This is a genomic window from Cylindrospermopsis sp. CR12, from assembly GCF_001432185.1.
Classification (GTDB): domain Bacteria; phylum Cyanobacteriota; class Cyanobacteriia; order Cyanobacteriales; family Nostocaceae; genus Raphidiopsis; species Raphidiopsis raciborskii.
The window spans coordinates 1-57,671 of record NZ_LMVE01000092.1 but is presented as its reverse complement, the minus strand read 5'-3'; the positions used below and the strand labels follow the sequence as shown (position 1 = coordinate 57,671).

Genomic DNA, 57,671 nt, shown 5'->3' with positions numbered 1-57,671 from the left:
CCATAAAAAAGAGTTACCTACCATCAAGTAAGGTTGGCTACGAAAGATAGGTCATGACATCGTCAAACTTCGTTTTTCTAATTGATGGCAACAAGCAGCCAACCCGTCTTGTCCAATTCTCAAATTCGTTAAAAATCATCAATAACATCAAATTTGCCTCAGTCTATTGGGCTAAATTGGGAGTGGGTTTGTCTGTAGTTTAGAGGGAAACCCTAATCAACCTTCAGAAAAATTCTCACAAAATGATTCAAAAAATTTTGTTGGCTGTCTCAGGACTCGGACACGCAGAGGAAATGATGAAAAACTTAAAGGAACTACCATCAATCCAATCTGCTAAGGTTACAGTTCTGCACGTTGTACCTTCACAAAGCACCGCAGCAGCTATGACGGAAAAATGGGAAGAGGGTGGTAAAATCCTCGCTAATGCTATTCAGTCCCTCAATTTTGACCCTAGCCAAGTCTCTTCTATTTTGCGTCAGGGCGACCCCAAGGATGTGGTTTGTCAAGTAGCTGATGAAATCGGCGTAGATCTAATTGTTATGGGATCTCGGGGACTTAAACGTCTAGAATCTATTCTGTCTAACTCTGTTAGTCAGTATGTGTTTCAATTATCCTCTCGCCCTATGTTGCTAGTTAAGGATGATATATATGTTAAACGCATCAAACGAGTTATGGTGGCTATGGATGGATCCCCTTCCTCATCCCAGTGTTTACAACTAGCTTTGTTTTTGCTAAGTGGCGTTGAGTCTGGACAGTTAATACTAACTAACGTTATTACAGATCTGGGAGGAAAAGTGTCAGGTATCACTGACATTAAACCGGAAAGAAACTCGGTTTTGGGTAATGCGGTAGCTACTGCTGAAAGTCGTGGTATTCCTGTGCGTTGTGTCACCAGCAGTGGTAAACCAGGCGAGGAAATTTGCCGCCTAGCACAGGAACTAAACGCTGACCTTTTATTGCTTGGTTCGCCAGACCGCCGTCCATCCATAGCCAAGAGTTTTGTAGATCTTGACCGACTATTGGGTTCTTCCCTATCTGACTATGTACGGGTAAACGCTACTTGTCCCGTACTGTTGGCAAGAACTGTTTCTTAAATTCGCAGTTTCTTGTAATAAACTGAACAGGTGTTAGCTTGTTCAGAATGACACCATATCACCGTGATATTCATAATTGACACCTCCCCGTTTTCACAAGACGGGGGTTGGTAGCTGAAACCCTGGGGTGTTAGCAATTTCCCCCCCCGAATCCTCTAACGAGCTGGTAAAAGACCGTTATGCCTAAGTAGAGCTTTAGTGCTGGGTTTTCGACCTCTAAAGGCCTCAAAAATCTCCATGGGATGTTTGCTACCACCCATAGATAGAATTGTATCTCGATAGCGACGACCAATAATTTGTACTGCTTCTTCATTATCTAGTCCAACTTCTTCAAAAGCAGCAAAAGCGTCAGCACTTAAAACCTCTGCCCATTTGTAACTGTAATATCCCGCCGCATAACCACCTTCAAAAATATGACCGAAAGCACAGAGAAATTGATCCTCCGGTAGAGGAGACAAAATAGTAGTAGTTTTAGCAATACGATTGCGTATATCTACTGGAGTTTCTTGACCGGTGGGAAAATAGCGATGATGTAATTCTAAATCTACCATACTCAGGTGAATTTGTCGTAACATTGCGGAACCGCTCATGTAGTTGCGGGCATCTAACAGTTTGTGATAGTATTCCTCTGGCAGCGGTTCACCCGTTTGATAGTGTTTAGCCATACCAAACAGGGTGGGACGGTCATAACACCAATTTTCCATGAATTGACTAGGCAACTCCACTGCATCCCATTCTACATTGTTAATACCTGCTGCTCCAGTATAATCAACCTGAGTGAGCATGTGGTGGAGACCATGACCGAACTCATGGAAGAGAGTTTCTACCTCATCAAAGGTCATCAAACTGGGCTTATCATCCACAGGGGGAGTTTGATTACAAATGAGATAGGCCACTGGTAAGCAGACCACATCTACACCATTTTGGGTAGCCCTACGGCGGTGAATACAAGCATCCATCCAAGCTCCACCACGTTTTTCTACTGGTCTACTGTAGAGGTCTAGATAAAAGTAAGCAATGGTCCTACCAGAAGGGTCAGAAATTTTAAAATAGCGAACATCTTCATGCCAAATGGGAGCTTGACCATCTGCTGGACTAACGATTACACCAAACAGACGTTGAACCAGCTCAAATAGGCCATTGAGAACTTGAGGTAGGGGAAAATAGGGACGTAATTCCTCCTGGGTGAAAGTGAATTTGGCCTCTCGCTGACGCTCAGCCCAAAAACTGACATCCCAATGTTCCAGATCCTCCGTTTGGGGGAATCCATGGTTTTTGGCAAAGGTTTTCAGATCTGCTATTTCTTGGGTAGCTGCATCATAACTGACTTGACGTAACTCTTCTAGTAGTTTTTCTACTGCACTAACCTTTTGGGCCATCTTACTAGCTAGACTTAACTGGGCATAGTTTTCAAAGCCCAGCAATCCCGCCATTTCTTGCCTTAATCCCAAAATCTCCTGAATTAGAGGATTATTGTCCAAATCTCCACTAGCAGCACGACTAATGTAGGCTTTATATAACTTTTCCCGCAGGTCTCGACGAGTGCTATGCTGCATGAAGGGGAAGTAGCTGGGGAAATCTAGGGTAATGTGCCAAGGACCAGTCTGTGGGTTAGCTTGTTCCTCTCCCGCACCGCGAGCAGCTTGAGCAGCTAAACTAAGTAAACTGCTTGGTAACCCCTCAATTTCTTCTTTAGTAGTTAAAACTAGACTATACGCTGTAGTTGCATCTAAAAGATGGTTAGCAAACTGAGTGTTTAGTTTGGCTAACTGCATTTGAATCTCATTAAAACGCTCCCTTGATTCCCCCGCCAAAGCGACACCAGAGAGTTGAGCATCTCTAATAGCAGCCTCTACAATGCGTTTTTGAGCTGGTTTGAGGTTCTCCCAAAAATCCCCATGACGTAGATCCTTGAATGCTTCATAAATAGGCTTACTTTGACCAAGGGCATTAGTAAACTCTACCACCTGTGGTTGTAATTTTTGATAAGCTATTCGTAAATCAGGACTATTCTTTACAGCCATGAGGTGGTTTAATACTCGCCAACTCCAAGATAATCTTTCTGTTAACTGCTCCAGTGGCTCCACTAAAGCACTCCAAGTTGGTTCCACACTAGATTCTAAGATGGTTAGTTGTTTCCATAGTTCTGTTAATAGCTGAGTAAATGCAGGCTCTACCTGATCCGGAGTAATATCTGTAAATGTAGGTAGACCAGAGCCTTGAAGAAGGGGATTTTGATGAACAGTGGCACTTGCACTCATGGTTTTGTCTGGGAGCTAATCAATGAATAAAAGAGAGTTTTTGCCTATAGTGTACTAATGTTACTCAATAGGTCTAGTAGAAGGTTGGTTAGTTCAATTTTTTTTGAGAAGTTTTGTTATTAATTAAGCTTCTCCGGTCTAAAGACACGGAGATTTCTGAAGAGTCCATAAACGAACTTTCTGAGGCTGGCTTAAACAGTCTCTACTGATTCCGCTAAGATCAATTCCTAGCATCACCGCTACTTTTTTCAAAATATTAGCAGCACCATTACAGTCCGCATTAATTTTGAACCCATCAGAAGTTTCATATACTCCACGACTTTTAGAATCCTTTATTTATTTGGTCAAGCAGTTTATTCCATAATAGTTTTGGTATTTAATAAAAGTTATCTAGAATTTATCTCCTAGGAAATACTAACACGAAATAGAAAAAGCCGTAAATTTTTCTTCATATTTGGTTTTGGCTTAGTATATGGCTATTTTAGCCATGATGTGCAAACGATCGGAGAAAAAACGCCTATCCAACGTTGTGACTAAGGCACAGTTCAAAAGTTCTCAATCCTTCCGCTTGTTCATAATTAATAACAACCTGTTTAACTATGGCAGCAGTTGGTCCCGTATGGCACCATCGTACCATCTCTTCTACAATATCCCTGGATCCCTCAAAGACCGCTTCTACTCGACCGTCGACAAGATTTCTCACCCAACCGGTTAAACCTAACTGGGTAGCTGTGTCTACGGTTGCATATCGGTATCCCACGCCTTGAACCTGTCCGGTAATAAAAACATGGGCCCGAACCAGTTTGGTAATTTCTGTGGTGTTTTCCATAGTTTAGAGATTATGATGTAATGGTAAGTTAACAAACTTTTTACGTGTGAGAAATGCCTAACTATGTCTAACTTGCCACAACTCAACCAAGAAACTATTTGGGATATCATCAACGAAAAAATTGATGATCTTACTGTTAATCAGTTGGTGTGGCACTATTTAGGTTACAGATACGATTATAATCTACAAACATGGGATAGTACCCAGGTTAGTCCTGAATGGGTTACTGATTATCCCCAACCCCCCAACTTCATAGAGTCCCGCCCTGCAACCGTCAAGCTGACCCGTTCTATTCCTCCGGATAATAAACAACTACTAAAAGAAAAATTGGGTTTTAAAGGTTATAAGATAGGCGAGTTTGGACCTAGACAGACTCGCCGTGCTACTATGGCTGGTTGGTTATTAAGTTATATGATGACCAACTGTGGTAGAATAGATTAATCCATGAAAATGGTATATTTGGTTAAATTCCCAACCTCATGGTGATACGAACATGCAGATGCGAGCAACTACGGGTGATGTTAATGGCAAACCATCTCATCCCACATATTCCCCCTCCGTTCCTATTTCCGTCTATCGAGAACTGGTGACAGAATTAAAAGCCGTACAATCTAAATTAGATGTGGTTACCAACCATAATCAAAAATTAGTGCAAGAAAATCAGTATTTACTCCAGGAAGTTAATCGAGTTGTTCAGTCTTGTTTGGAATTACAAAATTTGCTTGATTCCAAAAATGACCCTGGTAAATATTCTCAGGAAGGATTAAACAAAAATTATAACACCAGTCCCAACCCTATTAACAGCCAGAATACACCTTATGATGAGTCAAAATCTCTAAGGGAAGAACCCATACACCCCACCCACCCAAAAAATGCACCTAAACCTAAGTCAGAAGGGGATAAAAAGAACACACAAATCAAAAACAAAACCCGGACTAATTTCAAGACCAGATCCAAACCTTCTAATTTCGTTAGTAGAGGACTAAATGGTTGGTGGTTGTTTTTAATCATTCTTGTGGTGATGGTTTCTGGCTTTAGTGCTGGATATTTAGTGGTGCGCCCCTTTTTGCAAAGGGCCCAAATTACTCGTTAATCACTAAACTACTTGTCAATTTTAAACGATTAAACATAGACTCTCTCCCTTGTAGTGCTAAAGTATCATCTAAAGGTGAGAGTTCAAATTCTTGTTGATACTTGAGCTTTAATGCTGTGACAATTAACCAGTCTGCAACAAAGGGATTTTTGGGTAGTAAAGGGCCATGTGAATAAGTGGCGATCGCATTTTGATAAAAAGCACCCTCAGTTCCATCTTCCCCATTATTACCTAGACCATAAACAACACGTCCTAGGGGTTCTACCGTTCCTAACTTAGTTCTACCCCCATGGTTTTCAAAACCAACCAAATAGGGTTTAATTCCCGTCATTGCTTGTAGTTCTCGTGCTAAACGGGAAGCAGTCACCTCTATAACCAGATTGCCAATACAGCGTTTAGAGGTTTCTCCTGGGTGAACAGAAACTAAATCCAATATTCCTAAACCTTGTATTCTTTTTCCCACAGCGGGTTCATAATAATGTCCTAGTAGTTGAGGTGAACCACAGGTAAAAACCCCCGGTGTACCTTGCTCTATTTTATCCTTAATTGCTTCAGCTTTTGCTCCTTGTAAATCACGCATAACAATTTCTTGCTGACGGTCTTGGGCACCTCCCCCCACAATAACATCCACAGATTTTATGTCCTGGGGGGTGGAATTTTGGTCTAACGGTAATACTGTGACGTCGTATCCGCGCCATTGAGATCGACGTTGGAGAGTGATAACATTACCTCTATCTCCATAAGTGCTCATCAGTTTTGGATATAACCAACCAATAATAATTTCCATTTTTTTAGTTGTTTTTAAAAAATGCTAGAAAGAAGATAAAACATCAGAGAATTTTTCTCCCCGTTAAAATTCCTCGTACTTCCAGCATAGCTGAATAGGTAGGAAGAATATGCAAAGTCTCATGATGAGGAGTATTTTCCAGAGCAATCTTGATAGCTTGCTGCAAATCCTCCTCAACGATTAAACGGATCTTACTATCCAAAGAACTTTGGCTATAACGTAACCTTAAAGCCATATCATAGAGACGATCTCCGCTAACAATTAGTGTTCCACCTCGTTCCACCAATTTTTCCGTATCAACATCCCAAATCCAGGAAACATCAGTACCATCAGGGATCCGATCATTTAAAACCAATAAAGTAGTTTTATCTTGACTTTGGGTGACCACCCTAATAGTTTCATTAGTTCCCACGGGATTTTTAGATAACAAAATCCGCACCTTTTTGCCACTGACCAATAAATCTTCAGCTCGACCAAAAGCAGCTTGGAAATTGTCAATACTGTTTTTAATCGTTGGTTCGTCAATACCTAATTCTTGAGCAGCAGTGACAGCAGCTAGGGTGTTATATTTGTTGTATAATCCTACGAGAATCTGTGACCATTCACCACTCAATAACAAAGGTTGACTTTTGTTAAATCCACAACTGGGACAGGTGAAATCTCCCAGGTGGGATAAATAAACCCCTTGATAATCCAAAGGATCTCCACAACGGGGACAGTAAATAGAATCCACTGCATGGGGAATGGAATCTAAATAATTTTCCGGTTCACTTAAACCAAAAAATAACACTCTCTGATGTAACTGCTGACCTAAATAGGATAAAGTAGGGTCATCAGCATTGGCAATAACTACAGTCTCCCTGGGTAACGTGGAAATTGCCCTTGTCCATTTTTTGCTAATGGTATCAACCTCCCCATATCTGTCTAGTTGATCTCTAAACAAATTTAAACAAATAATCAAATTTGGTTGTAAAGGTTGTAATACTTTAGGAACAATATTTTCATCAACCTCTAAAATTGCATAGTCAACATTCAAATAACCCATTAAGTTAGTGTTTTCTATTAAAGCAGTTGCTAAACCATTTTCCAGGTTCGCACCAGTGGAATTATGGGCAATTTTAAACCCTTTGTTTTCCAAAATAGTACACAACAACAAAGCAGTCGTGGTTTTGCCATTGGTTCCTGCAATTAAAATTACACCTTTTTTTACCTGCTGACTCAAAAACTGTAAAAGTTTAGGCTCGATGCGTCGTGCAATAGCACCTGGCAACACACTAGCAGCTCCAAAACCCAGGGAACGCACTAAAAAGGTGATAGTTTTAGCGATAGATACTGCCAAGTATAGTTTAATTCTGTTTATAATTGGTATAAACTTTGATTTCTTTTTCACGGGCGCTCCCAAGAAATTTCCTGATTGTTAAAAACAATCCCCCTAGTCTAACTAATGTTTACCAAAACCGCTAGGTTCATAGTGCCAAACACCAAAAAATTCCTCAAAAATATCCCCCAGTTGTCACTATAGGTGTAACTATTATATGTAGACAAACGTGTTAAATAAGGTTTTTGTTAATGAATAAGATAGAGTTTCCTTTTTTACTAGTATCCCTAACTGGCAAATGTCAGAGATTTTGTTTAAAGTTCCTATTATTGGTAGTTTGCCTGTTGATTGTTACCACAGGTATAAATATAGATACTGCACTGGCAGGTAGTAAAGATGACAGATATGAGGGTAATATTTTTGTGGTTTTTGCGGGAAATGGTTCCTTGGTCCCCCCCAAACAAACCCTAGAACAGAGTTTAGCAGAACACAAACCCATCCTACTAACGTTTTATATTGATGACAGTAGGGATTGTAAACAGTATGCGGTATTTATTTCCCAGACTCAAGCGTTATATGGTAGAGAGGTGAGGATTATTCCAGTGAGTGTGGATGCTATTCCGCCCAAAAAAGTCTATAATGCTAATGAACCAGGATACTATTATTCTGGTAGTGTACCTCAAATAGTGGTTTTTGATCAGTCAGGTAAAGTTGTTCTCAATAAAAATGGACAAGTACCCTTTGAAGAGATAGATGATAAGTTCCGACAAGTATTTAATTTAGTCCCCCGGGATCAATCCATCAAGTACCAACAACGTTCATTTAATGAGTATAGCAGTGAGTTAAGTCCTTAAAATCACCGAATCCCACCACTAAGCTCCATGGGTGATCTCTGATCACCCCAGTCTAATTTTTTGTTGGTTGTGATACCGCATTTTGCTAATTACTAAAACATAATAATTAAGTCATCCACAAATAACAAATAACTAATACTCAATGATTACCAATGAACAAAGTCTATTCAACCTGGGAACTGATTCAGATCTTATCAGCAGAGCGCCAAGCTTGCTTAAAAGGGGAACGTTTAAAATTAGATGTGAAAGTTTCAGGTAATCCTATCATTGACCAGTTCATTCCCACTGAGGGATTACAAAAATTCACAGCTTACCAAGATTTTAAATATTCCATTCATCAATATCAAAGAGAACATCAGGTTTCTGGTATTGTGTGGAAAGACTTGACCATTAATGCTCAAACTTTACATTATCCAGAGGTTCATGGACAGTTAATAGCCTTAGATACTGATTTACAAATATTGAAAGGAGCAAAAAAGTCTATGCTGACATATTGGGAGCAAGTAACAGCCAATATGGATTTATATTTGAGTATGAGCAATGGTAGAGAACATGAAAAAATCCATAACTTGGATGTGGAAAGAATTGCCCAAAGAACAGAATGGGTGAGTTTTTTAAAATGGGAAAATGGCAGTTTCTTAGAGTTAATTTTACAGATGGGTTGGGGTAGACCAGAGGAAGCAGCTTATAAGCGAGGAAGACCTCATTCCGGTAGCGAGTTTATTCATGCGGTCAAACCTGGTAATTATCCCATTGGTTAGAAAGCAAAATAAGACTTTATTTATTTTTACCCAAAGCAGTGGTTGCTGAACCAACCACAACTAGTAAAGCACCAATAATCCCTCTCAGGTTAATATATTCTGGCGTAAAGATTTGAGGGAAAATAGTTGCTACTAAGTCTACTGATATTAGAGTAAAAATGGGAGCTAGGGCTAAAATTGCACTGACTATAGATGCTGGGGAATGTTCTAAAGACTCCGCAAAAGCACCATAAGCAATTAGGGTATTTAGTCCACAAAAAATTAGCACTGATAAAGATGCAAGATCAAGAGTGAAAATAGTGGTAATCTTGGCAAAAGGAGTTAATAATAAAGCACATCCACCATAAACTACGAGCATAATATGGGATGATGAGAGAGATTGTAATAACTGCTTTTGTGCCAAAGCATAAATGGCCCAAGAAATGGCACCTAATATTACTAACCCACTACCTAAGAGATATTGTCCCCGACTGGTAATTAAATTGCTAATTTGGGATTTAAAAAATAATAAAAAACCCAAAGTTAAGATACTAATACCCAACCATTGCCATAGGGTATAACGTTCTTTGAAAATCACCAAACCTCCAAGTCCGAATAAAACGCCTGCGAGTTGAATTAGGACCTCTGTATTGTTAGCAGTGGTTAAGGCTATACCCTGCATAAATAGTATATAATTACCACATAAGAAGATAGTGGTAATAACTAACAATTTGATAGGCGCAGAAAATATTTGTTGTTGAGTTGGTAGCTTATTCTGGGTGAATAAATAAGCTCCTAAAAGTACAAATGCTAAAGAGAACCGAAACCAGACAATAGTGTATATATCTAATACCTGGAGAGTCATTTTTAAAGCGACTGGTAAAACTCCCCATAAAAATGCCGTGAGCAAAGACAAGGTTAGTCCTAAACGCCAGCGACCAGAGGTTTGATGTGTCATGATTTAACAGGTTCCTGAATCATTAGCATTTCTAATAGATTAGCTTCATCTAGTTGCTTAATTCCCAGAGATTGAGCTTTTTCTAATTTGGATCCTGCATCTGCACCAACAACAATAAAGTCAGTTTTCTTGCTCACTGTGTCTGTGACCTTACCACCAGCTTTTTGAATCATAGCTTTTGCTTCATCTCTTTTTAATGTGGGTAAGGTACCTGTAATTACAAAGGTTTTACCAGCAATTTGAGGATTAGGTTCAGTCCTAGTGTGAACAGACTTCCCAGTGGCCAGTTGTATACCTATAGTTTCCAGACGGATAATCAGATTTTGATTGGCACTGATGTGAAACCATTGGTACACGGATTGGGCAATTTCTACACCAATGCCATATACACCCTCAATATCTGATTGTTTTGCACTGGCCAATTTATCTACTGTGGTAAATTTTTCGGACAGTAATTGAGCATTAACGCTACCCACGTGACGAATACCTAAACCATATAATACCCTAGACCAAGGTTGATTTTTTGATTCCCTAATTACTTGGACTAGTTTTTCTGCGGATCTTTTGCCCATTCTTTCCAATCCACATAATTGCTCTTCTGTTAGATTATATAAATCAGCTACGGAATGCACTAGACCTTTATCCACTAATTGATGTACTAGTTTTTCACCTATTCCCTTAATATCCAAAGCATCTCGACTAACCCAATGTTCGATTTCTCCCTTGAGAATTGCTGGACAGGAAGCATTTACACATCTTGTCACCACTTCCCCCAATTCTCGCACTACCGGTTGACCACATACGGGACAATTAGTGGGCATAATAAATGGTTCAGTGTCATTAGGACGCAGTTCCTTAATTACCCTGACCACCTCCGGGATAATTTCTCCAGCTTTGCGTACTATCACCGTGTCCCCAATCCGAATATCTAACTCCTGCAGGCGATCGTTATTATGTAGCGTAGCTCTAGATACTGTAGTTCCCGCTAATTGTACGGGGCGCATTTCAGCTAGGGGGGTTAATGCTCCTGTTCTTCCCACATTAACCATAATATTTTCCACACGAGTAGGTGCTTCCTCCGCTGCATATTTCAGAGCGATCGCCCAGCGGGGGAATTTCTGTGTAAACCCCAATTGTTCTTGCAATTTAAAGGCATTTAATTTTACTACCACTCCATCAGTCATGTAAGGAGAATTAAGTCTTTCCGTATTCCAATACTGATAATATTGAGCCACTTCATCAACGGAAGAACAGAGTTTATGATTGACATCAACGCGAAATCCGAGTTTTTGTAATAATTGTAGAGATTCCCATTGAGTATTAGCAATGCTTCTATCATCCAGTCCGGGGATATGTAGGGTATAAGCAAAGAAATCCAGTTGACGCTGGGCCACCACACGGGGATCCAATTGTCGAAGTGTACCAGCTACAGCATTACGGGGATTAGCAAATAACTGTTCACCAGCTTTTTGCCTTTTTTGATTAATCTGTTTAAATACCTCTAAAGGTAAAAACACTTCTCCTCGCACTTCCACCTTTTCAATCGGTTCAATTCCGTCAAAGTTTAACCGTAGGGGTATGGAGCGAATAGTTCTCACATTAGGAGTAATGTCCTCACCGGTGATTCCATCACCCCTGGTTGCACCTCTAACCAAAACCCCATTTTGATAAGTTAAAGCCAAAGCAGCACCATCAATTTTCAGTTCAGCTACATATTCTACTTCCGTCAAGGAGTGTGGAGTGGGTAAATGTCTAATCCATCGCTGATTCCAACTTTGTAACTCCTCAACATTAAAAGCATTCTCCAGACTATATAAAGGTATGTTATGTCGCACCGAGCTAAAATGGGTAGCAGGTCGCTCCCCCACCCGTTGGGTAGGACTGTCGCTAGTAACCAGGTTTGGATATTTTTTTTCTAGTTCTTGTAATTCCCGATATAATCTGTCATAAATTGTATCCTCCATGATTGGTGAGTCGAGAACATAGTAGGCATAGCCAGCTTGTTGTAACAGTTTTCTTAGTTCTTCCACACGTTGTGATTCAGCATGGAGTTGGATAGTAAGACCCATAAAAAATATTTAGTAGGGTAATAATGTAAGTCCATTATTATTATAAGCAATTTAAGGACTGCTGGGTAAGAACAAGTTTGTCAGCGTCGACCTTCTTCAGAGATTGCTGCAATTTTTCCGCCAGCACTGTAACATAAGGTTCATTTAGTAGGGAAAGATGAGAACCAGGAATGTGATAAACATCTAATTCTCCTGTAACTATATCGCCCCAACCAAATTGATGATCATATTTAGTACCTACATGATTACCCCGATGTTCATCCTCAGTTCTGAATAAAGTTACTTTACCTGAATAACTAGGAAATTGATAGTGCTGCAAAGCTTGGGTATTAGCATCAATAGTTGTTATATATTTGTCTATATCTTTTGCAGTTGAGAACTTCTTCTCAAATTGAATTGCTACCTGGAGATAATATTTGAGATAATGTTGAGTATGTTGGCTCCAACCGAAAACTTTCTTCACCAAATATCTAGATCCACCCTTAATAATATTTCTTAAATGCAAGGGAATTCTTTGCACAAATGGTAAACGTTTGGCATACCCCGGACGACAGGTATCCAACATAGCCAAAAAACTCACCTTTTCGCCTTGTTTTTCCAATTGTCGCGCCATTTCATAAGCAACAACTCCACCAAAAGAATATCCTCCGAGAAAATAAGGTCCTTGTGGTTGAATAGTTCGTATTTCCTGAAGATAATGTGCAGCCATATCTTCCACTCGTACTAAAGGAAGTTCTTCCCCATCTAGTCCTTGACATTGGAGTCCATAAACAGGTTGTTCAGTCCCCAAATGTATGGCTAAATGACGATAACATAGTAATTCTCCACCGAGAGGATGAATTAAAAACAAAGGTGGTCGAGAACCTTGGGGTTGAATTGCTACCAAAGATGAATGACGGGAATTTGCCGTGATAGTATTTACTAAACCTTGATTTTGACGAATAATCTGGGCGATCGCAGCTACTGTTCCAACGGGAAACAAAAATGCTAAAGGTAATTTCTGTCCTAATTTCCGTTCTATAATTGCAAAAATACGCACAGCTAACAAGGAATTTCCACCCAGTTCAAAAAAGTTATCTTGTCTATGAATAGGTTTAATACCTAAACATTCTTCCCATATTTGTATTAGCTGATATTCTATATCATCAATAGGTTCTTCAAAGTTGGCTGTTATTTTTGGTTTTGTCAATTCAGGTGCGGGTAAAGCTCGTCTATCTGTTTTTCCATTAGGTGTTAATGGTAGGGCATCCAAAAATACAAAAGCACTAGGTATCATGTATTCTGGTAGTTGATCTTGCAAACATTGTCGTAATTCTTGAGTAGTTGGTCCAGGTTGGTGTTTAGGTACAACATAGGCTACTAACCGTTTTTCTCCGGGAATATCTTCACGAGCTATAACTACAACTTCCTTGAGATTAGCACTTTGAAAAAGTACCATCTCAATTTCTGTCACTTCTATTCTGAAACCTCTAATTTTTACCTGAAAGTCTTTTCTCCCCATATAAATTAAACAACCATCACCCTGAATAAGTCCCAAATCACCAGTGCGATAAATTTTTGTATCTCCATGTTGAAAATCTGAGGTAAATACAGCTTTTGTTAGTTCTGGTTTTTGCCAATAACCCAAAGCTAAATACTTGCTTTGAATAGCAATTTCCCCAATATTGCCAGTTTTAACTTCTGCACCCGTATCATCCAAGAGTACAACTTCCATTCCTTCAACTGCATAACCGATGGGAACATTGCTTCCTTGAATTTTTGTACTTTTATCAATTAGAAAATTCCTAAAAGTTCCCGCTTCACTAGCACCTAAACTTCCATAGAGAATACATTCATCAGCAAAATACTGTTTATAATTTTCTACATCTCTAATTAAAGTTGCTTCTCCACCTAATTTAACTAAACGAATTTTGGGAAATTTTACATCCTTTGTAAAGGTATCAATAAAATGACGAAATAGAGTTGTAAATGAATGATAAATAGTAATTTCTTCCGCAACTAGCCAATGAACTAAATTGTTTAATCCCTCTTTTTTCACATCATAGGAATATAGAGATGCACCATTAAGCAAAGTATAGAAAATACATAACAATCCACCCAATGTACTGCATGAATAGAGAAAAATTACCCTATCTTCTCTACTAACAAGTAAGGTATTTGTATCAGTCATACAGTAGTGCAAAGAATTGACATGACTTTGAACTACTCCTTTAGGTTTACCGGTTGATCCACTCGTATAAATTATATAAGCTGGATTCTCCGGTAGTATGTGTACGTGGGGATTTTCCGTAGAGATATGATTGCTAATTTCATCAATATTAAATATCTCACAACCATGATGCCCTAATTCACGAGCTAAAGGTAAATTCTGATTATTGGTAATAAGCAAAACAGCTTGAGCATCTTCCACAATATAAGCAAGTCTATCAACAGGAAATGTAGAATCAAGAGGTACAATAATCTTGCCTGTTTTTAAAGCACCAAAGATACTGGTAATGAAATCCAGACCTTTTTCCAGCAACAAAGCAATTACTTCTACTTTCTCTCCTCTTTGAGAGAGAATAGCATTGGCTAATTGGTTGGCTCGTTGATTAAATTTATGATATGTAAGAGTTTCATGAGTTGTTTTAATAGCTATAGCATCAGGATATTTATTAACTTGCTGTTCAAACCTAGAAGTTATAGATTTATTAATGTCCCTAGGATCAAAAGGAATAAATTTTGCTGGTGCAGTAATCAACTTATTAGCCACAAACCTTTGATTTAAAATATTGGTGGGAATTGTAGAAAAAATATTATTCATCGCTGCCAAAAATAATTAACGCTAGGATTTTTTTCATTCATGATTTATAAAAATCATTTATAAAAATCAATGGTAGACTTTGTTATTATCAAATGTCAATAGTACCTATTGTTTTTTATAAAATCTTTATTTTAGGCTTTAAATATAAAACAGTAATTATAGAATAAGAGTAGAATTTTCCGTTAGAAGTATAATCCATGTCACAGTTTAGTTGGAAAGATATGGTTCTTGCGTCTGTTTAATGGTATTAGATTAATGGGATTAGATTATAAACTACCGATGCCAACACCAATTATCATTGCCCATCGAGGCGCCAGCGGTTATAGACCAGAACATACATTAGCAGCATATCAACTAGCAATTGATATGGGAGCTGATTATATTGAACCAGACTTAGTGATCAGTCAGGATGGAGTATTAATTGCTCGTCATGAGAATGAAATATCCATGACCACAGATGTGGAGAATCACCCTGAATTTGCCCATTTGCGGACTACAAAAATGATTGACGGGGAAATAAGAACCGGTTGGTTTACAGAAGACTTCACCCTAAAACAATTAAAGACCTTAACTGTAAAAGAAAGAATTGGGCAAATCCGTCCACAAAACACCGTATATGATGGACTAGAGACCATTCCTACCCTAGAAGAAATAATTGATTTAGCTGAAAACCAGAGTTCACAGAAGGGATATGCAATTGGTATTTATCCAGAAACTAAACATCCCAGTTATTTTCAATCAATAGGTTTACCATTGGAACCAGCTTTGTTAAGGTCCTTAGCCAATACCCAGTTACCCATATTTATCCAATCATTTGAAGTGGGTAATTTACAAAATTTAAACAAGAATACAGATTTTCCTCTGGTACAATTAATTAATGATTTGGGCCAACCAAATGATTTTCGTGTGGATGGTAAATCCTGTACCTATCAGGATATGATTAAACCTGGTGGGCTAAAAAAAATAGCTCAATATGCACAAGCCATAGGGGTGAATAAAAATTTACTAATACCTAGAAATAGTCAAGGTAAATTACTGTCACCTACATCTTTAGTTAAGGATGCTCATCAACAGAACTTGTTGATTCATACCTGGACTTTTCGTAATGAGAATTGCTTCCTCCCACTAGATTATCAAAATCACCCCCAGGGAGAATATGAATTGTTTTTTAATTTGGGCGTAGACGGGGTGTTTACTGATTTTCCAGACACTGCTGTTTATGCGCGGGGAAAGGTATAAAAATGTAAAACAACAAGGGTAGTTATGTACAATATACCATTAAACCGACTGATTGAATTGGCAAAACTCTTTCTTAAACTAGGTGTGACCGGTTTTGGTGGACCAGTTGCCCATATTGCCATGATAGAAGACGAGGTGGTGAAACGTCGTCAGTGGTTAACACGAGAACATTTTTTAGATTTATTGGGTGCAACCAATTTAATTCCCGGACCTAATTCTACTGAAATGGTTATTCATATAGGCTATATTTATGCTGGATGGCTGGGACTAATTGTTTCCGGGATTAGTTTTATTTTACCTGCTGTCTTAATTACAGGTGTTTTTGCCTTTATTTACGTTAGTTATGGTAGTGTACCAGAATTTTCTCCCTTACTTTATGGGATTAAACCAGTAGTTTTAGCAATTATTCTCAATGCTGTTTTCGGGTTAAGTAAAAAAGCTCTAAAAAATAAACAACTACTGATTATTGCCGTATTAGTTGCCTTGGTAACTTATTTCGGTAAAGTAAATGAAGTCATCACCTTATTGCTGGGTGGAATTTTAGGCATGATTTGGTTACATAATATTGCCATCAATAGCAATAAGCAGACAAACCTATTAATTACCGCCCTTACTTTAGGCACAACCCTACCAAAAGTTGCCCTCACTCCTACCATTTCGATATGGCAATTAGGATTATTCTTTTTGAAAGTTGGCAGTGTATTATTTGGTGGGGGTTATTTACTAATTGCATTTTTGCAAGGGGAGCTAGTAGATCAATATCATTGGTTAACACAACAACAATTATTAGACGCTATTGCCATTGGTCAATTTACTCCGGGTCCTATACTTTCAACCGCCACATTTATTGGATATATAATTTCTGGATTACCCGGAGCAATTGTAGCAACAGTAGGAATTTTTCTTCCCTCATTTTTATTTGTCGTACTGTTAAACCCAGTTATTCCCTGGTTACGGAAGTCTCCCTGGACAAGGAGTTTTTTAGATGCAGTAAACGCCAGTGCAGTAGCCCTGATGATAGTAACAACTTTGCAAATAGCAGTCAAAACCTTGGGTTTAGAAAGATTTCCACTGCTAGATTTGTTTAGTATATTTATGTTCCTAATTGCTGCTGTTTTGATTATACGTTTTCGGATTAATGCTCAATGGTTAGTATTGGGTGGAGGGTTAATTAGTATAGGTCTTGGACTTCTAGGTTATCTCTAAACATTCTTGGGGATTGTTTTTAAAAATATAGTTTAAGTGGGTGAGTGGAATTAAACACAAGATGAACGTAGGTTGGGTTGAGGAACGAAACCCAACGCCCCCATGGGTTACCCTACCGCTAACCCCCTCCCTACTTAGATTCTTTCATTGTAAATTTTGCCTTTTCTCCTGTAACTTCAACATAATTTCCGAGTGCATCTCACGGGTGATAGGGTAAAAAAAGTTGACAATTAAACCCATAATTAAAAAAAATGTTGGCACTGGTCCGATAATCACCCTAATGGCAAATAACGCCAAATCAGGTTGGGAGGGTAATATATTGGCAGTTCCAGCAGTAACCTCTTTAAATCCTGAAACTTGTAAAGCATGGCCAACCAGAAATAAACCAAAAGCTAACCCAAACTTTTGGAGTAAAACCATAAAACCATAAAAAACGCCTTCTCTTCTTTGTCCGGTTTGTAGTTCATCCAAGTCTATAACATCCGGAATCATAGACCAGGGAATGAGATAAGCTGTGGAAACTCCAAAACCTGCCATGATAGCCATAATATACATTAATAAAATCTGATCAGGGTTGAGAAAAAATAATCCAGCACCAGCAAAAATCCATAGGGTCATCCCCAAGAAATAAACTATTTTCTTGCCATATCGTTTACTTAAATAACTCCAGACAAATAACATTAACAAAGCTGTTCCTTGCACAGCTATTAAAACTGTAGGAACCTGAGAATTATTCAATTTCATACAGTAAATAACAAAATAAGGAATCACCGTTGCGGTAATTTGTACACCCAACCAAGAAAAAAGATAAATTGCGATAACAAATAAAAATGGTTTATTAGTAAAAGCAATTCTAATTTGGTCAATAAAGGGAATTTCCACTGGTTGTTCTATCTGAATACGTTTAGCTTCAAAAGCTAAAATCCGCTCCCTTGTTCCATAAATACACCAATATAAAGATATAACTGCAAGCACAGTACATAAAGCTGCCAAAACCAAATACTGTGCTTGGGGACTTTTCACCAGAGAAAAGACCACCTGGGCAAAAATTAAGGATAAAATACTACCACCAATAGAGAAACTAAAGCGAAAACTATTTAAACTAGTTCTTTCATCATAATCCTGAGTTAACTCCGGTGTCATAGCAGTGTAGGGCAAATTAACAACGGTAAAAAAAGCCTGAGATAAAATGCCAATAGCTACATAGTACCAAAATAAAGCTAGAGTATTTTGATCAGGGTCTAAATAAAATTGAGGAATAGTCCATTGGAGAAAGAAGAAAATTCCAAAAGGAATTGCACCATAAAACATCCAGGGTAAACGACGACCCCAATAACGGGATTTAGTTTTATCAGTTAGCACTCCCACAATGGGATCGTTAATTGCATCCCACACCTTACCAATCATTAAAATGCTACCCGCCAAACCTGGAGGAATACCAGCTACATTAGTAAAAAAGACCAGGAGGAAAAATATGGCTATATTAGAGGTTACTGCAGGTCCTAAATCTCCAGCACCATAGGCTAATTTGGTAGCTAGGTTTAGTTTCTCATTTTTCATTTTTTTAACTACTTTTCTATATCTTAATGTTTACTAGATGGATTATCACCACAAAATGGAACAATTTGCTGTTAAGATTTATTTAGTATTAGCACTATGTATTGCATCACTTTTAAGTAAGTAGGGAGGCACAATTATTTTTAGGATGGGTTGGCGATGGGGGTGTTGGGTTTCATACTTCAAACCAACCTACGTTCATCTTATATTTAATTCCACCCACCTACTTAAAGTCAACTGCGATCATTTTGTAGAAGTCCTGGTCAAGGTTACCAAAATTTAGTAAAATCATTTTGTAAGTCAGCAAAACCAAGAGTAGCTTTCTACAGTACTAGTTTATGGGAGACCGACAATGGAAGAACTGCTAGAACTCAAAACATTGTTAACTCAAGGAAAGGTTCTTGATGCTCTGGTCTTGGTGGAGGAAATGACCGAGATGAGTAAAGATGACAAGATCAATAAAATTTACAGTTTTGCAGTTATTCTCATACTACATCTAATTAAACAGCAAGTAGAGCAACGGACGACTCGTTCCTGGGATATTTCTATTTCTAATGCAGTTCGTCAAATTAATCGCACTAATAAGCGACGAAAGGTAAACGGCTACTATTTAAGTAATTCTGAATTAAAAGCAGCTCTTGCAGATGCTTATTATTCCGCACTAGATGGTGCTTCTTTAGAAGCTTTTGAAGGTCGTTATTCTAGTGAGGAATTAGCTGAGAGAATTGATTATAGTCGTCTAATGAAAGATGCTTGGGATTTGATATCAACGCAACAAAATTAGTTGGACGAGAAGCCCAACCCTTTCTAATAGATATTATGACTAACCTTTAATTTCGTAGCGAGTGCTTCGCGATCGCATAGTTTGTGGCACACAAAACCATTCTCAAGAACCAGGGAATTAATTCCCTGGTTCAAAGCTGAAGTCGGATGAAAAGCGACTGGTTTTATCGTGAAGTATTGCTACCAAGGTCTAGGTGAGACAATTAATTAGCTCACTTGTAAACTTAGTTCCCCGTGAAACTTAGACCTAACCAAAAGAGAAAACCGTGTCATTAAAGTCGTAATCGCTAACTCCCACACCAGCGGGTAAATCTTCAAATCCAAACACATTGTTACCAAAACTCTTGATGTGAGCTGCACCATCTGGGTTAGCTGAACCAAAACTAAAGTAAGCAACGGGTAAGGTAGTGTAATTTTGAGCAGTAGCTGGACTATTGTCGGGATTGACCTGAAAGAAAGCATTAACTGCATCCTGCACGCTACCAGAGAAATTACCACCATGGGCGATGACAAAGGGAGCATAGATTTTACCCTCGCTCACGATTACATCTCCGTTTACACCATCTCCCGAACCTCCAGCTCGAACTACAAAGTTGGGTACTACTCTACTTAATGCTGCTTTAGCATAAGCTGATTTGTCCTCTGGTAAAACACCATTAACCGATCCTGTAAGAGCATTATCCACTTCATAAAGCCCAAACAGGTTAGTAAAGGATGCTTCTGTTTTACTGAGAGCTTCTTGTAAAGCCAGCTTTGCCTGAACTTTGTCGTAATCTGTAAGGAAATTGAAGGAGATATCATTAACAATGTCCGATAAGGAACCAGCTTCATCGGGAATTAAAGAATCTTCGGGATCAAGTATTTCCACTGGATATGTAATGATGTCTGTTCCAGTGATAGTAACGTTGACATTGGCTGTTGCTGCTAAACCCTGCTCATCAATAATAGTGTAGCTGAAAACATCATCTCCTATGTAAGTTGCGTCTAGCAGGGTATATATTAACTCATTATCCCTGATTTCTACACGACCATAGTTACCATCCGTCTTGTTGATAATGGTTAGAGGATCATTCAGATCTGGATCACTATCATTGTCAAGTGGGTTAAGAGTACCAAAACTACTACCCGGAATAATAGCTAACACATCATCAATAGCAATGGGAGCTTCATTGACATTGGTGACAAGAATGGAAATATCCTGAATTGACTTATTGTTTTGCTCATCCCTTGCTACAACCTGTAATTTATAAAGGTTGTTTTTGTCTGCATTCAGAGGTTCTTCAAAGTCCGGAGCAGTATTAAAGGTTAATTCACCGGTAGGACTAATCGAGAACAAACTAGCATCAACTCCAGCCAAACTAAGAGTGATGGGGTCGTTTTCAGGATCTTCAACCGTTAGATTACTTACTAGTGTTGTACTCTCAGGAACAAAGAAAGAAAAGCTGACAACAGGAGGTTCATTAACATCAGTGATGCTAACGGTGAGATCTTGAGTGACTTCTAATCCACCATTGTCAGTTGCAGTAATAGAGAGTTCTACACTACCAGCTTCGTAATCCAGGCTTTCACCAGCTTTGAGTTTAAGCGTCTGATTACCATCAAAATCAACAATTTCAAATCGGGTATCATTATTGACTTTTAAGGTATGACCATCATTCCCATCAGGATCACTGACTGTTAAAGTACCAATAATAGCCCCGGGGTCGTTCTCTATTACTGTTATTTGATTTAATTCAATGGCCACAGGTGCTTCATTAACATCGGTGACGGTGATAGTGAAATCCTGGGTGATTTCTAATCCACCATTATCGATGGCAGTAATAGTTAGTACTATATTACTAGCCGCTTCATAATCCAGGCTTTCACCTTCCCTAAGTTTAAGGATGTTGTTACCATCCACATTAATCACTTCAAAACGGCTATCATTCACCGTGAAAGTATGGCTATCACCCGGATCATCTGTAACTGTTAAACTACCAATAAAAGCCCCAGGGTCATTCTCCGCTACTATTCCCCTCAGTTCAATAGCAATAGGTGGATTATTATCAGTACCGCTATCCGTAGCAATTCCCAGCTGTCCTGGGTCAACTATAATACCGTTAGCTAGTCCATCCCCATCCCATATATCCCCATCTGTTAGGTTTACGGTTAAGTAGACCTCTCCAAAATCCCGGACACCATCCCCATCAACATCGTTAAAAATGTAGTCGTAATTAAAATCATCATAAAGCTCGAACTGCTGAGATTCATAGTTGAACTTAACGTAGCGCGCAAGGTCAAGATCTTCAGGTAATTGATTAATAAAATTCTGGGACAGATAGAGAACAAAGGTGGTTGTACCCCCAAGTTGAACTCCGCTAATAGTTATAGCTAATGGATCTCCAATAGGGGAAATCAAATCAGGGGGAATTTCCGCTTCAACTACTGTTCCATCTGCTAGAACAACTTGCAGCTTTTTAACACCCTCTTCCTCTACTACTGGAACAATGTAAATACTTTGAATGCTTGTACCAGGCTCAGTTTTGACAGCAGCATAGTTAGCAGCACCAGCATTTGCGCCCTGGTCAAATATATCTCGAGTGCCAATGGGTAATACCGCAATGTTGGGGTCATTAAAACTTTCTCCTTCACCCAGTATGCCAACTGTTTGACTAATTTCCAGAATACTGACTCCGTCAATCTCTAATGTTTGTGCAGCATCAATAACTTCTGATTTCAGTCCCTTGGGCTGAGTTGGGTCAAATGCATTACTGGTGTTTGGTGGTAAGATGCCATCGGGAATAGTTAGGGTTTGAAAGGTTGTAAAACTACCGGTTTCACCACCATCAGTGCGGGTAAAGATGGCTGTGAATAGGTTTGAACCTGCTGCAAAGAAATTATAGTCATTTGGCTTGAGAACATAAGACCAGGATAAACCATCAACTTGAGCAACTCGAGTTTGACCCCCAAATAAAATAGTAACTGTTGTACCAGTTTCACTAACAGTACCCGTTAGAGTTACCCCAGCTTCTTTCTCACTGATATCCAGGTTGTTGTCTCCGGTAATACTATCAAAAGTGCCGGATACTGGTACTAGAGAAATACTAACATTATTTGAGTAAATTACTTTCTCAAATCCACCTGCAATGTAAGTAACCTCTACTCGAAGTTGGTTGTTGTTATCATCTTCTGTGGCTATGTAGTTTTGTTCAGTAGCATCAGGAATATTAGTCCAAACCCCCTCAATTAATCGTTGCCATTGATAGCTTATATCCGTGGGAATACCATCGGGATCGTCAAAGGGTATAGCTGCAATTAGTGTTGCACCAACAGTAAAACCAGCACCTTCAGTAGTTATAGGGGGCAACTGACCAAGACCTTCATTGACATTAATGATACTCAATGTGATTGTTTCGGTATCTTGTAAACCTCCACCATCTGTGACGATAATGCCCAGATTAAAACTGCTGGGAGAAGTTTCAAAGTCGTTGGCTGCTGCTAGACCTGCTTCTGTCAGGGTGATTTCTCCACTACTATTGATAGTGAAAAATCCATCATCATTACCGCTGGAAATAAAGTATTGGGTGACACCTACATTATCCGTGTTAGGAAGGTTATCGGTTGCTGATACTGTTCCTAATACAGAACCTAGGTCTTGGTTTTCTTCGTAGGAGAGGACTTGATCCATTGTTATAACAGGATCAATACCATCGAACACGTTACTGAAATTATTACTGAAAGTATTGCCCGCAATGTTGATACTGTTTGTAGTAGCAGTTGCATCTAAAACAACACCATAAGAATTATTCTCAAAAGTGTTTCCATTAATGTTAATATCACCTGTAATCTCATTGGTATTCCTGAGATTTACTCCCACCTGCCAACTGTTAATAGTGTTATCTTCAACAGTAAGGTCACCAGTATAAGTGCCATAGTCAGCAAAAGTTGGTATTAAATCAATACCATAATAACTAGCTTCTAGTGGATCTCCATCTTGTCCCAAAAGTTGGTTACCTCTGATTAGAGTTTCCCCAGGTAAACTGCCATATAGGCTCAGACCAGTAATTATATCAACACCACCATTTATGTTCTTGGGTGTTAGAGTGTTGCCCTCAACTGTTACTCCGTTGAAATTACCCCGCACTTCTAAGGAAGATTTATGATCGGTAATAAATTTTACTTGAGCTAGATCCATTGTGATATCATTGTCACGGATCACCAAATTACTACCGGAAGGACCACTCAATCGAGCAGTTGCCATGACAGCGGGAATCAAACCTGATTTGCCATTACTAGGAGCTTCACTATAGGCGTTAATAAAGTTGTTATCAGGGAAAGTGTTGCCTTCTATAGTGATATTATCAAAAGCAAACGGACTATCTGTCTCACCAAACAACTGAATACCACCGCTATTGTACTCACCTTCGTTATTCTTGATGAGGACTTGATCGTTATCTCCTTTCAGTTCTAACCAGTAGTTACGACCAAAGAATCCATCTCCATAACCACCATAACCATCTCCATAGCCATCTCCATAACCACCATAGCCATATCCAGATCCACTAAAAAATTCTCCAAATCCATCAAAATTGGCACCTCCAGTATGTAGTCCATGGTAAAATTTATTATCCTCTATGGTAACATTAGTCAGAGATGCTAGGTAAAGATGGGCAGCTCGAGGACGCCAGAAGGTGTTATCATCAATGTTTGAATCTTGTAAACCAGCCAGGTATATAGAACCACCTGTACCACCACCGCCCAATAAACCGCCTATGTAGTTGCCAGCAATTTGCCAACCCGTGACTACTCCAGTTGGGTTGTTAATGCTCGCATCTCCAAAACTGGGGCTATTGTTGGCAGTATAACCAGTGAGGTAGTTGTTAAGCAGTTTAAAATTATCTGGGGTATCATTCCACTTTAGAGGACCATTTTCATTTCTGAGTCGGAAACCATCAATAGTAACATTGTCTTCTGTTACGGTAATAGTCCCTTTAATCCACGCTTCTTGAGTATTACCAAAAGCGTTATCGATAGTTCCGTTATCATCTTGATATCGACGAAAATCTTCATTAGCTGTTGGCAATCCTCCAACTCCTAATGCTGCATTAATATCCGGATCCAGAGGCTTAACCCCTAATCGGTTTTCAAAACCATCTATTCCCTCAAAAGTACCATAAGGTCCTATTAGAGTCACGGATTTATTAATGGTCAGATCTTCTTGATAAATCCCAGGCCTTACCACGATTATATCATCGTTATTAGCAGCATTAATGGCTGCTTGAATTGTGGTGTAAGTTTGACCCGCTCCAACTGCTAAAATTGCCATGTAATTTCTCCTGTTAAAAGGTAAAGCCGAATTGCTCTTAATCCTTTCTCCCAAAAGGTGAAGAGGTTAATTTGTTTGGGAGTGTCAGCTTGTTTATGTTAATACGGTCAGATTAATGAAAATTCCGCCACATTTTCTAAATTTTGCCTAATCATCAAAGGCATCGCGTAACCGTTGTAGCATTTTGCCGATGGTAAGGAATTCAGTATTTTCAGATAGTGCAATCACCGTATCATCACTGCTAGTATCAAGGATTTGGTTAAATACTACTATAGCCCTACCCAACTGCAAGGGTTCAATTGTTACATCTTTTACTGGACCATGTTTTACTTCCGATTTGGTTGTGGTAGTTACCGGATCCTTAGTAATGCCACTAGCAACTAAGGTAATAGACAAGTCTGGTTTCATAGTCTGGTTTGTTCCAGTTACCATTAAACCTGATAAACTATTAATTAAAGACGTAACTTGAACAAAGTTAGCTCCTGTCAGAGCTATGCTAGTACCAGTTTGTATCTGGGTTAGAGATAACCCAGCGGAAGTTGCAGTAGCAATAAACCCAGCAGCATTAGCGACCCGTTCGGAGGTGCCAGTCAAAACCAAGTCCAGATTCTGGCCATTGGCAATTCTCAAAGTCGCAGTGGTAGAAACCTCTTTATTATCTGCATTCTGATTTATGGGAGCAATACGAAGTGTAGTAGCATTGATGGTCATCTCCGCTCCTCGCCCCGATACCACTTGAGTAGCAATAGTTTGACCTGCTTGCAATGGTGTTACTGCTAATGTAACTTCTCCAGTTGGAGATGATAGTATACCCGTAGGAAGATCCTTGGGAACAGATTCGGTTGCAGTTGCTAAGGAAGGTAAAGTGAAAGCTGCACTGGGGGTGATTGTAATTTGACTGACTGGACTGGTTAGGGTTACGGGTGGTGTGGATACATTTGATATAATAGTACCTGCTACAGTAGGCGCTATTATCTGTAGTTCTGTTAGAGTTTGAGTCGCAGTCTGGTTTAGCACCATTTGACTCCCAGGGTTAACTACCGGTACTATAGGTGTTGTTTTCTCTGAAGAAACCTCCGTAGATGGTGCGGATGGGGTAGATGTAGCTACTGATGGTATGGATGTTGGTACTGTTGGTGTAAACGTTGGTGCTGATGGTATGGATGTTGGTACTGTTGGTGTAAACGTTGGTGCTGATGGTGTGGATATTGGTACTGTTGGCAAAACAGGTGAAATATTACTTGTTCCCAAAGAACTTGGCAGAGTAACACCACTTACCGCTCCTACGGGGACTGAACCAGCAAGCGTTTGCGTAATTGGATAAAAGCTGAAAGCACATCCTAAACCAGAAAGAGTTGTCAGTATAAGTACATATTTCATATCACTATCTCCTTACTAAATGTATCATTATGATTTTTATCAGCTAAGGGGTAAAATCAAAACCATAGCCAATACTAAAACTCAGTACAGATCCAGCTTCTGTATTGTTTAGTACATCTCCATAAACTACATTTAAGGTAAAAGGCAAGGTTCGCATAGGTAGGTAGGATGCGGCAAGATTTAGTCCTCGTCCACTCCAAGCGGTGCTGACTCCAATATTTGGGTGTACCTGAATACCAGCTCCAGCAATCAGTCCCACACCAGCATTGGAAAACAGAGGGGCTCCACCCACACCTAGGGACAGGTTTATGGGTAAGGGATTTGCTAGATTAGTTTTTAAAAAGTGATAGGCACTGACTATTCCATAAACGCTTGATGATGTATGTGCAGTATCACTACCATATTTGGCAAAGTTATTCCAGCCCACAGCCCCGGCAATATAGGTGCTGGGAGTCGAGTAAATGCTGCGGTGTATCTTAGCATTAAAAGACCCATTGGTAGCAAATCGCCTCATGCTCAGGTTGTTATAGTTCAACTCTAAACCAAATATATCTGTAGCATTGCCAAGACCAAGACTAGTTGAAATACCACCATCTATTACCGGTCTAACCCTGTCCGCAGTTGCACCCGCAATGGCCACATAAAAATCTCCCCAATTCGCGCCAAAAGCTGAGGGAATGCCAGCAGATGTACCAGGCGCATAAACTCGTTTTCCATTTACCATCCGCATCAGTCTTACTCTCATTTTCTGGCGCAGCTTAGTGGGATCAACTTCTTTTGGTTGAGATTTTTGTTCCGATAAATCCGACAAAATGGTTGTTGGTTTTGCCTGAGCTTGTAGGGGAAAAATAACTGAGGAAACAAAAGTATCTAATACTAAATTCACAGCTCCTATATTTAACAGAACAATTGTGGAAAAAATCGAGCTGGTTAAACGCATTAGACACCGCATCTTGCAGATCCTTTTTCTTCGATTTGGGCTATCATCCCTGGAAGTAACTACATATAATCTCGTAGTTATTGCTCCCAAAGATCTAAAATTATTACTCTGACACCAATAGCAAAGTCTGAACTAACAGTATCAAGTTCTCAACTTGTTATTGGTCTCTTGAATAACTATTCAGCTGCTTTTCGTAACTTCCGGAGCCATTTCTAACGCCTTTAGGATACTAGTTAATGCGCTAAGTAATTGTAGCGACTATACTGTAAACAGTTAAGAGCATGCAATCACTACATACAAAGTTATGTTTAGAAGTAAAACATGGCATTTTATCCGTTCAAGTCTAGAACATTCCAGTTGGATGTTGGTAATCGTTGTGTTCACAGAAAGGATGGCGATCGCACTCTGACTAAACCTAGCACAGGAATATTTTTTTAGCGGTATGCTCACAGGAATTTAATAATTTTTTTTCAAAAACAATAAAAAATAGCTGAAAGTCTTGTTATGTAGTCAATACAGGGTTTCACAAAAAATTTATAAACCTACCATATTTCCTTAATTAGATCTATTATATATCAGTAGGGTCTTTTTGTGCAGGAGTATATGAGGCAAGTTAATGATTTATTTAACCTTAATCTGACTGTTGGTGTAGCTTGGCTGTTGTTCACAGTACAGCCAAGTGTTGCTCAGACTTCTCCCCAAAAACTAGTGGCCCCACTTGTGGGCAATATTAATGTATCTAATATTGATATACTTCCCAACATTATTGATTTAAACACTAAAGAGTCAATAACTAGATTATTATTACGGGATGCACCTGTTACTGAAGTTTTGTCACTATTAGCTCGTACTGCAGGGTTAAATCTTATTTACTTTGAACAACAAGAAATTAACTCTGGTCAAGACAAGTCACAACAACAGGTGATTAATAACAATACTAATAATAAAATTAGAACTAGTAGTAAAATTTCCTTAGATATTAAAAATGAGTCTGTACAAAAAGTATTTAACTATGTTTTACAAGTTAGTGGATTAGAAGCTAGACGGATTGACAGAACAATTTTGGTGGGGGCCAAATTACCTAATACCAGTGTTGATAGAATAGTCAGGACTTTACGACTGAATCAAGTAACAGTAGGTATAGGTTTAGACTTTTTGGTAGCCTTGGGTGCGGAAACTGAAGTCAGTCGTGAAAGACCAGTAACTACAGTTAATACCATACCCATCGCAGGTGGAGTTACACCGGTGACTCAATCTCAGACAACTACTGAAACCAAAATGGAGGCCAAGCGGGTTGATTATCAAGACTCCACACCTTTGCTGAGGGGATTACAAATTGTGGGAGATGAACGAACAAATTCGATTACTTTGATTGGCAATCCCCAATTAGTTGATATAGCAACTTCAAAATTGACTAACCTAGATATTCGTCGTCGTCAGGTGAAGGTGAATCTGAAAATTATTGATGTTAATCTCTGGGGAATTCAAAACTATAACTCCAGTTTTTCCTTTGGGATTGGTGATAATTTCTTTTCTAATGACCAGGGTATAGCTACCTTCAATTTTGGCAACCAAAGACCATTCACCGGTTCGGGAGCAGTACCAGCTTCCCTAGTGGGTTTACCCAATCGGTTTTTAGCTTTTTTACAAGCCCAGGTAACAAATGGTAATGCTAAGATATTGACAGATCCTAGTTTAATTGTTCAAGAAGGACAAAATGCAAATGTTAAACTAACTCAACAAGTCATTGGACAGGAGAAGATCACCAGAATTGACACCCCTGGTAATTCTAGGGAGGAACGGATCATCGAGAAAGAAGAGGTTGGTTTAACCGTAAATGTGAGGGTTGAGCGGATTGATGACAATGGTTTTGTTTCCCTATCGGTTGCTCCCGTGGTTAAATCTCCGGTTAATTCAGAATCAACTGGTGCGGGGAAGGTTACCCTAATTGCTGAACGCTCTCTTAACTCAGGACTAATTCGTCTCCGGGATGGTCAAACCCTTCTCCTTTCCGGTATTATCCAAGACCAAGACCGGACAGTGGTCACCAAGTTCCCCCTCCTGGGTGATATTCCTCTCCTAGGTGCATTATTTAGAAGCACCAACAAAGACCGTGAGCGCAGAGAAGTGATTGTACTACTTACACCCAGAATAATTGAGGAACAGTCCTGAACAGTCGCAAAAGACCAGATGCACAATTCTAAGGTGATGTTACTGGCTTAATGTTTTTGGCTTTGTAGAAGGTTTCTAAACTATCTCTATCTCCTACAAAGCGCCAATGCCATGGTTCGTAACTTACACCTTGAAGATTATCCCGAGGAAAGGATAATTCAAAGCCAAAACGAGCAGCATTAGATTGTAACCATGCAAATGCTTTTGTACTTTCAAAGATAGGACTGAGATTGGTTGCCGGTACTGCTCCATCACCAATATCCACAGCATAACCAGTATGGTGTTCACTGTAACCAGGAGGGGCACTAAGTGCTGCTCTTTCTGCTGGAGTTTGATTGCGTTGGGCACCTACGTCAAAGAACAGTTGTTGTTGTTCTTCGATGGAACGAAAACCGGAAATAGGTACTAGGATTACGCCTGCACTCCTAGCTGATTGTACCATGGCTTGAAATTTTTGAGCAGCACTCCGCCGCATATTAATTTTTCCATCAGCTGTGATAGGAGTTAGCTCTTCTAATGATGCTTCTTTATAGGCTAAATGTCCCAATACTGCATTGTTACTTGATGTGTTGGATGGGGTGGATGTAAGAGGTGTTGATTGAGTATCAGTATTTTTTTTAGGTGCAGTAATAAAGAATAAGAAACCACTACCTACAGCCATGATAGCAAATCCTAGGACCCCACCAACTATTAAAATCAGAGGTTTTAAGCCCGTGGAAGACCTCTTCTCCGCAGTATCCCGTAAAGCGGCCGGAATATCATCGTTTGACAATAAGTTTTCGGGATTTCCCGGAAGTCCACCATTTTTCAAGTTTCTACTCCTGTTTGACCAAAAGAATAGGGTGCGCCCCTTCTAGGAAGGCTTTTCCTGGTTTCTAGTATATAGCCGCCAGAATGCTATTTACCACTAATTTTAGGTTCTAATCACAACCGTGGAAATTCCAATAATTTCATCATCTTTTGTACCTAGTATATAAGCATGGACCTCTTTGTCACCAATTTCATACACTTTTGCTTCAGCCAAATTGTTTTTTAAAACAAGTACAAGGCCTTCAAATCTCTTGGCTAGATTTCGTTCCTCCTCTTCATACCAATCTTCCTGTTTTGTGACTCCCTGAAAAAAATCATCAATGGTCACGGTTCTAACATTACCTATAATACCAGTTTTTTGTTGAATAGTAGTTTCATTGAGATTAAAAAATTCCCAACAGACCACATTAAAAGGATATTCAGACTCACTGGGCATAAACAAGCCCTCTGTGGTTTGTTTTAGTAGGTCAGTTAATGATTTGCTCATTTTATTGATTGCTTGCCACTGATTTACCATAACACCAAATAACAAAAGGCGACACCCAGATTCGAACTGGGGGATAAAGGTTTTGCAGACCTCTGCCTTACCACTTGGCTATGTCGCCGCACTGCTAGTTTTTTTCATATTATCTATAGTATCATATTCTTTTATGAATTGCACTACATTCCCCAAAATTTTTTTTGGAAATTAGCATTATGGCTCCACTACCAGATTACCGTCCTAAACAATTATCTGTCGGACCTTTAGAAGCAGAAATTCTGGGCATCGTTTGGGATCTAGGCTCGGCTACAGTTAAGGACGTACATGACTTGATTCTGGGTGACCCAGATCGTGAACTAGCTTATACTTCCGTCACTACTGTTCTACGTCGTCTCACAGAAAAGGGTTGGTTGGCCTGTGATAAACAAGGAAAAGCATTCTATTGGCGACCACTGGTCACTAAGGAACAGGCAGAAATGATTAGGGCGCATGAACATTTACAACGGTTTTTGGCTGTGGGTAATCCTGATGTGGTAGCCGCCTTTGCTGACAGTTTAGACGAAGCAGCTAGTAAACAAATTCAGGCGATCGCTCAGAGGATTCAATCTGCACGCCAGGCTAGAGGAGATAAATAAGGTTATGCATCTACTAATGCTGATCACAGCTGTCACAATTGCCTACACCTTGCGATATTCTGCCTATATACCGCAAGGAAATTGGCATCTGAGGTGGAGCAGGACTTTATTTTTCTTCCTTTTCCCCCCGTTGTTGATTTTGATGACGGTGATGGCCGTGGTCTGTATGGGAACCCAGGGTCAAATGGTGGGAATATATACAGATTATTTTAGCTATGTTTTAGGTTGGTTGTTTCTAGGATTTTTAGTTTTTGTAGCTTTAAAACTGGCTTGGCAAGGCTGGCAATCATTAAAGTCTGCCCGTGAATGTCCCACCATCAATCTCACAGGCCAATCAGCCAGATTGCTACCTACCTCTGCTCTATTTGCAGGACAAATTGGTTTTTGGTCTCCTGAACTAGTGGTGAGTCAGGGACTATTAAAACATCTTTCTCCGGAACAATTAGAGAGTGTTCTAGCCCATGAACAGGGACATCATAGTTATAGAGACACTTTTTGTTTCTTTTGGCTGGGTTGGATTCGTTCCTGTAGTGCTTGCTTACCTAACACAGAACCTTTATGGCAAGAGCTATTGATGTTGCGAGAACTGAGGGCTGACAGTTATGCTGCTGCTCGCGTAGACCCCCTTGTACTGGCTGAGTCTCTACTATTAGTGGTAAGCAGTCAACCATTGGCATGGGATATATGTTGTGCAGCACTAAGCTCCTCTAAAGTTGATAGGTTGGAGCAGAGAATAGATGCTTTGTTATCTCCCTTAGAACCTAACTGGCCAGAATGGGATTTAAAATCAAAATTACATTACTGGCGAGTTTTTGCTTTAGCTCTTTTACCTTTAGTAACTGTTTTTTTCCACAGTTAGATCATGAGCTATTATGAGACAACTAACTGATACCCAACCTCCTCAATTAATTGAGCAATCCGACCACCAGGATGAAAGGTAGCGTTATCAACAATCACCCACGTAGCAATAGATTTTCGTGGGTTGAGTTTAATAACTCAATATATCCCGTGGGTTTGTTGGGTTTCGCACTCCTCAACCCAACCTACAAAGGGGACTCAAAAGACCAATTGCCTAGGAGTATTGCACAAAGCACAAATAGGTTGGGTTTCGTTCCTCAAGCCAACTAACTAGTTGTCTCCAATTCACTCTCTCTTAAATGGGCTTTGAACTTTTTGCTAAACTGGACTAGAATGGGGAAGTTAGCACTCACTGGTCTACCTTGCCATTGGGTAACAATGGCGGAAATTTCACCTTCCGCACCCTTAATGTCAAACCCCTGACCTTTATTTTCCGGGTGGTGGTAAACTATCACCGACTCTTTTACACGCACGCGATCGCCAATCTTCATAGTGAGTATTTGTACTTAAATTTTATTGAGCATGTATTTTGCTTGTCTGATTTTACCATATCTAGTCTGTTCCAATAAAGGAGTATATTACTGTTTGAGGCAGAATTGTTGGAGTTTTTCGGGGAGTTGTTGACAAATCTGGTTCCAGGCGCGGGGTTGAAATTCTCTCCAGGTCCATAAATAAATGCCTCCACTTCCCAAGAAAAGAACAAACAAACCAATGACCAGCTTAACCAAATAATGAGAATGCTTATGGGAGTTGGTTTTTTCCGTGGTTGTGGAACCTTCTAGGGTTAAATTTAAATCTAGTGGATCCGGTGAGTTTACTGCCAGAGAGTCTATTATATATGCTTGTAGTTGGGGTATTTCACTTTCTGGTTCCAGCACAGTAATTAATAATTCTTCTGGTTCCTGCACTTCCAATCCGTTTTCCGCAGGTGGAGTGACTATTAAGTGAGCTTGGTTACGGAAAAGACTAACCACAACTGATATATTATCCCGACCGTTTTTTTCGTTAGCTAGTTCCACCCATTTATGCACCGCATCCTCCACCGTGATTTTACCTGTTAACAGAGGAATGACCTGGTCTTGCCAAGATTTTTCCACCCAGTCATGATCGCTTAAACCATCTGAACAAAGTAATAAAACTCCATCCTCCTCTAAAATAAACCTCTCGATATTAAACTCTAGGGATTCTGCTTCCTTGGTGCCCAGTGCTTGAGTAAGAGCATTGGAATGGGGACTTGTCATAGCATGACGGTACAAACTTTTGCCAGAAGAGACTATTTTAGTTGCCATGTCATCATCTATAGTCAACAATTGACAATAGTGGGGAGTAATCCAATAGGCACGACTATCACCAATACTAGCTAGATAAAGTTCGTGTCCATTGTCTGATTCCCATCCTGTATTAGTGGTAACCGGTTGTGGTAATTGTATAGCCATTAGTAGAGTTGTAGCCATACGTTCCCTACCTTGGCGATTTTGTTCGTCATTACAAGACCAAATCATATTATTAACCACCCGCAGACTAGCTGCTAGTTGTTGTTGCAACAAATCTGGTGTTAACAGTTCCGTTTGCTCTGCTATATCTTGTAACCAAGCACGAATTTGTAATTTTGCCGATTGTACAGCCAATTGACTGGCAACCTCCCCACCTTCATGACCACCAACACCGTCACAAACTATTAAGAGGTGTTCTTTTAAATAGTTATCCAAATCAGTGTATTGACTGGGATAGCAAGTGTCCTCATTGTGTTGCATAATTGGGCCTTTATCTGTAAGGCCAGCAACTGTTACCATCAGAGGTAATTCCCCAGCAGATGCGAGCAATAAGTTATTTAATTCATGACTAATAGTTTCCATCTGTGTATCTGGCTGACACATCTCTTGAATAAGCATACCTAATTTAGGGGCAATTTCAGCCTTAGCAGCTATTACCCATGACTGCCAAGATTGCCCTAAATCCTGTAGAGTAAATGTGCTTGTAGTTGAAGGCAATTCCAATAATTTGACACACCAACCTTCCACAAAGATATTCTCGGGTGATAATAAGCTAGCTGCTAACCCCATTTGTGATAGTGGTTTCCATAGCTCTAGGATTTGCCACAACCAGTATAATTGCCTAACTGCTTTAGCCTGTTCCCAAACTGTGGTAATAATCGGGTAAAGATTACCATTAGTATCAATAGGCGCATTTTCGAATAAGATAATCTCATGGTTTCTATTATCCTCAGTGTTGTCTCCAAAAACAACAATCCCATAAGGTTGGGGTATGTGTAATCGCTCCCGATATAACTTGAGATAGGGAATGACGGATTGTGGCAATTGTGATGGTGCTTCTGGGGTCTTTCCTGGTTGGGTATCTAGCCAGATCTGTTCTGTAATTACCTCATATCTATTGGCAACTTTTGTTCCCGAGGATATATTTGCCGCATCCTTGGCCCATAAATATCGGTACACTAGAGGTGTTTGACAGCTTTGACAAATGCGATCTCCCAGATAATTGGTGGGGTTTTCGCAATGGGGACTAGTACAATAAATGATTCGTTCGTTATAATGCATAAGGGTTAAATAAAGGTTAACTTTTTTAAAACTTAAACAAAAATCCGTATGAATCAACACGGGTTAACGTAAAGTTCAATTAAGTTTAGATGTCAACAATTGCAACAATTCTAGTTAGAGAATAAAATGGACTTATCCTCTTTGTTACCAACTTGTTACTTAATTGAATTATTAACCTAGTCTCTGTAAACGGACTCATGCAAAATTTTACTGCAATCTGGTTGTTGCTGGGCATAATTCTGTGTCTTATGGAACTGCTGTTACCAACAGCTTTTGTGCAATTGTTGATGGGGATTAGTGCCCTACTGGTAGCAGGACTTTCTCTTTTAGGTTTAAGTAATTTATTCCTGCAAGTGATTGTTTGGCTGACACTTTCTAGTTTTTTAACTATCTTTTCCCGTAGGTTTTTTGCGGTAAGGCAAACCAAATCAAAAATTCTTACTAGTACCGTAGGTGAGACCATGACAGAAATTTTACCTGGTAAGGTAGGGAGGGTTCTGTACGAAGGTAATTCTTGGCGAGGTAGATGTGATGATGATAAACTTACCATACCTCCTGGTCAAAAAGTTTATGTGGTGGCCAGGGAAGGGACTACCCTAATTGTGATGCCAGAAAACGTTTTAGACCACTAGCTTTGAAAAAGGAGAGATTAGTCTATCACGGATAATATAGTATTTTAACGGAGGTTAGAAAAATGGAGCAGTTTTTATTATTACTGGGATTGGTTTTTGGTGCTGGTGCTGTGACGAAGTGTGTTAGAGTGATAAACCAGGGTGATGAAGCTTTAGTAGAAACTCTAGGAAGTTATAAGAGGAAATTGGAGCCTGGACTAAACTTGATTAATCCTTTGTTGGATAACATAGTTTATAAGCAAACTATTCGAGAGAAAGTTTTAGATATTCCTCCTCAGCAGTGTATTACCCGTGACAATGTTTCTATTACTGTTGATGCTGTGGTGTATTGGCGAATAGTTGATATGGAAAAAGCCTACTATAAGGTAGAGAACCTACAGTCAGCTATGGTGAATCTGGTACTGACTCAAATTCGTGCTGAAATGGGACAGCTGGAATTAGATCAGACCTTCACAGCAAGAACTCAAATTAACGAGATTCTGTTGAGGGATTTAGATATTGCTACTGACCCTTGGGGAGTGAAGGTAACAAGGGTGGAATTAAGGGATATTATCCCATCCAAAGCTGTGCAAGAATCAATGGAATTACAAATGTCCGCAGAAAGAAAGAAACGAGCAGCCATTTTGACATCGGAGGGAGACCGAGAATCAGCGGTTAACAGTGCTAGGGGTAAAGCAGATGCTCAGATATTAGATGCGGAAGCACGACAAAAGGCTGTAATATTGCAGGCAGAAGCAGAACAAAAGGCGATTGTTTTAAGAGCGCAAGCGGAAAGACAACAACAGGTGTTAAAAGCACAAGCAATTGCAGAATCAGCTGAAATTATTGCCCAGAGAATGCAAGCTAATCCAGAAGCCCATAAAGCTTTAGAGGTTTTATTCGCCTTGGGTTATTTGGATATGGGGGTGAGCATTGGTAAAAGCAATAGCAGTAAGGTGATGTTTATGGATCCCCGAACTATTCCTGCAACTTTGGAGGGAATTCGGTCAATTGTTGGTGATGTGAACGATGTAGGAGATTCGAACAAGTTATAAAACTTTTGTTTGTTGTTTTATATTTCTTGACACTTATTGCACAAACCAAAAAACTCTAAGGTATGATAAAAAACCTTAAAGTTATGACTGACTTGTAACTCGTTTTCTAGTTCGTGTACTGGACACTGATGAATAGGGATAGAAATACCACATTGTAAGCAAGTTAGATGATGCTTGTCTTGTTGAGTCAAGCTATAAAGAGACTCACCATTGGATAAGGTTCTGACTTGCACTTTCCCTTCTAGTTTCAGAGATTCCAAAGCGCGGTAAACTGTGGCTAAACCCATACTTTGATTCTGATTGCGTAATTCTATGTACATGTCTTGGGCTGAAATACCTTGTTTAATGCTTCCCAGTAGGGTTAATATGCGATCTTGACTGCGGGTACGGATAGCTTTCATAGTAGTTTTAGACTTTAGGATTAAAATTATTGCCCATGAGATAAATTTCACCTTGTATTTTACCGAGGGGCTTTAATTTTTCTTGAAATAGAACCTAAAAGGTATAGGATAACCATTACACCATTTAGCTAAATTTTAATGCAAAGGAAGTATATCGCCAAAATTTTCGTTACCCTTCGTCCTTCAGTTCTGGATCCTGCTGGGGTAGCTGTACAATCTGGGCTTAGGCAGTTAGGATATGAAAATGTAGAACAAGTGCGTATTGGTAAGTATATAGAACTTACTCTAGTTTGCCCAGATGAGGCTAAAGCTCGTAAAAGCTTAAATAATATGTGCGAGCAAATGTTGGCAAATACAGTGATAGAAAACTATCGCTTTGAATTGATTGAAGTAGAATCCCAAACCGGTGTTTTCTAATTAGTAGATAATAGGTGGCGTTTAATAATAGCTATAGCCACCTGTAAACGGTCATTAACTTAGTTGAATTTTTATAAGGGTTGGTATGAAATTTGGTGTTTTAGTTTTTCCAGGGTCTAACTGCGATCGCGATGCAGCATACGTTACCAGAGATATACTGGGACATACCACCCGCATGGTTTGGCATCAGGATCGAGATATCAGCGATATAGACGTAATTATTATTCCTGGTGGGTTTAGTTACGGGGATTATTTACGTTGTGGGGCGATCGCCCGGTTTTCTCCGGTGATGCAGGAAGTGGTAAACCATGCTGAAAAAGGTAAATTTGTCATCGGTATTTGTAATGGTTTTCAGGTATTAACTGAAGCCAACTTACTACCTGGTGCTTTAACCAGAAATGAGAACCTACATTTTATTTGCGATCGCATTTCTGTGAAAGTGGAGCGTAACAACCTACCTTGGACTAGTGGATATGGGGATAAAGAAGTGATCACCCTACCAATTGCCCATGGGGAGGGAAGATTTTATGCAGACCAAGACACTTTAGCAGCGATAGAAGATAATCAACAAGTATTGTTTAGGTATGATGGAGAGAATCCTAATGGTTCGCTAAATAATATTGCGGGCATTTGCAATCGAGAGGGTAATGTATTAGGGATGATGCCACATCCAGAGAGAGCAGCGGATCGGTCAATAGGGGGTACAGATGGTTTGCGATTGTTTGAGAGTTTGTCCTCCAGATAGTTAGGGGGGCTGGGTGGTACTTTTGAACTCCCCTAGCTCTAAAGGATCCCAAACCAGCCCAATCTTAGTACAAATACTTGACTAATTGATGTGATGTATAGTAGGATTAACAACAGTAGGAAGAATATAAATACCATAGAAAATGAATAAAATAGTTGTTAGTCCAGACTTGGCATACCTAGATTACTCTGACCTGCTGAATAAAATCCTGGGAATTTTAAAACAAAAGTCACTATTCAGTATTTCACCAGATGGTTGTAGGATGAGGATAGACATAGAAGAAGTAGCGACTGAGGTGATGAGATTGAATCCATCTAATCCATTAGTAAATGATCGGTCAGCACGTGCAGCTACTTTAAATTTTAGTCCTAATACTCACGACCTATTTAGGAAGCAAATTGAGAAAATTGCCATTGAGATACAAGATAAATTGACCCTAGCCATGCAAAAAAATGGGGAGTACCATGACAGAGTTGAATTTATCAGAACTTTAACATCAGACATTAATGAATTTCAAGGAAACTATAGGGAAGATAATAAAACTAGATTATTAGATTTGACCTATCCATTTCCAGAAGCAACCAATCTAAAAAAACAAAGACTGACAGTCAGACAAAATGATAATAGCAAAAATCAACAACTACTAAAAGCTCACAAGGTCAAAATTCATGTGGATAAGCCCTGTGATTTTACAACAACCCTTATCAAGGGAATCAATAATTATATTAATATAAAATTTGCTGACGTAGATCAGGAGGATAAAGAAGATTTAGAATATGTAATTTCCAATTTGGAAAAAAGCCATAATTCAGACATCTACAAATTGCAAAATCTTCTCAATCAAGAAACCCTAGGAAAGTTGAAGAAATTTGCTAAAATCAAATATTTAGAATTTCTGTTAGAGCAAGTTGAGGAAGGAGAAGGTAAGCTATATTTACAAGATCTCATTAGAAGATTAAAACTATTAGAAGATTATATTAACGACACCAGTAAAGCAGATGGAGATTATCAAGTTAGCTATGCAGGAGCAACAGTTAATTACCGGGAACTATTTTCTCGTAGTGAAGCGTACGATATATTGCCAATCATTCCTCTTATAGAAGGCTATTTAGGAGAAGTAGAGAGTCCCCAGAAAGATGCAATAGAATTTACCTTTGGAATCAAAATGAAATTGGATGGTAAAGTACAAGCTCACCAAAAAAATAGTTCTTTTGATTATCACCTAGATCTTTTAAATCCAGATGGGGAAGAACATAAAACCGCAATTGCCGAATCATCGAAAAAATCGCCCTTACCCAGAAAAGTTTTGAAAACTGTATTTTTGTACTGTTTTATATTTGAATCCAATGAAAGTATGGGAAGTGATTTAGAGTATAATCCCATTGAATTTTTAGAAAACAAAATATTGCCCACACTAAAAGGAAATGATGATCAAGCCAAAAAGCGACTATTTAAAAATTGTATTAAGAGGTTTGAGGAATTAAAGATAAAGGAAAAAATTAATAAGACAAAAGAACTGATAAAAAATATAATTAAACGTAAAACCCCATACCCAGTTAGGCATTATCCTCTACATATTTCTGTGAAAGAAAGTATTTTAGAAAATGACCTTGATACCATTATTAAAAGAACCACCTTCTTTAAAGAAGTCCTACAAAAACCAAAAGAATGCTTGCAGTATATTAACCTAGGGGAAGCCACAACCCAAGGCAACTTATTAATTACTTTACCAGCAAATATCAGTATTAGCGAAATACATTTTTTAAAAACAGAAGATCAGCAAATATTTGATATGAAATATGATCTAGTTCCAGGTATCAAAGTATTACCGGTGTTGTTTTTATCAATGAAAGAAGGGCAGAAATTCTATCATCAGCATTTAAAGTCTCGTAGATTGTTAATATTTCCACATCGTTCGGAAACAGACCAATTAGAAACCAATCAAGAATTTATTTACAAAATCACCTATAGCCTACTTACCTATATTTGTCTCTATGTTATTTTAGAGAACCAGTCAAAAATATTTGTTCCCCTATTAAGAATACACCAAAAAGAAAAAACAGACAATGCGCCCATAGAAAACTTTTCCTGGAGAAAATTTAGAACTATTGGAAACCTGTTATCAAATTTATAGGGAACATAATAGACAGGAAGAAATTATGGAAGTGCGTCAAAGAGTTTTTCATAACATACGCATGAATGCCCAAAGAAATTTTGCTCAAGGTAAAAAAATGGTTGATTCAATTATGGGTATTAGCCCAGATACCATCAATATTTTACCACGTCATACAGAAACGATTACAGGGTTTTATAACACCGTTGCTCCCGTACCATCAGAATTGGTATCTAGTTTGAATTTAACGGGAACACCTAACTTTAGACAAGCACATAATCAGTTAATTAAAAGATATCTTGCTTCAGACAACACCTACTTATTTCTCACTGGCAATCCTGGGATTGGGAAAACCACAGCCATTGTGGATTTTATTATTGAACATAAAGATGAAGGTTTTTTATTTTTCTATGTTAGTCCTCGCAAACAAGTTAATTTGGATATTATTGAAAAATTTAAGAATCGGGAAGATGGTAAACTTGTAGATGATGGAATATTCGCCATTAACAGCGATAGCAACTTGATTCAAGATAACTTTGGTGAACTATCAGTTGCTTATACATCAAATAAATATGAAAAAGACTTCACTTTAGGGGATGTACGGTTTCTTAACAGTAACAACATGGAGAGAATATCCCATAGAAAAAATAGATTGGCACAAATAACCGATGACACATTGAAGGATATGGGGACAAAAAATAAGGGAGTATTAAATAGTATTTGTCAAGGACTATATCATCTAATTGCTGATCAAAAACATAATCAAATTATTGCCACTTCTTCCATTCAATCTCTCAGAAAAACAGAGCGTGGGGATACCTTAAAACACCTAGAAAAAATCTTGAGTGATGCATACAACACTAAAGAAGATAAAGTCTTAACAGAAAGAATGCGCAATATATCTGGTCGGATTAAACATCTATTTATTATGATAGATGAAATTACAGGAGATGAGGGAGGGGCAGAATTTTTGCAAGGGATTAAAAAAATTGTCAACAAGTATCAATTAAGCGACCAGAATAATGGTTTTAATACTAAAATTATTGTAGCGGATGCTTCTATAGTTGATAAAAATGTGATATCTCAACATTTAAAAGATGGTTCTCCTCAACCGAACAAGATTTACTTTAGACGAGCAGAATCTCACATTCAACCTATCAGTGTAGAATGTTTTGAATTTGCTAATAAGAATGCTATTCTGATTAACACAAATACCTATCCAGCCAAGAGCTTAACGATCAACTATCAAATTATTGTCGAATCATGTCGGTTCAATAATCAATCCAGGTTAAAAAACAAATCCGATTTAGAAAAAAAATGTCAAGAACAGCTATTTAAAGATATTCGAGAATTGTTAACAAAAGACAATGTTGAACAATTTATAGTTTATATCCAAAATAAGTCCAAATTATCAGAATTGATTGTAAAATTCAGCAGGAGCTAGGTAAGGAAAATTTCAGACAAAATCAGCATTTTTTAGCCATACATGCCAATATATCATCATTAGAAAAAGAAGAAGTTAAAAAATATCAAAAAACGGCAAAAGTTATATTTATGACTGCTTCTGGAAGTCGGGGATTGTCCTTTCCTAAAGCCAAGCATATATTGGTAGAGATTCCTAAATTTGAAATTGAGAAAAATCTCATGGAAATAATTCAGGTAATTTACAGAGGGAGAGGAGAAGATGATATTGACAATCAAGATAAGTATATCAATTTCTATTTAGCAGAACGTTCGTTTTACTATGGTGATCAAATGGAGATAGCGGTGAGAGAAAATTGCCTCAGTTTATTAAATCTGCTACTAATTCTCAAAGCATCCATCATGACCAGAATTCAAGGTTATGGCTCTCTAGGGAAGAAAAATTATATTCTGATTCCCATTGGTGGAAAGTCAGTCTTTACAGCGGGAGATTCCTTTGCTAGTAAAATCGAAAATCTAATCACCCAACTTAAAAGAGAATATAGTTATAACAAAAGTCATACCTGCTTACGAGATGCCTATATGAAACTAGAATCATTAATGAGTAGAGCTAAATTCACTGCTAGCAAGAGTGAACAAGAGAGTTATTTAAAAATTCAGGAAAGCTTTAACAGCAAATTTGCCGATTCTACTAAAACATTAGATCAGCTATTAGATTTTACTCCCTTAGAATTGGCTTATATTAGTGGTGGATTATTGATTGTTCCCTGTTCCCAAATTCGACAGTCCTATTCCATGATGTTTTTAGAAATTCAAAAATATGCTAACCAAGAACTCTTAAACAAACTGAAAAATATTAGTTCCAATCCCAGTTATCCAGAAAATCTCACCTCAGCGGTAAAAGATGGTATAGAATTGGTAGAAAAACTAATTAATGCACCTAAAAAAAGTCAAAAGTATGATCAATATCAGGAAAATATACAAGCAGATCAGTACTATGCTTTTCCTCTGTTTGCGTTTATTAGTGGTGATGTGATGAAACAATACTTTGAAACTCACCCTCAAGAACCGGAGGATATGCGATTTAAAGATATATTGTCTATGTATATTCGCTCTTTGTATCCTGTAACTAATATTTTACCCATAGGACATACTTATGAGGAATTTCCTTTTATTGTATTCAACAGTTATAGCTTAGACGAAATGCGATATAAATTGTTTACAGAGAAATATCTGTTGAATTCCCAAGAGTTAAATGTTTTGAGCTTGATTCTCTCCTCTAAAAAAAAATTTTTGTGCTGGACATTTAGCAAATCTTGTGATATATTATAAATGTAAGCCTAAAACGCATGGGTCCGTCACGGTTTCGACAGGTTGGCGAAAGCTACTCTGTGATTCAGGTCGAGAGTGAGTCTCCTCTCGCAAATCAAAGGCTCAAAACAACGTAAATGCGAACAATATCGTAAAATTTGCTCGTAAGGAAGCCCTAGTTGCTGCCTAATAACCTCTTATAGGTCCGAGCGTCTCTGGTGTGACTCCGTTAAGGACTAGAGACCTAACCCCAACGGATGCTCTAACAAGTGTTCTCTGGTTGGCTTGTTGGCTAAGACTTAATCAGAGCATCCTACGTTCGGGATAATGAACGATTCCAGCTTTGAGGGTAAGAAAAGCTAAACCTGTGAGTGAGCGGGGGGTCAATACCCAATTTGGACAGCAGTTCGACTCTGCTCGGATCCACTTAGTTAGTAAAATGTTTGTGTGACTGGAGGATTTTATCCCCCAGTCATTTTTATTTCCTCCAAGGTCGGTACTAGCCAATGTTAGATACGTATGGACTGGTCAGTTTGTCTAACTGCTGTATTAACAAACTGAGGAATAAACCTACATCTGTTACTACACCTATAGACTCAACTGAACCGCGATCGCTCAACTTGGTGACTACTGCTGGGTTGATATCCACACACACCATTCTAACTCCTGCAGGGGTCATATTGCCCACTCCAATGGAATGGAGCATGGAAGATAGCATTAAAATCATTTCTGCTCCCTGAATGATTTTGGTATATTCCTGTTGAGCTAAGATGAGGTTCATTTGGGTATCTGGTAAAGGTCCATCATCCCGAATGGATCCAGCTAGGACAAAAGGAATATCATTTTTCACACATTCATACATGACACCCCCGGTGATGACCCCAGCATCTACTGCTCTAGCAATGCTGCCAAAACGCCGTATGGCATTAATTACTTTCAAGTGATGTCTATGACCACCCCGTACTGCTATACCTCGTTTCATGTCTACACCGAGAGATGTGCCCATCATGTTCTGCTCGATGTCGTGAACTGCGATCGCATTTCCACCCAGAAGTCCTTGAACATAACCTTCACGAATTAATCTAGCCAGATGTTCTCCGCCACCGGTATGAATCACTACTGGTCCTGCAGTAACCACTACCTTACCACCAGCATCACGAATTTTGCGTAATTCCCAGGCCACTTGCTCGACCACCAGTTCCACTCGTTTTTCGCTGGAAACACCGGAGGACATAAAACTAAATTCTTGAGCATTGCGTTGCTCGCGGGATTCGGTTTTACGGATGCTGCGAATACCTTGAACATCAACTACTACTTGCTCTCCAATTTCCAGATCCCGCAAAATCTTACATTTTGCCACCATTCCATTGGGTGTTTGAGAAATGGCGATCGCTCCGTCCATGCGTTGATTTTCTACTTTGAACCACAGTCCGTTTATCCTAACTTCTGTGGGATAAATTGTGCTGACATAAAAGTCATCAGGGGCGACTCCCGCTTGTAAAACGGGTTCTAGTTTAGCGTCTTTTTCATCTTGGGGTAAATCCACCGCACCCAGATCAATCAAGTTGGAGAAGATTCCTTCCATCACATCATGAGATGGTGCAGAAACCTTGACTTCTGCTGCGGAGGTACTTTGACGCTGCTCTCCCAAATTAAAGTTGAGGACTTGGAAGCTTCCTCCCATGTCCACAATTAAATCCAAAGCTCGGTTGATTAATCCTGCATCTAGCAAATGTCCTTCCAATCGAATTATTCTACTTTCCACCTGGGTTGTAGCATGTACCTCTTCTCTTACAGGTTCTGTTACTCTCAGAGTTAGACATTTGGATGCACCACCAGCTTTGAGGAACTCAGTTAAAGGAGTTTCAATAACTTGAAAACCAACTTCAGCTAACTTTAATTTTAGTTCATCGCTGGCTTTGTTCATAATCACGATGTGATCAATATTAACCGCATTACAAGCAAAGTTGACCGCATCCTTTTCCTCAATAGCAATGCGTTTTTCCAAAGCTACCCGCATTTCAATCACTCGATTAGAGTAGGAATCAAACGCACCGGGGTAGTACAGCAAATAGCCATTTGCAAGGGGACAAAAACAGGTGTCCAGATGGTAGAATCTATCATCTATCAACCGTAGGGAAATCACCTCAATATCTAACCACTTAGCCAAATAGGGGTGGGAATCCAGCTCAGAACGGAAACCATACCCCGCCCATAACCAACGCCCCTCTCGGTCTAACAGTGCATCACCAGCACCTTCAAATGGTAGATCCTTGGGCAAAACCTGGACATTATAACCGTTGTTTTCAAACCATTGTTGAAAGTAGGGTTCTTCCCCCTGACGCTCTTTATGTAGAAAGCGACTGAGAACCACATTCTCGCCTAAAACCAATCCCGCATTCGCTGTAAACACCATGTCTGGCCAACCCTTCGCTGGTGTGACTAAATCTACAATAGCGTGATCTTTGATTACTTTATATAATTTATTCCACTGCTCCACAGCGCGATCGCGGGATGACTTATGGATATTGCCTTCCATCCAGGGGTTAATTACGTAGTCCACGTCGTAGTGGTCGGGGGCGCACATTAAAAATCGAATTGGGGAAACCATAAAAATTTTACTTTTCTTTTCACTAATCTCTGTTCAATACAAGCTTTTGGACTTGGCTTTCTGTCACATCTGTTACTTAATTACCACCTTTGGAGCAGAAGTCAACTTTCTTAACCGCATAATTAATCCTTTTTTGGATTACCAGGTTAGCATTTAAGTTGTTTTAATTGATTGTGCCATTAGCAAACATATTTTATAGTATAGGACTTTGTTCGGGTGAGCTGATTGAGTTCATAATTTTGTTAACATTTTGGGCTGAATAACAAATGTACATTGCCAGTTTGTATAAATATAGTTATCATTTCATAAATTAACTAAACTAGAAGACCTCTGGGCACACCCCCGGAAAGACCTTAATTTAGTTAGTGATTCAAATTCTACCAGGAGGAGTTTCCCTTGTCTCGACGCTATTTATTTACCTCCGAGTCTGTTACTGAAGGACACCCAGATAAAATCTGTGATCAAATCTCCGATACAATTCTGGATGCTTTATTAACGGAAGATCCTACTAGTCGGGTGGCAGCAGAGGTAGTTGTTAATACCGGGTTAGTGTTAATTACTGGTGAAATTACCACTAAAGCTAACGTCAACTTCGTGCATTTAGCTCGTAAGAAAATTGCGGAAATCGGCTATACCGATGCGGTCAACGGTTTTTCTGCTAATAGCACCAGTGTACTTTTAGCTATAGATGAACAGTCACCTGACATTGCCCAAGGTGTAAACACTGCCCATGAAACCCGTACTCAGGATAGTGAAGAACAATTTGATAAGATCGGGGCTGGTGATCAAGGACTAATGTTCGGTTTTGCATGTAATGAAACACCCGAACTCATGCCCTTACCTATTAGTTTGGCTCACCGCATTGCTCGTAGATTGGCAGCTGTCAGAAAAACTGGAGATTTGTCATATCTACGTCCCGATGGCAAAACCCAGGTTACCGTAGTTTACGAAGATGGTAAACCTGTAGGTATAGATACCATCTTGATTTCCACTCAGCATACACCTAATATTGGGGATATTACGGATGAGGCTGGAGTGCAAGCCAAGATTAAGGAAGATTTGTGGGCTTTAGTGGTAGAACCTGTATTTGGTGATATTACTGTCAAGCCAGACCAAACTACCCGGTTTTTGGTTAATCCCACCGGTAAATTTGTTATTGGTGGACCTCAAGGGGATTCTGGACTAACAGGAAGAAAAATCATTGTTGACACCTATGGTGGTTATTCTCGCCATGGTGGTGGTGCTTTCTCTGGTAAGGATCCCACTAAGGTAGATCGCTCTGCCGCATACGCAGCTCGCTACGCAGCAAAAAATATTGTTGCGGCTGGATTGGCTGAAAAATGCGAGGTTCAGTTAAGTTATGCTATTGGTGTGGCTAGACCTGTGAGTATTTTTGTAGATACTTTTGGTACTAGCAAGGTGGATGATGAAGTTTTACTGCAATTAGTCAAAGACAACTTTGAACTGCGTCCTGCAGGAATCATCCACGCCTTTAATCTAAGGAATTTACCCAGTGAGAGGGGCGGACGTTTTTATCAGGATGTCGCAGCTTATGGTCACTTGGGACGTTCTGATCTGGACTTACCATGGGAGCGTACTGATAAGGCAGCCGTTCTTAAGCAAGCAGCCAGTGAGTATGTTAATTCACCTGTTTCTAGCTTGAGGTAAAATAAACTTGCCTCAACTAGTTTGGGGCAAGTTTAACCTAATTACACCTAGTCCCAGTCAGGAATCTGTCCGTCTTCTCCACCAACACCAATGGCAGTGTTATAGATTTGGGCGTCAGTAATGGTAAGGTTATTCATAGATGCTTGATAAACATTAGAATCATTAATCACAGCACTAGTGAAATTGGCACCGTTGAGATTGGCCCGTTTCATGTTTACATTGGTAACGAAGGCAGATGTTAAATTGGCACCTGATAAATTGGCTCCTGTCAGGTCAGCTCCTTCCAAGTTGACACTTGTTAGGTCAGCTCCTTGGAGATTTGCACCCCGTAGGTCTGCACCAATCAGGTGAGCACCGCTCAGGTTGACCCGAGACAGCTGGCATTTTTGACACTCACCGGTGGATAAAAGTTTTTGTAGATCACGATTGTTGCCAGCATTAACCGAGCTAACAAACAATAGGGGAGCCACCAGGGCTATAGTAGCTAAAAGTTCACGTTTCATAATTCCCCTTCCTTTATATTTACATCCTCACATTTCTATTGTCTCATGAAATAGAGCAGAAATGATATTTTATATCACCAGTTGGGTGTAATGTTATGGTATTTAGTTATTTAACCTGTAACCCCTACTCTACAACAGTTTTATCTATCTGGGACTGCTAATTGCACTACATTAAATGTTGTTAACTTATATGTTAACTAATTTTAAGTTTACTGTCAACTGCTATATGTGGGGACAGACTACCCAGATTTTACCTATCAACGTTTTCCTAGGCATCCTGGCTAGAGCTAAGTAGGCGAGTGGAATTAAATATAAGATCAACGTAGGTTGGGTTGAAGCATGAAACCCAACACCCCCATGGGTCTCGTTACTCGACCCATCCTATAAATAATTGTGCCTCCCTACTTAACTATGATGTTGTGCAGCATATATAAAGCTAGCGACTAAGACAGTCATACCATAACAATTAACAATAAGAACTATCAAAATCAGCCACTTAGCGGCTTAGATCTCAAAAAAACGAAACTTTTGATGGTCAAAATATTTTTGTAAGTACTAAATTATGATAAATAAAATTTATTTTAATGTAAGCAATGTAATTGTTAAGAAAAGAAAAAATTTTTTACCCTAGCAGATTCAGTTAATGTATTCTTTACTCAGTGTCAAACTTGAGACTCAATCGTGAATAAAAAAGTAAGACTTCTGATAATTTTACTGACTTGTTTAGGAATAATAATTAATCCGAATATAGTCAGTGCTGATACTCTGATTGCAGCCAATCTAGAGAGTATTAATGGCGGAGAATGGCAAACAGTGCCACTACCAGAAAAAAGAGAGGATTGGATGCAAGCTGTTCACACATCCCTACTACCTAATGGGAAAGTATTAGTGGTTAATGGCAGCAGTAACCGTAACACCTTAGTACAAGATAATACCGGTAACCAATTTATCGATGGAGTAAATGGTAGGGACTATAATGTAGTCAACAATTCTACCTTATTTGATCCTAAAACTAATACATTTGAACGAATTGCTTCGCCTCCATCTATTGCCAATGGAAAAAGTAACGACCCCTTTTGTTCCGGTAATGTCCACTTAGCAGATGGTAACGTAGTATTTGTTAGCGGTTCCCATCGGTACTATCCAGGTGAAAAATTCGAAGGTTCAAAACAAACTAACGTATATAACTGGCAAACTAACAGTTGGGGCACTCTTGGTCAGTTAAAAGAAGGGCGTTGGTATCCTAGTCCCGTGACCTTAGCAGATGGAAAATTGGTTATTTTTTCTGGATTAAAGTATGATAAGCCAAATCAGATCACACCTTCAGTTGAGATATTTGATCCAATAACTAAGAAGTTTCAGTTCATTGATCTGACTTATGTAGAAAATAGCCCGTTTAACACTAAAATTACCTATCAGGACAACTATATCTACAACGGTAAAACAGTTTCCAGAACTATAGATGCTTACGACAGCATCGATATTTATCCACGAATATTTCCGACTCCTGATGGCAAATTATTAATCACGGGTGATGGTGCAGGTAAATCACCATTGGAAATACACGAAAGCAACAAAACCTATTTAATGTCAATTAAGCAGGATAGCCAGGGTAAATTTTCCGTAAGTTTTGAAATTGGACCAAACAGAAAAGACGTATCCAAAGTTTATGGGACTGGAATCTTAGATCCCAATAAGGAAGGTGATGTCTTACTAATGGGAGGAATCATTGGTACTAATGATATTAACTTTGGTCGTCCTTACCTGGGTAAGTATAATGATGGTTTGGCGGCTAAAGGAGTAAGAATCGCCTCCAGTTTAGAGCGTTGGTCTGCACCAGAAAATAGTGGTAAGCCTAATGGAGAATGGGAAGCCTATCCGGATTTTTTTGCTAAACCCCGCTCTATGGTTCAGGCTGTAATTCTTCCTTCTAAGCAAATTTTAGCAGTTAATGGTGGAGAATATGGAGAATACAAACCTATTCAAGAACCAGTACTAATGACAGCTGATCCATTATCTCCTGGCGGTTATAAAACCGAAACTATGAATCCCGGAAAATTTCCCAGGCTTTATCATAATAATGCCTTGTTATTACCCGATGCACGGGTACTAGTGATTGGTGGTAATCCCAGTCGTGCAGGTAGAGCCATGGATGGAACAGTACACGTTGATGTTCTACCAAATCCTAAAACATACTACACAATACCTGAGTTCAAAAACGCATCAGGTGAGGTGGAAACATTTGATTTAGCTAAGTACTATGAGTCTCCCAAATCTTACTTTGTAGATGGGGATCCAGAACCGTTTGTTCCTGCGGAAATTTGGCAGGCAGAAATTTTTAGTCCACCTTATCTGTTTAAGTCCGGACTACGACCAGAAATTGTTGATGCTCCTACAACTTTAAAATATGGAGAATTGCAGACAGTTTCTTTGAAAAATGCTACCAGTAATAGTTCTCTAGTCCTGATTAAATTAAGTTCAGGGACTCACTCTTTTGACTATGGACAAAGGCTAGCAGATCTAGAAATTGAGAATGTATCAGCAGATAATTCTACCATCAATTTTAAGGCTCCCACAAACGCTAATCTTTATCCACCCGGTTACTACATGATGTTTTATGTTAACGACATTGGTAAACCTTCGGAGGCTAAGTTCGTTAAGCTAGAATCCTAGCACTGTCCACACTGTTGCCCTGATTGAAAATGGCAACAGTGTCTCGATAAAATCAAACATGAATCAAACAGAGGAATTGATAAAATGGCACTTACGGAAGACGATTTGCAAACTCTTTTGGAAGAAGGTATTGACACCAGTAATCCTGGCATATACGAAGAGCTGCTCCTTGATTTACAAGGAAATATTCTCAAGGGACACGGAAGAGATCATACTGTACATTTATTTTTACAGTTTAAGCCCGGTCAAGTTGAACCCTTAAAAGACTGGATTAGAGAATTTGCAAAGAACATAACATCCGCACATCAGCAAGCAGCTGAAGCTGAATTGTACAGAACCGAAAAGATTGCGGGTAAACCATTTATTAATTTCTTTCTTTCTCATGCAGGTTACGAATATTTGCAATTTCGGTCTTTTCAAATTCCTGGCAATCAGCCCTTTAGATTTGGTATGAAAAATGATACCATCAGAAATTTATTGGGTGATCCAGTAATTGAAGAGTGGGAACCAGGCCTTCAGGAAGAAATTCATGCTTTATTGCTGATTGCTGATGATAATTTAGTGAGCCTGCTGCAAACAGTTAATCAAATAACTAGAACATTGTATCTCATGGCTCAAGTTGTTCATAGAGAAGATGGTTTCATCCTCAAAAATGAAAAGGGAGACCACATTGAACACTTTGGGTTTATTGATGGTATCAGTCAACCTTTATTTACTAAAAGTGATATCCAAAAGGCGAAAACATCTGATGACTTTAGTAAATGGGATCCCCGCGCCCCTCTCAGTCTTGTTTTAGCCAAAGATCCAAATGGTAAGTCAGAAGACAGCTACGGTAGTTACTTGGTATATCGCAAACTGGAACAGGATGTGATTGCTCTTCTTGATGCAGAGAAAGACCTGGCTGAAAAATTAGGGGTAGACAAGGAATTAGCTGGCGCATTAATGATGGGACGCTTCCGTGATGGCACACCGCTAACACTTGCAGATAAGCCTGGTGGAGACTATGGTAATGATTTTGATTATAGTGAAGATGAAAAGGCTTATAAGTGTCCATTTCATACTCACGTCCGTAAAACTAATCCTAGGGGAGATACAGGAAGAGTAATTTCATCTGGAGAGAGTTTTGAGGATGCATTAAAAACGGAGCGCAATCATAGAATTGCCCGTCGTGCTGTTAGTTATGGAGAAACTGACTATACCAACTCAACTTCTACGGGTTCAGGATTACTGTTCTTATGCTTTCAGGCTGATCTTGAAAATCAATTTAATTTCATGCAAGCAGCTTGGGCTAATGCTAGTAACTTTGTTGAGTGGAATGTGGGAGTAGATCCCATTATTGGTCAAACAGGACCCGATGCTGATAGAAATCAAAAATGGCCTGTGGCTTGGGGAAAACCTGAAAAAAGCGACCAATCTAATACTTTTAATTTTGGTCTTTGGGTACATATGAAAGGTGGTGAATACTTCTTTGCTCCTAGTATTAGTTCTCTCACCAGTATTTAGCTGATTTTGCATTAGCAACTTATTTTCTTGAGATCCTTGATTTCTCAAAGAAATCAAGGATCTTTCTGGTTTTCACCTCATAGTGGCACTCAGCAACAGCTTAACATTGATACCGGTTCAATTTATCTGAGCTACAATCTGATTCTCAACTAATGTACTATTGGTCAATAAGTCCTCTACTGTGATTTTTAAAAACCGTTCCTCGTCAACTTGAAATTTAACTTTAATGCGATCGCTCCCTGGAAAACCAGGGGGTGTGAGTTGGGCGATTTTTCTATCACTGTCATTTAGGGGTTTGACTAGAGTGGTTGGAGAGTTGACCTGACGAGTAATCAGGCGATCGCCATCAAAATAAACTTCTGTAGCACCTGTGGTTTCCCCTAGTTCCCCTATAATTAATTCAATGCTAGGTTGATTTTCCCTAGAAGCACCTAATACTAATTCTACTGGTTGAGTCATGGGATAAGATTGTCCAGCTTTGATGATTGGTTGCCAACTATGACGTTGATTCCGTCTATCCCAATATCGGATCCCATAGCTATGATAGAGAAAGTCCTTTATTTCTAAACCTTGGGTGATTTGTAAAGCACCCTGGGCGATCGCCTCAAAAGGTTTTTGGCAACGGATTTTTTCTAGTGGAAAATATTGCTGGATCCACTTTTGTATAGCAGGTAATTGTACCGTGCCACCCACCAGTAAAACTGCGCTAATATCATCTATTTGCACACCTTGATGACGAGCCTGTTGTAATAAATTCAACATAGTCTCATCCAATTTGGCAAAAAATCCCCGATCTTGGAGAATAGTTTCTAAGGTCTGACGATTCAACTCTAACTCATAACTGGCAAAATTTTGATCGTCAAAGTAGACCTCTCCAGCTTGATTGTGGGTAGACAATTCAATTTTCAACCTCTCCGCCAATCTAGTAGTAATAGAATTAACTGGCAATCCCTGAGTTGTCACAAAATAATCAACTATCCAATTATCAATATCTGTGCCACCCAGGTTTTGTCCTGATTTGGCTAAGACCTTGGCTGTTTTTACCTTTTGTAGAGAGTCCTGTGCCAAAGATTTATTTCCCCATTTTAATAAAAACCCCACAGGTTTATTATCTACTGGGTCTTTTTTATCCAGCTTCACCAAAGATAGATCTAGAGTTCCCCCGCCAAAATCAATCACTAACAAATTTTCTGCCTCTTTTACACCGTATGCTAAAGCAGCAGCGGTAGGCTCATCCAACATTCTAATTTGTGTAACTGGCAAAGCTTGAAAAACTTTGCCTAGCCAATAACGATAAACTTCAAAACTATCCACTGGAACGGTTAATACCAAAGAGTCCAATCCGCCCTCAATAGATAATAACTCCCCTATTATCCCCTGGAGAAACCATGTGCCCACCTTTTCAAAAGTAATAGTTTCCCCATCTATTTCTGGTAAGAAACCCTGAATATCTGCTCCAACACCCCGTTTAAAACTGCGAAAAAATCTACTATCACCCATGAGATCTAAACCCCGATCTCGTATCTGCTGACCAATTAACACCTTATCTTGATTTGCTGCTTCTATATAAACTAAACTGGGTATCAAAGGAGGATTCAAACCCTGTCGAGTAGATAACCCTGGCAAACTGAGGGTTTCTGGTTGCTGGGTGACAGGGTTCCATCGGGTAATTACCGTATTACTCGTACCAAAATCAATTGCTATGGGCATATTACTAGATTTTTTTACTGGAAACTGGGGAATTTAACTTCCGTTCCAGTAAGGATTGTTATTATGGTCTGACAGTTTGCTATACAATAGCATAAATTGTCAGCTCAATGTAACCGCAAATTGCCTCCAGGAATTTAACCCAAATGAGACCCGCTATTTTACAACCGGGACATTCTTACACTTTCCGGCAATACTTTGAAATGACCTATGAACCGGAGGATATTCTGGGAGAACTCGGTTATGAGTTCCAACGGTCAACATTATCTCTCCCCCAGTCAGACATTAATCTTGACCGACTGGACGACCTAAAAACCCGGATCCAAGAAAGCCTCCCCTATATTAGCCTCACCAGCGAAGCTGCTCGCCGTGAACTACTCATTGCTCCCTTATTAATAGATGTACTACATTATACTCATGCCCAACTTAGGGTAGAATATTCCTTAAATGTTAGTGAACAGCTTAAAGGTTGCCTTGATTACTACTTATACTCCGCAGGTAAACTCCTGATTGTTGAAGCAAAAAATGCAGATCTCACTAGAGGTTTTACCCAACTTGCAGTCGAGCTGATTGCCCTTGATATCTGGAGTACCAGCGAAGAACCCATTCTCCACGGAGCTGTTTCCACAGGTGACATCTGGCAGTTTGGAATTCTGCATCGGGGTAGTAAGCAAATTCAACAAGTATTAAATCTATATCGAGTACCAGATGAGCTGGAAAGCTTAATGCGTATTCTTATAAAAATCCTTCAGCCCTAAGGAATGGGAAAATGGAAACTTCAGCTATATCTTCCTCTGCTCAGGGTATTCCCAGTTTACCCGACCTCACACATCCTGATGAATTAATCAGGTTCGGTACTCAAGTAGTTGAAAATTCACTATTAGTAGTGTTTTTAATTATTGGTTTGGGAGTGGCGATCGCCTTGATCAGTTTTTCCCTAAGACGGGAAACGGAAATGCAGGCGGATTTTTTGCGAGATTGGTCAGTTCGTTATTCCCAAATTTTGCGTGGCATACCACACTTTGCATTGGTGTTAATTCTATCAGTAACGGGATTTTTCCTAACTTCCACCCTGAGTAATCGTTACCATCACTGGGAGCAAGCAAAGGTGGCTAAGGTAACTGAATCTGTTGCTGGTGATAGATTAGAACACAACGCACCTCGTGTTAGTTATATAACTGAGGAACCCTATAGCTACACAACCCGAGTCAGGGATAGAATTGTCAAGGTGACGGACAAGCAAAAAGTCACCCGGTATTTAAATTTGGCTGGTTCCCAAATTCAAGTGACTATTGATCAAAGTGTAGACGTGCAAAATCGCAGTGCCATTTATATTACTGACTATACTGGTGAGTACAAAATAGTCAATACCCTAAATAATAAAAATCAGTTTATATTTGAAGCACCACCACCATACGGCTATTCTCTCTTATCTGGATATAAAGTGGAGAGAGAAGGGACAAGACTAGAACAGACCAGTCCAGAAGATTATGGATTTCCCTTGGACTTAAATCCTGGAGAGCAAGCCACCATCAAAGTTAGTTATCAAGCACAAGGGGGACCGCGTTGGGTATACAATGCCACTAATCAGTTACTCTCTGGTTTCCGTCTCACAGCTATTGCCAGATTTCCCAATGCTGATTTTGCCAGTGGTATAGTTCCCCAAGAAATAAAAAGAGATGGAGGTAATAGTCAATTCACTTGGATTTTTGATGATAATGTTTCTGTCAAAAATCCTTTCGGTGTGTTTACGGCTACTAAACCCATAGGTAAAACCGGAATTATACCTCGCTTATTATTATTAGCACCAGGATTATTTTTGTGGTGGATATTACTACTATACTTAACCGTACCCATGAGCTTACAAAATCTGGCGATCGCCGGGGGAGTGTTCTTTACCAGCTTATTAACTTTAACATATACGTCAAGGTTTATGAGTGGAGAAATGGCCTGGTTAATAATTTCACTGGTGTTAATAGGTTTAATTTACGGGTTGGGTGGGAATCGTCAATTAGGATTAGCAGCAATTATTTGTACCATTGCTGGAGCGGTTTTACCCGTATTTGCATTTTTAGTTCCCTTTACTGGTCTAACCCTCAGTTTAGCAGGATTATTATCAGTGATCTGGTTAGGGACATATTATTGGTATGACTTGTACAGAAAATTTAATAATCATACAAACAGACAGTTCTAACTAAACCGCAGCCACCTAGGCGCTTTTCCTAAGCACTCTGGCTAAAAGCATGATTTCACCAGATTTCAGGATCAATTCTGGAGATATTTAATGTATAGTGAGGATTGATATAGTTAATGATAATGTTGGTTTAAGACAGCAAAGGAGTTAGTAATGCTCACGTCGGAGGCAAAAAAGCCGCTGACAATTCCCCCCAAAGAACTTTTAGACCCCCCTGGAGGTCTGAATCCAACCGTGTTGCTATTCTTTGCAGTAGTAACTATGTTGGTACTTTCTAGCTGTGGTTACTGGGTATGGGAATGGCCCCATTGGTTATGTTTTGGCATCAACACCCTGTCCTTACATTTCTCAGGCACGATTATTCATGATGCTTGTCATCAATCAGCCCATCGTAACCGAATAGCTAACGCCATATTGGGTCATGCTAGTGCCCTAGTACTAGCCTTTGCTTTCCCAGTTTTTACCAGAGTACACCTACAACACCATGGCAATGTCAATCATCCCAAAGATGACCCGGATCATTATGTTTCCACAGGTGGTCCACTGTGGTTAATCGCGGTGAGATTTTTGTACCATGAGGTGTTTTTCTTTCAAAGGCAACTTTGGCGTAAATATGAACTACTAGAATGGTTCCTTAGCCGATTGCTTATCTTTACTATTGTCTATATTTCCATTCAATATCACTTTTTAGGGTATATTCTCAACTTCTGGTTTGTCCCAGCTTTTGTAGTAGGTATAACACTGGGATTCTTTTTTGATTACTTACCACATCGTCCATTTGTAGAGCGCGATCGGTGGAAGAATGCTCGTGTATATCCTGGCAAAATCCTTAATATGCTAATTTTAGGGCAGAATTACCATCTAATTCATCATTTGTGGCCTTCAATTACTTGGTACAATTATCAACCTGCCTACTACATGATGAAGCCCTTACTAGACGAGAAAGGTAGCCCCCAAACTTCCGGTTTATTACAAAAAAAGGATTTTTTGGAATTTCTCTATGATATTTTCATTGGTCTTCATTTTCATCACCATGAATAATAACTGAGAAATTTAATTGTTGAGGTTGGGGAAGTAGTACATTTTTACGGTTAAGCACATCTAGTCTGAATTTTTTCCGTTTATTCTTCCTAATTCATAGATGCTAGCACCCACAGTAGTGAGTATACCAGTACTAATTCCCCAACTAGAACCTAAACTAATTTCCAGACCCCAGTAGGATAATGCACCAAATACCAAGAAAGGTAAAATGCTCATAATTGAAGCATAAAAAGCATTTTGAGACTCTCTAGCTGTGCGGGTTTTTTCAAATTCCGTCTCGCTAGTATATAGAAACCGCTCGGCAAAATTAAACCAGCGATTTAATTGTGTGATTATCCATTCTCTAATGGATGCTAAAGCCAAATATAAAGCTAAAGACCATAAACAAGAACCAGCGATGGCTACTTTATCTATCGTGAATTGAAAAGGTAATATATCAAGCATACTAAAGATATTAAGTGATAAACTCCCATTTTACTTGAATTTGTCCTCAAATCCATATTTTATACTTAGAACTGATTATGTCATTATGCCTAAACAATTTAACACTGCTGGTCCGTGCAAAGCCAACATTCACTATATGCTCTCTCCCACAGGGCGACTACCTCAGTTGAAAGCATTAATTGATGGAGAAAATTACTTTATCATTCATGCACCGCGACAAGTAGGCAAAACCACTGCTATGATGGCCTTAGCTCAAGAATTAACTGACAGTGGGCAATACCTAGCTGTGATGTTAACCGTAGAAACCGGTGCGCCATTTCCAGATGCACCAGAACAAGCGCAACAAAGTATCCTCAGACGTTGGCAGAATGAAATTCGGTTCCGAAAATTACCCTTGCCCACTTTAACCCAAATTCAAAGGGAGACCGAGACTTCTCCCCTAGATATTCAAACAGTCCTACAAGGGTGGGCCATGGCTTCCCCCCTACCCTTAGTGGTCTTTCTGGATGAAATTGATTCTTTAGA

The 57,671-nt window shown here is 39.2% G+C and carries 44 protein-coding genes, 1 tRNA gene, 1 other RNA gene and 1 pseudogene; 26 read left to right on the top strand and 21 right to left on the bottom strand.

Translation table 11 applies throughout. The features are described 5' to 3' along the window. Positions 1-242 precede the first annotated feature (242 nt). Entirely contained in the window at positions 243-1,094 is an 852-nt protein-coding gene (locus tag ASL19_RS10525) for a universal stress protein (RefSeq protein ID WP_057178308.1), read from the top strand. 155 nt (positions 1,095-1,249) lie between these two features. Here ASL19_RS10525 and ASL19_RS10520 read toward each other — a convergent pair whose 3' ends face one another. Next, positions 1,250-3,355, bottom strand: a complete 2,106-nt coding sequence (locus tag ASL19_RS10520) for a M3 family metallopeptidase (protein ID WP_057178307.1) — start codon at positions 3,353-3,355, stop codon at positions 1,250-1,252. Between the two features lie 517 nt (positions 3,356-3,872). After that, positions 3,873-4,184, bottom strand: a complete 312-nt coding sequence (locus ASL19_RS10515) for an acylphosphatase (protein WP_057178306.1) — start codon at positions 4,182-4,184, stop codon at positions 3,873-3,875. 63 nt (positions 4,185-4,247) lie between these two features. Between ASL19_RS10515 and ASL19_RS10510 the strand changes: the two genes are divergently transcribed. Together ASL19_RS10510 and ASL19_RS10505 are read left to right on the top strand one after the other, a co-directional pair. Beyond that, positions 4,248-4,625, top strand: coding sequence for a DUF1823 family protein (locus ASL19_RS10510; protein ID WP_006277002.1), 378 nt, complete (start codon positions 4,248-4,250; stop codon positions 4,623-4,625). Positions 4,626-4,677: 52 nt separating this feature from the next. Beyond that, positions 4,678-5,277: a hypothetical protein gene (locus ASL19_RS10505; RefSeq protein ID WP_057178305.1), complete on the top strand. Its 600-nt coding sequence runs from the start codon at positions 4,678-4,680 to the stop codon at positions 5,275-5,277. Here ASL19_RS10505 and ASL19_RS10500 read toward each other — a convergent pair. Together ASL19_RS10500 and ASL19_RS10495 are read right to left on the bottom strand one after the other, a co-directional pair. Further along, positions 5,267-6,064, bottom strand: a complete 798-nt coding sequence (locus ASL19_RS10500) for a type 1 glutamine amidotransferase (RefSeq protein WP_057178304.1) — start codon at positions 6,062-6,064, stop codon at positions 5,267-5,269. The genes ASL19_RS10505 and ASL19_RS10500 overlap by 11 nt on opposite strands. Before the next feature lie 43 nt (positions 6,065-6,107). Next, the gene (locus ASL19_RS10495) at positions 6,108-7,433 is read right to left on the bottom strand and encodes a Mur ligase family protein (RefSeq protein ID WP_040008833.1); all 1,326 of its coding nucleotides are present in this window, start codon (positions 7,431-7,433) and stop codon (positions 6,108-6,110) included. 200 nt (positions 7,434-7,633) lie between these two features. Here ASL19_RS10495 and ASL19_RS10490 point away from each other — a divergent pair, with 200 nt between their 5' ends. Then, complete coding sequence (locus ASL19_RS10490; RefSeq protein WP_057178303.1) at positions 7,634-8,236, top strand: thylakoid membrane photosystem I accumulation factor; 603 nt, start codon at positions 7,634-7,636, stop codon at positions 8,234-8,236. A gap of 152 nt (positions 8,237-8,388) precedes the next feature. Beyond that, a complete protein-coding gene (locus tag ASL19_RS10485; protein ID WP_057178302.1) occupies positions 8,389-8,997 on the top strand; it encodes a hypothetical protein in 609 nt (202 codons plus the stop codon). A 16-nt stretch (positions 8,998-9,013) separates the two neighbouring features. Here the strand turns inward: ASL19_RS10485 and ASL19_RS10480 are convergent, their stop codons facing one another. Genes ASL19_RS10480 through ASL19_RS10470 form a run of 3 tightly spaced genes read right to left on the bottom strand, consistent with a single transcriptional unit; the run spans position 9,014 to position 14,806 of the window. Beyond that, positions 9,014-9,934 (bottom strand): DMT family transporter, encoded by a 921-nt coding sequence (locus ASL19_RS10480; RefSeq protein ID WP_057178301.1) that lies wholly within the window; start codon positions 9,932-9,934, stop codon positions 9,014-9,016. Beyond that, entirely contained in the window at positions 9,931-12,003 is a 2,073-nt protein-coding gene (gene ligA, locus ASL19_RS10475; protein ID WP_057178300.1) for an NAD-dependent DNA ligase LigA, read from the bottom strand. Before ligA ends, ASL19_RS10480 begins: the two co-directional genes overlap by 4 nt. A 40-nt stretch (positions 12,004-12,043) precedes the next feature. Beyond that, complete coding sequence (locus ASL19_RS10470) at positions 12,044-14,806, bottom strand: AMP-binding protein (RefSeq protein WP_057178299.1); 2,763 nt, start codon at positions 14,804-14,806, stop codon at positions 12,044-12,046. Between the two features lie 279 nt (positions 14,807-15,085). On the opposite strand from ASL19_RS10470, the gene ASL19_RS10465 reads away from it, so the two are divergent. Further along, a complete protein-coding gene (locus tag ASL19_RS10465) occupies positions 15,086-16,045 on the top strand; it encodes a glycerophosphodiester phosphodiesterase (RefSeq protein WP_235528984.1) in 960 nt (319 codons plus the stop codon). A 24-nt stretch (positions 16,046-16,069) separates the two neighbouring features. Beyond that, on the top strand, positions 16,070-17,251 hold the full coding sequence (chrA, locus tag ASL19_RS10460) for a chromate efflux transporter (RefSeq protein WP_057178297.1): 1,182 nt from the start codon (positions 16,070-16,072) through the stop codon (positions 17,249-17,251). 144 nt (positions 17,252-17,395) lie between these two features. On the opposite strand, the gene ASL19_RS10455 is transcribed toward chrA, so the two are convergent. After that, positions 17,396-18,811, bottom strand: a complete 1,416-nt coding sequence (locus tag ASL19_RS10455) for an MFS transporter (protein WP_057178296.1) — start codon at positions 18,809-18,811, stop codon at positions 17,396-17,398. 349 nt (positions 18,812-19,160) lie between these two features. Here ASL19_RS10455 and ASL19_RS10450 point away from each other — a divergent pair, with 349 nt between their 5' ends. Beyond that, on the top strand, positions 19,161-19,592 hold the full coding sequence (locus ASL19_RS10450; protein ID WP_057178295.1) for a DUF29 family protein: 432 nt from the start codon (positions 19,161-19,163) through the stop codon (positions 19,590-19,592). A 246-nt stretch (positions 19,593-19,838) separates the two neighbouring features. Here ASL19_RS10450 and ASL19_RS18270 read toward each other — a convergent pair whose 3' ends face one another. The 3 genes from ASL19_RS18270 to ASL19_RS10430 form a co-directional block, all read right to left on the bottom strand. Further along, complete coding sequence (locus ASL19_RS18270) at positions 19,839-24,896, bottom strand: cadherin domain-containing protein (RefSeq protein WP_057178294.1); 5,058 nt, start codon at positions 24,894-24,896, stop codon at positions 19,839-19,841. Between the two features lie 147 nt (positions 24,897-25,043). Beyond that, a complete protein-coding gene (locus ASL19_RS10440; RefSeq protein ID WP_161808596.1) occupies positions 25,044-26,276 on the bottom strand; it encodes a hypothetical protein in 1,233 nt (410 codons plus the stop codon). A 43-nt stretch (positions 26,277-26,319) separates the two neighbouring features. Then, complete coding sequence (locus ASL19_RS10430; RefSeq protein WP_235528983.1) at positions 26,320-27,228, bottom strand: hypothetical protein; 909 nt, start codon at positions 27,226-27,228, stop codon at positions 26,320-26,322. A gap of 591 nt (positions 27,229-27,819) precedes the next feature. On the opposite strand from ASL19_RS10430, the gene ASL19_RS10425 reads away from it, so the two are divergent. Then, on the top strand, positions 27,820-29,388 hold the full coding sequence (locus tag ASL19_RS10425; protein ID WP_057178290.1) for a secretin and TonB N-terminal domain-containing protein: 1,569 nt from the start codon (positions 27,820-27,822) through the stop codon (positions 29,386-29,388). A 28-nt stretch (positions 29,389-29,416) separates the two neighbouring features. Here ASL19_RS10425 and ASL19_RS10420 read toward each other — a convergent pair whose 3' ends face one another. The 3 genes from ASL19_RS10420 to ASL19_RS10410 form a co-directional block, all read right to left on the bottom strand. Then, entirely contained in the window at positions 29,417-30,199 is a 783-nt protein-coding gene (locus ASL19_RS10420; protein ID WP_057178289.1) for a D-alanyl-D-alanine carboxypeptidase family protein, read from the bottom strand. 102 nt (positions 30,200-30,301) lie between these two features. Beyond that, the gene (locus ASL19_RS10415; RefSeq protein WP_235528982.1) at positions 30,302-30,685 is read right to left on the bottom strand and encodes a nuclease A inhibitor family protein; all 384 of its coding nucleotides are present in this window, start codon (positions 30,683-30,685) and stop codon (positions 30,302-30,304) included. 46 nt (positions 30,686-30,731) lie between these two features. After that, positions 30,732-30,803 (bottom strand) — tRNA-Cys (locus tag ASL19_RS10410). A gap of 91 nt (positions 30,804-30,894) precedes the next feature. Here ASL19_RS10410 and ASL19_RS10405 point away from each other — a divergent pair. Together ASL19_RS10405 and ASL19_RS10400 are read left to right on the top strand one after the other, a co-directional pair. Beyond that, positions 30,895-31,314: a BlaI/MecI/CopY family transcriptional regulator gene (locus ASL19_RS10405; RefSeq protein ID WP_006278355.1), complete on the top strand. Its 420-nt coding sequence runs from the start codon at positions 30,895-30,897 to the stop codon at positions 31,312-31,314. Between the two features lie 4 nt (positions 31,315-31,318). Then, a complete protein-coding gene (locus tag ASL19_RS10400; RefSeq protein ID WP_057178288.1) occupies positions 31,319-32,173 on the top strand; it encodes a M56 family metallopeptidase in 855 nt (284 codons plus the stop codon). A gap of 265 nt (positions 32,174-32,438) precedes the next feature. Here ASL19_RS10400 and ASL19_RS10395 read toward each other — a convergent pair whose 3' ends face one another. Together ASL19_RS10395 and ASL19_RS10390 are read right to left on the bottom strand one after the other, a co-directional pair. Continuing rightward, positions 32,439-32,663, bottom strand: a complete 225-nt coding sequence (locus ASL19_RS10395) for a ferredoxin-thioredoxin reductase variable chain (RefSeq protein ID WP_006278357.1) — start codon at positions 32,661-32,663, stop codon at positions 32,439-32,441. Positions 32,664-32,750: 87 nt separating this feature from the next. Beyond that, positions 32,751-34,727, bottom strand: a complete 1,977-nt coding sequence (locus ASL19_RS10390) for a PP2C family serine/threonine-protein phosphatase (RefSeq protein WP_057178325.1) — start codon at positions 34,725-34,727, stop codon at positions 32,751-32,753. A gap of 197 nt (positions 34,728-34,924) precedes the next feature. Here ASL19_RS10390 and ASL19_RS10385 point away from each other — a divergent pair, with 197 nt between their 5' ends. Together ASL19_RS10385 and ASL19_RS10380 are read left to right on the top strand one after the other, a co-directional pair. Beyond that, entirely contained in the window at positions 34,925-35,359 is a 435-nt protein-coding gene (locus tag ASL19_RS10385) for an NfeD family protein (protein ID WP_057178287.1), read from the top strand. A gap of 62 nt (positions 35,360-35,421) precedes the next feature. After that, positions 35,422-36,393, top strand: coding sequence for an SPFH domain-containing protein (locus ASL19_RS10380; protein ID WP_057178286.1), 972 nt, complete (start codon positions 35,422-35,424; stop codon positions 36,391-36,393). A gap of 17 nt (positions 36,394-36,410) precedes the next feature. On the opposite strand, the gene ASL19_RS10375 is transcribed toward ASL19_RS10380, so the two are convergent. Then, on the bottom strand, positions 36,411-36,794 hold the full coding sequence (locus ASL19_RS10375) for a Fur family transcriptional regulator (protein WP_057178285.1): 384 nt from the start codon (positions 36,792-36,794) through the stop codon (positions 36,411-36,413). A gap of 138 nt (positions 36,795-36,932) precedes the next feature. Between ASL19_RS10375 and purS the strand changes: the two genes are divergently transcribed. The 6 genes from purS (at position 36,933) to ssrA (ending at position 43,231) form a co-directional block, all read left to right on the top strand. Continuing rightward, positions 36,933-37,211 (top strand): phosphoribosylformylglycinamidine synthase subunit PurS, encoded by a 279-nt coding sequence (gene purS / locus ASL19_RS10370; RefSeq protein ID WP_057178284.1) that lies wholly within the window; start codon positions 36,933-36,935, stop codon positions 37,209-37,211. Positions 37,212-37,296: 85 nt separating this feature from the next. Next, positions 37,297-37,956: a phosphoribosylformylglycinamidine synthase subunit PurQ gene (gene purQ / locus ASL19_RS10365; protein ID WP_057178283.1), complete on the top strand. Its 660-nt coding sequence runs from the start codon at positions 37,297-37,299 to the stop codon at positions 37,954-37,956. Positions 37,957-38,098: 142 nt separating this feature from the next. Further along, positions 38,099-40,090, top strand: a complete 1,992-nt coding sequence (locus tag ASL19_RS10360) for a hypothetical protein (RefSeq protein WP_057178282.1) — start codon at positions 38,099-38,101, stop codon at positions 40,088-40,090. 25 nt (positions 40,091-40,115) lie between these two features. Beyond that, positions 40,116-41,513, top strand: coding sequence for a hypothetical protein (locus ASL19_RS18265; protein ID WP_200959849.1), 1,398 nt, complete (start codon positions 40,116-40,118; stop codon positions 41,511-41,513). A 110-nt stretch (positions 41,514-41,623) separates the two neighbouring features. Beyond that, positions 41,624-42,823, top strand: a complete 1,200-nt coding sequence (locus tag ASL19_RS18260) for a hypothetical protein (RefSeq protein ID WP_057178280.1) — start codon at positions 41,624-41,626, stop codon at positions 42,821-42,823. Positions 42,824-42,842: 19 nt separating this feature from the next. Further along, positions 42,843-43,231, top strand: a transfer-messenger RNA (tmRNA) gene (gene ssrA, locus ASL19_RS16805). A 70-nt stretch (positions 43,232-43,301) separates the two neighbouring features. Here the strand turns inward: ssrA and ASL19_RS10345 are convergent. Continuing rightward, positions 43,302-45,413 (bottom strand): TIGR00300 family protein, encoded by a 2,112-nt coding sequence (locus ASL19_RS10345; protein ID WP_057178279.1) that lies wholly within the window; start codon positions 45,411-45,413, stop codon positions 43,302-43,304. Positions 45,414-45,809: 396 nt separating this feature from the next. Between ASL19_RS10345 and metK the strand changes: the two genes are divergently transcribed. Beyond that, positions 45,810-47,081 (top strand): methionine adenosyltransferase, encoded by a 1,272-nt coding sequence (metK, locus tag ASL19_RS10340; RefSeq protein WP_057178278.1) that lies wholly within the window; start codon positions 45,810-45,812, stop codon positions 47,079-47,081. Positions 47,082-47,128: 47 nt separating this feature from the next. Here the strand turns inward: metK and ASL19_RS10335 are convergent, their stop codons facing one another. Further along, positions 47,129-47,584 carry a pentapeptide repeat-containing protein gene (locus ASL19_RS10335; protein ID WP_057178277.1) on the bottom strand — a complete coding sequence of 152 codons (456 nt, stop codon included), beginning with the start codon at positions 47,582-47,584 and terminating at the stop codon, positions 47,129-47,131. A gap of 681 nt (positions 47,585-48,265) precedes the next feature. Between ASL19_RS10335 and ASL19_RS10330 the strand changes: the two genes are divergently transcribed. Together ASL19_RS10330 and ASL19_RS10325 are read left to right on the top strand one after the other, a co-directional pair. Then, on the top strand, positions 48,266-50,257 hold the full coding sequence (locus ASL19_RS10330; RefSeq protein ID WP_057178276.1) for a galactose oxidase-like domain-containing protein: 1,992 nt from the start codon (positions 48,266-48,268) through the stop codon (positions 50,255-50,257). A gap of 84 nt (positions 50,258-50,341) precedes the next feature. Further along, a complete protein-coding gene (locus ASL19_RS10325) occupies positions 50,342-51,760 on the top strand; it encodes a Dyp-type peroxidase (protein ID WP_057178275.1) in 1,419 nt (472 codons plus the stop codon). A gap of 117 nt (positions 51,761-51,877) precedes the next feature. Here the strand turns inward: ASL19_RS10325 and ASL19_RS10320 are convergent, their stop codons facing one another. After that, a complete protein-coding gene (locus ASL19_RS10320) occupies positions 51,878-53,470 on the bottom strand; it encodes an Hsp70 family protein (protein ID WP_057178274.1) in 1,593 nt (530 codons plus the stop codon). 143 nt (positions 53,471-53,613) lie between these two features. Between ASL19_RS10320 and ASL19_RS10315 the strand changes: the two genes are divergently transcribed. From ASL19_RS10315 to crtR, 3 genes are all read left to right on the top strand, one after another. Continuing rightward, the gene (locus ASL19_RS10315) at positions 53,614-54,225 is read left to right on the top strand and encodes a hypothetical protein (RefSeq protein WP_057178273.1); all 612 of its coding nucleotides are present in this window, start codon (positions 53,614-53,616) and stop codon (positions 54,223-54,225) included. 11 nt (positions 54,226-54,236) lie between these two features. Continuing rightward, positions 54,237-55,661 (top strand): hypothetical protein, encoded by a 1,425-nt coding sequence (locus tag ASL19_RS10310; RefSeq protein WP_057178272.1) that lies wholly within the window; start codon positions 54,237-54,239, stop codon positions 55,659-55,661. Between the two features lie 153 nt (positions 55,662-55,814). Beyond that, positions 55,815-56,702 (top strand): beta-carotene hydroxylase, encoded by an 888-nt coding sequence (crtR, locus tag ASL19_RS10305; protein WP_057178271.1) that lies wholly within the window; start codon positions 55,815-55,817, stop codon positions 56,700-56,702. Between the two features lie 60 nt (positions 56,703-56,762). On the opposite strand, the gene ASL19_RS10300 is transcribed toward crtR, so the two are convergent. Further along, positions 56,763-57,146 (bottom strand): hypothetical protein, encoded by a 384-nt coding sequence (locus tag ASL19_RS10300; protein ID WP_006278371.1) that lies wholly within the window; start codon positions 57,144-57,146, stop codon positions 56,763-56,765. A gap of 85 nt (positions 57,147-57,231) precedes the next feature. Between ASL19_RS10300 and ASL19_RS10295 the strand changes: the two are divergent. Continuing rightward, positions 57,232-57,671: pseudogene (locus ASL19_RS10295) on the top strand (AAA family ATPase); the annotation flags it as partial.

Bases quoted from the DNA above. Each gene is read 5' to 3' on its own strand.
- ASL19_RS10515 (WP_057178306.1), bottom strand. From the start codon at position 4,184: ATGGAAAACACCACAGAAATTACCAAACTGGTTCGGGCCCATGTTTTT.
- purS (WP_057178284.1), top strand. From the start codon at position 36,933: ATGCAAAGGAAGTATATCGCCAAAATTTTCGTTACCCTTCGTCCTTCA.
- ASL19_RS10455 (WP_057178296.1), bottom strand. From the start codon at position 18,811: ATGAAAAATGAGAAACTAAACCTAGCTACCAAATTAGCCTATGGTGCT.
- ASL19_RS10450 (WP_057178295.1), top strand. From the start codon at position 19,161: ATGGAAGAACTGCTAGAACTCAAAACATTGTTAACTCAAGGAAAGGTT.
- ASL19_RS10390 (WP_057178325.1), bottom strand. From the start codon at position 34,727: ATGCATTATAACGAACGAATCATTTATTGTACTAGTCCCCATTGCGAA.
- ASL19_RS18270 (WP_057178294.1), bottom strand. From the start codon at position 24,896: ATGGCAATTTTAGCAGTTGGAGCGGGTCAAACTTACACCACAATTCAA.
- ASL19_RS10320 (WP_057178274.1), bottom strand. From the start codon at position 53,470: ATGCCCATAGCAATTGATTTTGGTACGAGTAATACGGTAATTACCCGA.
- ASL19_RS10395 (WP_006278357.1), bottom strand. From the start codon at position 32,663: ATGAAGATTGGCGATCGCGTGCGTGTAAAAGAGTCGGTGATAGTTTAC.
- ligA (WP_057178300.1), bottom strand. From the start codon at position 12,003: ATGGGTCTTACTATCCAACTCCATGCTGAATCACAACGTGTGGAAGAA.
- ASL19_RS18260 (WP_057178280.1), top strand. From the start codon at position 41,624: ATGACTGCTTCTGGAAGTCGGGGATTGTCCTTTCCTAAAGCCAAGCAT.
- ASL19_RS10415 (WP_235528982.1), bottom strand. From the start codon at position 30,685: ATGAGCAAATCATTAACTGACCTACTAAAACAAACCACAGAGGGCTTG.
- ASL19_RS10430 (WP_235528983.1), bottom strand. From the start codon at position 27,228: ATGCGGTGTCTAATGCGTTTAACCAGCTCGATTTTTTCCACAATTGTT.
- chrA (WP_057178297.1), top strand. From the start codon at position 16,070: ATGTACAATATACCATTAAACCGACTGATTGAATTGGCAAAACTCTTT.
- ASL19_RS10375 (WP_057178285.1), bottom strand. From the start codon at position 36,794: ATGAAAGCTATCCGTACCCGCAGTCAAGATCGCATATTAACCCTACTG.
- ASL19_RS10480 (WP_057178301.1), bottom strand. From the start codon at position 9,934: ATGACACATCAAACCTCTGGTCGCTGGCGTTTAGGACTAACCTTGTCT.
- purQ (WP_057178283.1), top strand. From the start codon at position 37,297: ATGAAATTTGGTGTTTTAGTTTTTCCAGGGTCTAACTGCGATCGCGAT.
- ASL19_RS10485 (WP_057178302.1), top strand. From the start codon at position 8,389: ATGAACAAAGTCTATTCAACCTGGGAACTGATTCAGATCTTATCAGCA.
- ASL19_RS10440 (WP_161808596.1), bottom strand. From the start codon at position 26,276: ATGAAATATGTACTTATACTGACAACTCTTTCTGGTTTAGGATGTGCT.
- ASL19_RS10385 (WP_057178287.1), top strand. From the start codon at position 34,925: ATGCAAAATTTTACTGCAATCTGGTTGTTGCTGGGCATAATTCTGTGT.
- ASL19_RS10405 (WP_006278355.1), top strand. From the start codon at position 30,895: ATGGCTCCACTACCAGATTACCGTCCTAAACAATTATCTGTCGGACCT.
- ASL19_RS10325 (WP_057178275.1), top strand. From the start codon at position 50,342: ATGGCACTTACGGAAGACGATTTGCAAACTCTTTTGGAAGAAGGTATT.
- ASL19_RS10490 (WP_057178303.1), top strand. From the start codon at position 7,634: ATGAATAAGATAGAGTTTCCTTTTTTACTAGTATCCCTAACTGGCAAA.
- ASL19_RS10425 (WP_057178290.1), top strand. From the start codon at position 27,820: ATGAGGCAAGTTAATGATTTATTTAACCTTAATCTGACTGTTGGTGTA.
- crtR (WP_057178271.1), top strand. From the start codon at position 55,815: ATGCTCACGTCGGAGGCAAAAAAGCCGCTGACAATTCCCCCCAAAGAA.
- ASL19_RS18265 (WP_200959849.1), top strand. From the start codon at position 40,116: ATGGAAGTGCGTCAAAGAGTTTTTCATAACATACGCATGAATGCCCAA.
- ASL19_RS10310 (WP_057178272.1), top strand. From the start codon at position 54,237: ATGGAAACTTCAGCTATATCTTCCTCTGCTCAGGGTATTCCCAGTTTA.
- ASL19_RS10345 (WP_057178279.1), bottom strand. From the start codon at position 45,413: ATGGTTTCCCCAATTCGATTTTTAATGTGCGCCCCCGACCACTACGAC.
- ASL19_RS10380 (WP_057178286.1), top strand. From the start codon at position 35,422: ATGGAGCAGTTTTTATTATTACTGGGATTGGTTTTTGGTGCTGGTGCT.
- ASL19_RS10510 (WP_006277002.1), top strand. From the start codon at position 4,248: ATGTCTAACTTGCCACAACTCAACCAAGAAACTATTTGGGATATCATC.
- ASL19_RS10360 (WP_057178282.1), top strand. From the start codon at position 38,099: ATGAATAAAATAGTTGTTAGTCCAGACTTGGCATACCTAGATTACTCT.
- ASL19_RS10505 (WP_057178305.1), top strand. From the start codon at position 4,678: ATGCAGATGCGAGCAACTACGGGTGATGTTAATGGCAAACCATCTCAT.
- ASL19_RS10500 (WP_057178304.1), bottom strand. From the start codon at position 6,064: ATGGAAATTATTATTGGTTGGTTATATCCAAAACTGATGAGCACTTAT.
- ASL19_RS10465 (WP_235528984.1), top strand. From the start codon at position 15,086: ATGCCAACACCAATTATCATTGCCCATCGAGGCGCCAGCGGTTATAGA.
- ASL19_RS10335 (WP_057178277.1), bottom strand. From the start codon at position 47,584: ATGAAACGTGAACTTTTAGCTACTATAGCCCTGGTGGCTCCCCTATTG.
- ASL19_RS10400 (WP_057178288.1), top strand. From the start codon at position 31,319: ATGCATCTACTAATGCTGATCACAGCTGTCACAATTGCCTACACCTTG.
- ASL19_RS10525 (WP_057178308.1), top strand. From the start codon at position 243: ATGATTCAAAAAATTTTGTTGGCTGTCTCAGGACTCGGACACGCAGAG.
- ASL19_RS10520 (WP_057178307.1), bottom strand. From the start codon at position 3,355: ATGAGTGCAAGTGCCACTGTTCATCAAAATCCCCTTCTTCAAGGCTCT.
- ASL19_RS10315 (WP_057178273.1), top strand. From the start codon at position 53,614: ATGAGACCCGCTATTTTACAACCGGGACATTCTTACACTTTCCGGCAA.
- ASL19_RS10470 (WP_057178299.1), bottom strand. From the start codon at position 14,806: ATGAATAATATTTTTTCTACAATTCCCACCAATATTTTAAATCAAAGG.
- ASL19_RS10300 (WP_006278371.1), bottom strand. From the start codon at position 57,146: ATGCTTGATATATTACCTTTTCAATTCACGATAGATAAAGTAGCCATC.